The 41,862-nt window shown below is 63.3% G+C and carries 45 protein-coding genes; 24 read left to right on the top strand and 21 right to left on the bottom strand.

What is annotated here, in order from left to right; genetic code table 11:
• Window positions 1-141 precede the first annotated feature (141 nt).
• Window positions 142-1,347, bottom strand: coding sequence for a chromate efflux transporter (chrA, locus tag NCS02_RS13410; RefSeq protein WP_250523174.1), 1,206 nt, complete (start codon window positions 1,345-1,347; stop codon window positions 142-144).
• 280 nt (window positions 1,348-1,627) lie between these two features.
• Window positions 1,628-2,329, bottom strand: a complete 702-nt coding sequence (locus NCS02_RS13405) for a FadR/GntR family transcriptional regulator (protein WP_250440268.1) — start codon at window positions 2,327-2,329, stop codon at window positions 1,628-1,630.
• Between the two features lie 381 nt (window positions 2,330-2,710).
• On the opposite strand from NCS02_RS13405, the gene garL reads away from it, so the two are divergent.
• The 4 genes from garL (at window position 2,711) to gudD (ending at window position 7,408) form a co-directional block, all read left to right on the top strand.
• A complete protein-coding gene (gene garL / locus NCS02_RS13400) occupies window positions 2,711-3,496 on the top strand; it encodes a 2-dehydro-3-deoxyglucarate aldolase (protein WP_175979608.1) in 786 nt (261 codons plus the stop codon).
• Window positions 3,430-4,440 (top strand): 2-hydroxy-3-oxopropionate reductase, encoded by a 1,011-nt coding sequence (locus NCS02_RS13395; RefSeq protein WP_268811673.1) that lies wholly within the window; start codon window positions 3,430-3,432, stop codon window positions 4,438-4,440. Before garL ends, NCS02_RS13395 begins: the two co-directional genes overlap by 67 nt.
• A gap of 266 nt (window positions 4,441-4,706) precedes the next feature.
• Window positions 4,707-6,041 carry an MFS transporter gene (locus tag NCS02_RS13390; protein ID WP_008352655.1) on the top strand — a complete coding sequence of 445 codons (1,335 nt, stop codon included), beginning with the start codon at window positions 4,707-4,709 and terminating at the stop codon, window positions 6,039-6,041.
• A gap of 35 nt (window positions 6,042-6,076) precedes the next feature.
• Entirely contained in the window at window positions 6,077-7,408 is a 1,332-nt protein-coding gene (gudD, locus tag NCS02_RS13385) for a glucarate dehydratase (RefSeq protein ID WP_175979607.1), read from the top strand.
• A gap of 7 nt (window positions 7,409-7,415) precedes the next feature.
• Here gudD and NCS02_RS13380 read toward each other — a convergent pair whose 3' ends face one another.
• Both NCS02_RS13380 and NCS02_RS13375 read right to left on the bottom strand, forming a co-directional pair.
• Window positions 7,416-8,231 (bottom strand): DUF72 domain-containing protein, encoded by an 816-nt coding sequence (locus tag NCS02_RS13380; RefSeq protein ID WP_250460283.1) that lies wholly within the window; start codon window positions 8,229-8,231, stop codon window positions 7,416-7,418.
• A gap of 202 nt (window positions 8,232-8,433) precedes the next feature.
• On the bottom strand, window positions 8,434-8,736 hold the full coding sequence (locus NCS02_RS13375; RefSeq protein ID WP_239295478.1) for a hypothetical protein: 303 nt from the start codon (window positions 8,734-8,736) through the stop codon (window positions 8,434-8,436).
• 408 nt (window positions 8,737-9,144) lie between these two features.
• On the opposite strand from NCS02_RS13375, the gene arsC reads away from it, so the two are divergent.
• From arsC to NCS02_RS13360, 3 genes are all read left to right on the top strand, one after another.
• A complete protein-coding gene (gene arsC, locus NCS02_RS13370; RefSeq protein ID WP_250523173.1) occupies window positions 9,145-9,567 on the top strand; it encodes an arsenate reductase (glutaredoxin) in 423 nt (140 codons plus the stop codon).
• 125 nt (window positions 9,568-9,692) lie between these two features.
• Window positions 9,693-9,983, top strand: a complete 291-nt coding sequence (locus NCS02_RS13365; RefSeq protein WP_008352663.1) for a hypothetical protein — start codon at window positions 9,693-9,695, stop codon at window positions 9,981-9,983.
• Between the two features lie 247 nt (window positions 9,984-10,230).
• Entirely contained in the window at window positions 10,231-11,403 is a 1,173-nt protein-coding gene (locus tag NCS02_RS13360; protein ID WP_250519807.1) for a GGDEF domain-containing protein, read from the top strand.
• Here the strand turns inward: NCS02_RS13360 and NCS02_RS13355 are convergent.
• On the bottom strand, window positions 11,400-11,894 hold the full coding sequence (locus NCS02_RS13355) for an MgtC/SapB family protein (protein WP_051996639.1): 495 nt from the start codon (window positions 11,892-11,894) through the stop codon (window positions 11,400-11,402). The two genes, NCS02_RS13360 and NCS02_RS13355, sit on opposite strands and share 4 nt — an antisense overlap.
• Before the next feature lie 129 nt (window positions 11,895-12,023).
• Between NCS02_RS13355 and NCS02_RS13350 the strand changes: the two genes are divergently transcribed.
• A complete protein-coding gene (locus tag NCS02_RS13350; protein ID WP_284504313.1) occupies window positions 12,024-12,413 on the top strand; it encodes a RidA family protein in 390 nt (129 codons plus the stop codon).
• 6 nt (window positions 12,414-12,419) lie between these two features.
• Here NCS02_RS13350 and NCS02_RS13345 read toward each other — a convergent pair whose 3' ends face one another.
• The 3 genes from NCS02_RS13345 to NCS02_RS13335 all read right to left on the bottom strand — a co-directional run bounded on the left by NCS02_RS13345 (window position 12,420) and on the right by NCS02_RS13335 (window position 13,889).
• Window positions 12,420-13,016, bottom strand: coding sequence for an alpha-ketoglutarate-dependent dioxygenase AlkB family protein (locus NCS02_RS13345; RefSeq protein WP_175979604.1), 597 nt, complete (start codon window positions 13,014-13,016; stop codon window positions 12,420-12,422).
• A gap of 104 nt (window positions 13,017-13,120) precedes the next feature.
• Window positions 13,121-13,354 (bottom strand): hypothetical protein, encoded by a 234-nt coding sequence (locus NCS02_RS13340; protein WP_175979603.1) that lies wholly within the window; start codon window positions 13,352-13,354, stop codon window positions 13,121-13,123.
• A gap of 13 nt (window positions 13,355-13,367) precedes the next feature.
• A complete protein-coding gene (locus NCS02_RS13335) occupies window positions 13,368-13,889 on the bottom strand; it encodes a DUF2778 domain-containing protein (RefSeq protein ID WP_250523171.1) in 522 nt (173 codons plus the stop codon).
• Window positions 13,890-14,118: 229 nt separating this feature from the next.
• Here NCS02_RS13335 and NCS02_RS13330 point away from each other — a divergent pair, with 229 nt between their 5' ends.
• Complete coding sequence (locus NCS02_RS13330; RefSeq protein WP_008352671.1) at window positions 14,119-14,514, top strand: response regulator; 396 nt, start codon at window positions 14,119-14,121, stop codon at window positions 14,512-14,514.
• Between the two features lie 6 nt (window positions 14,515-14,520).
• Here the strand turns inward: NCS02_RS13330 and NCS02_RS13325 are convergent, their stop codons facing one another.
• Both NCS02_RS13325 and NCS02_RS13320 read right to left on the bottom strand, forming a co-directional pair.
• On the bottom strand, window positions 14,521-15,327 hold the full coding sequence (locus NCS02_RS13325; RefSeq protein ID WP_008352672.1) for an endonuclease/exonuclease/phosphatase family protein: 807 nt from the start codon (window positions 15,325-15,327) through the stop codon (window positions 14,521-14,523).
• A gap of 50 nt (window positions 15,328-15,377) precedes the next feature.
• Window positions 15,378-15,899 (bottom strand): hypothetical protein, encoded by a 522-nt coding sequence (locus NCS02_RS13320; RefSeq protein ID WP_008352673.1) that lies wholly within the window; start codon window positions 15,897-15,899, stop codon window positions 15,378-15,380.
• Window positions 15,900-16,229: 330 nt separating this feature from the next.
• Here NCS02_RS13320 and NCS02_RS13315 point away from each other — a divergent pair, with 330 nt between their 5' ends.
• From NCS02_RS13315 to NCS02_RS13290, 6 genes are all read left to right on the top strand, one after another.
• Window positions 16,230-17,207 carry an AAA family ATPase gene (locus NCS02_RS13315; RefSeq protein ID WP_008352674.1) on the top strand — a complete coding sequence of 326 codons (978 nt, stop codon included), beginning with the start codon at window positions 16,230-16,232 and terminating at the stop codon, window positions 17,205-17,207.
• A 185-nt stretch (window positions 17,208-17,392) separates the two neighbouring features.
• Window positions 17,393-18,493, top strand: coding sequence for an NAD(P)/FAD-dependent oxidoreductase (locus NCS02_RS13310; protein ID WP_175979601.1), 1,101 nt, complete (start codon window positions 17,393-17,395; stop codon window positions 18,491-18,493).
• Window positions 18,494-18,625: 132 nt separating this feature from the next.
• Window positions 18,626-18,943: a high-potential iron-sulfur protein gene (locus tag NCS02_RS13305; protein WP_008352676.1), complete on the top strand. Its 318-nt coding sequence runs from the start codon at window positions 18,626-18,628 to the stop codon at window positions 18,941-18,943.
• A gap of 170 nt (window positions 18,944-19,113) precedes the next feature.
• Window positions 19,114-20,403 (top strand): MFS transporter, encoded by a 1,290-nt coding sequence (locus NCS02_RS13300; RefSeq protein WP_250435291.1) that lies wholly within the window; start codon window positions 19,114-19,116, stop codon window positions 20,401-20,403.
• A gap of 124 nt (window positions 20,404-20,527) precedes the next feature.
• Complete coding sequence (locus tag NCS02_RS13295; protein WP_250523170.1) at window positions 20,528-20,908, top strand: hypothetical protein; 381 nt, start codon at window positions 20,528-20,530, stop codon at window positions 20,906-20,908.
• 23 nt (window positions 20,909-20,931) lie between these two features.
• Complete coding sequence (locus tag NCS02_RS13290; protein ID WP_250523169.1) at window positions 20,932-21,075, top strand: type II toxin-antitoxin system YoeB family toxin; 144 nt, start codon at window positions 20,932-20,934, stop codon at window positions 21,073-21,075.
• A 48-nt stretch (window positions 21,076-21,123) separates the two neighbouring features.
• Here the strand turns inward: NCS02_RS13290 and NCS02_RS13285 are convergent, their stop codons facing one another.
• Together NCS02_RS13285 and NCS02_RS13280 are read right to left on the bottom strand one after the other, a co-directional pair.
• Complete coding sequence (locus tag NCS02_RS13285) at window positions 21,124-21,432, bottom strand: hypothetical protein (RefSeq protein WP_250523168.1); 309 nt, start codon at window positions 21,430-21,432, stop codon at window positions 21,124-21,126.
• Between the two features lie 9 nt (window positions 21,433-21,441).
• A complete protein-coding gene (locus tag NCS02_RS13280; RefSeq protein ID WP_250460321.1) occupies window positions 21,442-22,197 on the bottom strand; it encodes a Mut7-C RNAse domain-containing protein in 756 nt (251 codons plus the stop codon).
• Between NCS02_RS13280 and NCS02_RS13275 the strand changes: the two genes are divergently transcribed.
• From NCS02_RS13275 to NCS02_RS13260, 4 genes are all read left to right on the top strand, one after another.
• Window positions 22,190-23,191, top strand: coding sequence for an NAD(P)-dependent oxidoreductase (locus NCS02_RS13275; protein ID WP_284504312.1), 1,002 nt, complete (start codon window positions 22,190-22,192; stop codon window positions 23,189-23,191). The genes NCS02_RS13280 and NCS02_RS13275 overlap by 8 nt on opposite strands.
• A gap of 68 nt (window positions 23,192-23,259) precedes the next feature.
• Window positions 23,260-23,889, top strand: coding sequence for a LysE family translocator (locus NCS02_RS13270; RefSeq protein WP_250519800.1), 630 nt, complete (start codon window positions 23,260-23,262; stop codon window positions 23,887-23,889).
• Window positions 23,890-24,041: 152 nt separating this feature from the next.
• On the top strand, window positions 24,042-24,482 hold the full coding sequence (locus tag NCS02_RS13265; protein ID WP_175979596.1) for a hypothetical protein: 441 nt from the start codon (window positions 24,042-24,044) through the stop codon (window positions 24,480-24,482).
• A gap of 7 nt (window positions 24,483-24,489) precedes the next feature.
• A complete protein-coding gene (locus NCS02_RS13260) occupies window positions 24,490-24,855 on the top strand; it encodes a response regulator (protein ID WP_008352689.1) in 366 nt (121 codons plus the stop codon).
• Window positions 24,856-25,084: 229 nt separating this feature from the next.
• Here NCS02_RS13260 and argC read toward each other — a convergent pair whose 3' ends face one another.
• The 3 genes from argC to NCS02_RS13245 form a co-directional block, all read right to left on the bottom strand.
• On the bottom strand, window positions 25,085-26,038 hold the full coding sequence (argC, locus tag NCS02_RS13255) for an N-acetyl-gamma-glutamyl-phosphate reductase (protein WP_008352692.1): 954 nt from the start codon (window positions 26,036-26,038) through the stop codon (window positions 25,085-25,087).
• 46 nt (window positions 26,039-26,084) lie between these two features.
• Complete coding sequence (locus NCS02_RS13250; RefSeq protein WP_008352694.1) at window positions 26,085-26,699, bottom strand: flavodoxin family protein; 615 nt, start codon at window positions 26,697-26,699, stop codon at window positions 26,085-26,087.
• A gap of 126 nt (window positions 26,700-26,825) precedes the next feature.
• Complete coding sequence (locus NCS02_RS13245; RefSeq protein WP_008352697.1) at window positions 26,826-27,416, bottom strand: YbhB/YbcL family Raf kinase inhibitor-like protein; 591 nt, start codon at window positions 27,414-27,416, stop codon at window positions 26,826-26,828.
• Between the two features lie 292 nt (window positions 27,417-27,708).
• Here NCS02_RS13245 and NCS02_RS13240 point away from each other — a divergent pair, with 292 nt between their 5' ends.
• Window positions 27,709-28,422 (top strand): response regulator, encoded by a 714-nt coding sequence (locus NCS02_RS13240; protein ID WP_250523167.1) that lies wholly within the window; start codon window positions 27,709-27,711, stop codon window positions 28,420-28,422.
• An 82-nt stretch (window positions 28,423-28,504) separates the two neighbouring features.
• Here NCS02_RS13240 and NCS02_RS13235 read toward each other — a convergent pair whose 3' ends face one another.
• Window positions 28,505-29,191 (bottom strand): orotate phosphoribosyltransferase, encoded by a 687-nt coding sequence (locus tag NCS02_RS13235; RefSeq protein WP_008352701.1) that lies wholly within the window; start codon window positions 29,189-29,191, stop codon window positions 28,505-28,507.
• 308 nt (window positions 29,192-29,499) lie between these two features.
• Between NCS02_RS13235 and NCS02_RS13230 the strand changes: the two genes are divergently transcribed.
• Window positions 29,500-30,741 (top strand): MFS transporter, encoded by a 1,242-nt coding sequence (locus tag NCS02_RS13230; RefSeq protein ID WP_250435327.1) that lies wholly within the window; start codon window positions 29,500-29,502, stop codon window positions 30,739-30,741.
• 251 nt (window positions 30,742-30,992) lie between these two features.
• The gene (locus NCS02_RS13225) at window positions 30,993-33,266 is read left to right on the top strand and encodes an NADP-dependent malic enzyme (RefSeq protein WP_034473239.1); all 2,274 of its coding nucleotides are present in this window, start codon (window positions 30,993-30,995) and stop codon (window positions 33,264-33,266) included.
• Between the two features lie 69 nt (window positions 33,267-33,335).
• On the opposite strand, the gene NCS02_RS13220 is transcribed toward NCS02_RS13225, so the two are convergent.
• Window positions 33,336-36,911, bottom strand: a complete 3,576-nt coding sequence (locus NCS02_RS13220) for an indolepyruvate ferredoxin oxidoreductase family protein (RefSeq protein ID WP_175979592.1) — start codon at window positions 36,909-36,911, stop codon at window positions 33,336-33,338.
• 345 nt (window positions 36,912-37,256) lie between these two features.
• On the opposite strand from NCS02_RS13220, the gene NCS02_RS13215 reads away from it, so the two are divergent.
• Window positions 37,257-37,466 (top strand): hypothetical protein, encoded by a 210-nt coding sequence (locus NCS02_RS13215; RefSeq protein WP_250519799.1) that lies wholly within the window; start codon window positions 37,257-37,259, stop codon window positions 37,464-37,466.
• A 94-nt stretch (window positions 37,467-37,560) separates the two neighbouring features.
• Here NCS02_RS13215 and hppD read toward each other — a convergent pair whose 3' ends face one another.
• On the bottom strand, window positions 37,561-38,664 hold the full coding sequence (gene hppD / locus NCS02_RS13210; RefSeq protein WP_008352709.1) for a 4-hydroxyphenylpyruvate dioxygenase: 1,104 nt from the start codon (window positions 38,662-38,664) through the stop codon (window positions 37,561-37,563).
• A 145-nt stretch (window positions 38,665-38,809) separates the two neighbouring features.
• Between hppD and NCS02_RS13205 the strand changes: the two genes are divergently transcribed.
• Entirely contained in the window at window positions 38,810-39,313 is a 504-nt protein-coding gene (locus NCS02_RS13205) for an Lrp/AsnC family transcriptional regulator (RefSeq protein WP_250502765.1), read from the top strand.
• Window positions 39,314-39,388: 75 nt separating this feature from the next.
• On the opposite strand, the gene NCS02_RS13200 is transcribed toward NCS02_RS13205, so the two are convergent.
• The 3 genes from NCS02_RS13200 to NCS02_RS13190 all read right to left on the bottom strand — a co-directional run bounded on the left by NCS02_RS13200 (window position 39,389) and on the right by NCS02_RS13190 (window position 41,713).
• A complete protein-coding gene (locus NCS02_RS13200; protein ID WP_235366314.1) occupies window positions 39,389-39,985 on the bottom strand; it encodes a GNAT family N-acetyltransferase in 597 nt (198 codons plus the stop codon).
• 288 nt (window positions 39,986-40,273) lie between these two features.
• On the bottom strand, window positions 40,274-40,879 hold the full coding sequence (locus NCS02_RS13195; RefSeq protein ID WP_008352714.1) for a TetR/AcrR family transcriptional regulator: 606 nt from the start codon (window positions 40,877-40,879) through the stop codon (window positions 40,274-40,276).
• 33 nt (window positions 40,880-40,912) lie between these two features.
• Window positions 40,913-41,713: a DUF1835 domain-containing protein gene (locus tag NCS02_RS13190; RefSeq protein WP_034473234.1), complete on the bottom strand. Its 801-nt coding sequence runs from the start codon at window positions 41,711-41,713 to the stop codon at window positions 40,913-40,915.
• Window positions 41,714-41,862 lie beyond the last annotated feature (149 nt).

Raw genomic sequence — 41,862 nt, 5'->3', positions numbered from 1 at the left:
CGCGTATCACACGGCGTGTGCGCGCGGGACGGATGTCGACAAGCCGCGCAATCTGGCTAAGTCGGTGACGGTGGAATAAGGTCGGTTGATCGGCTGAAAAAGAATAAAGAGGTCCGCGCATGTCGCGGACCTTTTTCATTTTCACGCGCCGATCACCCATCCGCCGATCGCGGTCAGCGCCACGACGATCACCGGAGACACGCGCCCCACGACGAGCAAACCGAACGCGGCCAACGCCAGCGCGACATCCGCACGCGAATGCACGGCGCTCGTCCAGACCGGGTCGTACAGCGCCGCGCCGAGAATGCCGACGACCGCCGCGTTCACGCCGCCCATCGCGCGCTGTATCGCGTCCCGCTGACGCAACGTCTCCCAGAACGGCAGTGCGCCGAGCACGAGCAGAAACGCGGGCAGGAACATGGCGACGACCATCGCGAAACCGCCGATCCATCCGCCGAGCGGCGCGGGCATCACCGCGCCCAGAAACGCGGCGAAGGTAAAGAGCGGCCCCGGCACGGCTTGGGCCGCGCCATATCCGGCGAGAAAAACATCGTTGGGCACCCATCCGTTCGGCACGACGCTCGCCTGAAGCAGCGGCAACACGACGTGCCCGCCGCCGAAAACGAGCGAGCCCGACCGGTAAAACACCGACGCCATCGCGAGCCAGTTCGCGCCGGTCCAACCGGCGACGCCCGGCAGCAAAGCGAGCAGCACGAAAAAAACCGCGAGCAGCATCGCGCCCTGCGTTCTGCCGATGCCATATCGCCGATGCTTCGCCGACGCCAGATGCGTCAGCGTCAACATCCGCCAGCCGATGATTCCGCCGAACGCGATGGCGCCCAATTGCCCGGCGGCCGACGGCACGGTCAGCGCGATCAACGCGGCGGCCACGGCGATGCCGGCCCGCAACCGGTCCGGACACAGCGACGTCTTCATGCCCCACACCGCTTGCGCGACGATGGCGACCGCCGCGAGCTTGAGACCGTGCACGATCCCGGAGTGAATCAGCTGCGCCGAGTGCGCCAGGCCGAGGGCGAAGAGAATCAGCGCAATCGCGGACGGCAACGTGAAGCCGGTCCATGCCGCCAGCGCGCCGATCCATCCCGCGCGCGCGAAGCCGATCGCGATTCCGACCTGGCTGCTCGCCGGCCCCGGAAGGAACTGACATAGCGCGACGAGATCGGTGAAGCTCGTGTCGTCGAGCCATTTCCGGCGTTCGACGAATTCAGCGCGAAAGTAGCCGATGTGCGCGACCGGTCCGCCGAACGATGTCAGGCCGAGTTTGAGAAACGTCGCGAACACTTCGAACGGCGTTCCGCGCGCGGACTTCGGTTCATGCAAAGCCATCGTCCTGTGGACAACCTTGTTGGCACATCGTCGCGTTAACTGTTGGCGCTTTCTGAACAACTCGACGTCCGTCGAAACGACGCGAAAGTTGTCCCGAGTTCAGGCCGAAACCACGCCCGCCATACCGGAGTTGTCGGCGCGGTAAACCTCTGACGTAAAAAGCGCATTGCCAGTTATCCACCGATTTGCGGCGAGCTTGTTAACTACTACCACGTATACATACGAACTCTTTTGTTTACTCAGACAACGTGGCGGCACTGCCCAAAACATCGGCGCTCATTCAGGCGGCAGCGCCATGCGCGTGTCTCAACCGTTCGCGGCTGTTGCTCAGATGCATGCGCATCGCGGCGCGGGCATCGTCCGGGTCCTGACGCACGATCGCCTGATAGATCGCCTTGTGCTCGCTCAGCACACAGCGCAGACGTTCGATCTGATCCAGCTCCGCGATTTCGGCCTTGCCCAGCCGCGTGCGCGGACTGACGCCGCGTCCCATCTGACTAAGCACGTCGTGGAAATAGCGATTCCCGCTCGCCCGCGCGATCTGCAAGTGAAACTCGACGTCGTGTTGCAGCACGTCTGTACTTCCGTTCGAGAGTTGCTCCTCGAAGCGCTTGAGCGCGGCGGCGATCTGCTTCAGATGCGCGTCCGTGCGCCTGCCGGCGGCGAGCGCGGCGGCGGCGCCTTCGAGATCGATGCGAAATTCGATGATCGCCATGATGTCCAGCAGGTTCGACAGGTCGGCATCCGCGAGACGCACGGATTCGCGTTCCTCGGGCGAGCGGATGAACGTGCCGACGCCGTGCCGCGTTTCCACGACGTTCGCCGCCTGCAAGCGCGACACCGCCTCGCGCACCACGGACCGGCTCACCGACAGTTGCTTCATCAGCGCGGCTTCGGTCGGGATCTTGTCGCCGGGACGGAGAACGCCGCGTTCGATATCCTCGATCAGGGTTGCGACGACTTTATCGGTGAGACTGGCCATGGTGATTCGCTGCTGATGGATATTGTTCTGGGAAGCGCGGCGTTTACGCCCGTTGTCGGACGTCTTGGCTTCGCTTAGGATCGGTCGACGCGCATGGCGCGATAAGCCTCGCGCGTGGGGATGTCCGACGACGCATCTTCCTGCGTGGGGAACGCTTCGTCAATTCGACGCGGCCCGCATGTCCTGCAAATTGATATAAGACATCGTATAAGTAGAAGTAGACGATTCTTAGCAGAAATCTCTTAAACTAAAGGAATGCAGGGTTTACGCCGCTGTCGTTTTCCCGCGTTTCCACAGTACCCTGTGTTAAGACGTCCGATAACTACATGAGTTCGGACTTGCCGCTTTCCAATCAGATCGCCGTCGTCACAGGGAGGCATCATGCCGTCTTCGTCACCATATCAACCGCTGCCCAATACATTCCGAACGTCGCTGCGCGAGCGCAAGCGGCTGATCGGATGCTGGATGTCGCTGGCGAGTCCGATCGTCACCGAACTCGTCGGCGTGGTCGGATTCGACTGGATGCTGCTCGACGCCGAGCACGCGCCGAACGACGCGCTCACGCTCATCCCGCAATTGATGGCGCTGAAAGACAGCCCGAGCGCGCCTGTCGTGCGCCCGCAGGCCAACGATCCCGTCGCGATCAAGAAGCTGCTCGACGGCGGTGTCGTCAATTTCCTGATTCCGTTCGTCGACAGCGCCGCCGATGCCGAGCGCGCCGTCGCCGCGACGCGTTATCCTCCTCAGGGCATCCGCGGCGTGTCGGTCGGGCATCGCGGCAATCGCTACGGCACGGTTCCGAACTACTTCCAGGTCGCGAACGACAATATCAGCGTCGCGGTGCAGATCGAGAGCCGCGCGGCGGTCGAAGCGATCGACGAGATCATCGCGGTCGAAGGCGTCGACGCGCTGTTCGTCGGACCGTCGGATCTCGCGGCATCGTACGGTCACATCGGCCAAGCGAACCATCCGGACGTGCAGGCGGTCATCGCACATGTGTTCGAGCGCGCGCACGCGGCCGGCAAGCCGAGCGGCATTCTCGCGCCCGTGCAGGAAGACGCCGAGCGCTATCTGGCAATGGGCAGCACATTCGTCGCCGTGTGCGCGGATCTGGGGATGCTCAGAAACGCGGCGCAGGGCGTGCGCAAACATTTCATCCCGGACTGAGCGTCGCGCTCGACAAACCGGCATCGAAAATCGACATCAAGGAGCGATACATGCAAAAGGCAGGCTTCATCGGACTGGGCATCATGGGCAATCCCATGGCGGCCAATCTTCTCAAGGGCGGCGTCCAGCTCGCGGCATTCACGCGCAGCGGCGTGCCCGCCGATCTGACCGGCGCGGGCGCCACGGCCTGTGATTCGCCCGCGGCCGTCGCGGAGCAGGCCGACGTCATCTTCATCATGGTGCCGGACACGCCGGACGTCGAACGCGTGCTGTTCGGCGAGAACGGCGTCGCGAGCAAGCTGAAGAGCGGTCAGATCGTCGTCGACATGAGCTCGATTTCGCCGATCGCCACGCGCGAATTCGCGGCGAAAGTGCGCGAGAAGGGCGCGGATTATCTCGACGCGCCCGTGTCCGGCGGCGAAGTCGGCGCGAAGGCCGCGTCGCTGACGATCATGGTCGGCGGCGCGCAAGCCACGTTCGACAAGGTCAAGCCGCTTTTCGACCTGATGGGCAAGAACATCTCGCTGATCGGCGAAGTCGGCGCGGGACAGGTCTGCAAAGTCGCGAATCAGGTGATCGTCGCGGCGACCATCGAGGCGGTCGGCGAAGCGCTCTTGCTCGCATCGAAGGCCGGCGTCGATGCCGAAAAGGTTCGCACCGCGCTGATGGGCGGCTTCGCGTCGTCGCGCATTCTCGAAGTGCACGGCGAGCGCATGACGAAGCGCACGTTCAATCCGGGCTTCCGTATCGAGCTGCATCAGAAGGATTTGAATCTGGCGCTCGCGACGGCGCAATCGCTCGGCGTCGCGCTGCCGAACACGTCGACGTGCATGCAGTTGTTCAATGCGTGCGCCGCGCACGGCGGCAAGGCGTGGGATCACTCGGGCATGGTCCGCGCGCTCGAGATCATGGCGAATCACGAGATCGGGCAGGACAAGAAGTAAGCGTCAGCCTTTCCCGTCTTCGTTGAACACTGCCGGCCTCGCGCCGGCAGTGTCGCTTTTTGCAACCGGTTTTGTGCTTCTGCAGTTGTCAGACGTCCTAGTTTAAAAGGCCAGCGTCCGCACATGCGCTCCGTGTCCGCAGGCGCGTAAGCCATACACGACAAGCCTAGAGCCGAGAAAGGGTAAACACGCGATTGGCCCCGAAAGCATCTCGCCATACAATGTCATCAGACAACGTACCACGAGACGCGATCCGGAGGCATCCCTTGAACACGATTCCCGCCACGCCAGCCGCCGATCTGCTCGAATCGGCCAGCGCCAAGGTCAAGCGCCATGTCCTGCCCTTGTTCCTCATCATGTTCATCGCGAACTACATCGATCGCGTGAACGTCGGTTTCGTGAGCTCGCATTTGCAGACCGATCTCGGCATCGGCGCGGCGGCGTACGGTCTCGGCAGCGGTCTGTTTTTCATCGGCTATGCGCTGTTCGAAGTGCCGTCCAACGTGCTGATGCAGAAGTACGGCGCGCGCGCGTGGCTCACGCGCATCATGGGTACGTGGGGCGTCGTCGCGGCGATGATGGCCTTCGTGCAGAACGAAACGTCGTTCTACGTGCTGCGCTTTCTCCTGGGCGTCGCGGAAGCGGGATTCTTCCCGGGCGTCATCTATTACTTCACGCAATGGCTGCCGCAGAAGGAACGCGGCAAGGCGATCGCGATTTTCCTCGGCGGCTCGGCGTTCGCATCGATTCTGTCCGGCCCGATCACGGGCGGTCTGCTGTCGATTCGCGGTCTCGGCCTGCACGGCTGGCAGTGGATGTTTCTGATCGAAGGCGGGTTCTCCGTCATCCTTTGCGGCGTGAGCTGGATGCTGCTGAAATCGCGCATCAGCGATGCTCACTGGCTCTCCGTCGACGAGCAACGCGCGCTGCAAAACGCGATCGCATCCGAACAGGCGGAACGCGAAGCGGCCACCGGCGGCCACATTCCCGCGATCAAGCTGCTGAAAGATCCGCAGATCGTGCTGTTCTGCTTCATGTATTTCGCGATTCAGCTCACGATTTACGCCGCAACCTTCTGGCTGCCGACGATCATCCGCAAGATGGGCGGCCTCACCGATTTCCAGGTCGGCCTCTACAACACGATTCCGTGGATGATCGCGATCGTCGCGATGTACTGCTTCGCGCTGCTCTCCGCGCGCTGGCGCTTCCAGCAGGCGTGGGTCGCCGTGGCGCTCGTGATCGCGGCATGTGGCCTGTTCGCATCGACGACCGGCAACGCGGTGCTCTCGTTCGTCGCGATCTGTTTCTCCGCGATCGGCTTCAAGGCGGCGTCGTCGCTGTTCTGGCCGATTCCGCAAGGCTATCTCGATGCGCGCGTCGCGGCTGGCGTGCTCGCGCTCATCAACTCGGTCGGCAATCTCGGCGGTTTCTTCGCGCCTGCGACCTTCGGCTATCTTCAACAACATACGGGCTCGGTGTCGGGCGGCTTGTACGGCCTCGGCGTCGCATCGCTGATCGCGGCGGTCGCGGTCTTCTTCACGCGCAACCGCCGCTCGGATCGCACGCCGGACGGCCACGTCGCGCATCAAGGCGCGCACTGAAACCCGCTTCAACCTCTCTGGGAAGGATCACGCTCATGTCCACGAACACTCCGAAAGTCACCGAATTGCGCGTCGTGCCGGTCGCGGGCCGCGACAGCATGCTCATGAACCTGTCCGGCGCGCACGGTCCGTTCTTCACGCGCAATCTCGTGATCCTGACGGACAGCGCGGGCAACACGGGCGTCGGCGAAGTGCCGGGCGGCGAGAACATCCGCCAGACGATCGACGATGCGCGCTCGCTCGTCGTCGGGCAATCGGTCGGCAATCTGCATGCGGTGCTGAATCAGGTCCGCACGAAGTTCGCCGATCGCGACGCGGGCGGCCGCGGCCTGCAAACCTTTGATCTGCGCACGACGATCCACGCCGTCACCGCGCTCGAAGCCGCGCTGCTCGACCTGCTCGGCAAGCATCTCGGCGTGCCCGTCGCGGCCTTGCTCGGCGAAGGCCAGCAGCGCGATGAAGTGGAAATGCTCGGCTATCTGTTCTACATCGGCGATCGCCACAAGACGGATCTGCCGTATGCGTCCGGCGCGGACGGCAAGGACGATTGGGACCGCGTGCGTACCGAAGTCGCGCTGACGCCTGAGGCGGTCGTGCGTCTGGCCGAAGCGGCACAAGCGCGCTATGGCTTCAACGATTTCAAGCTGAAGGGCGGCGTGCTCGCGGGCGATGCGGAAATCGAAGCCGTCACGGCGCTCGCCGAGCGTTTTCCGGATGCGCGCGTGACGCTCGATCCGAACGGCGCGTGGTCCTTGGCCGAAGCGATCCGCCTGTGCCGCGACAAGCACGACGTGCTCGCCTACGCGGAAGATCCGTGCGGCGCGGAAAACGGCTACTCCGGCCGCGAAGTGATGGCGGAATTCCGCCGCGCGACCGGCCTGCCGACGGCGACGAACATGATCGCGACGGACTGGCGTCAGATGGGTCATGCGATCCAGTTGCAATCGGTCGACATTCCGCTCGCCGATCCGCATTTCTGGACGATGCAAGGCTCGGTGCGCGTCGCGCAGATGTGCAACGACTGGGGCCTGACGTGGGGCTCGCATTCGAACAATCACTTCGACGTGTCGCTCGCGATGTTCACGCACGTCGCCGCTGCCGCGCCGGGCAAGATTACCGCTATCGACACGCACTGGATCTGGCAGGACGGCCAGCGTTTGACGCGCGATCCGCTCCAGATCGTCGGCGGGAAAGTGAAGGTGCCGGAAGCGCCGGGCCTGGGCGTCGAACTGGATATGGACGAAGTCGAGAAGGCGCACGAACTGTACAAGCAGCATGGACTCGGCGCGCGCGACGACGGCGTCGCGATGCAATATCTGATTCCGAACTGGAAGTTCGACAACAAGAAGCCGTGTCTCGTCCGCTAGAGGTTCTTTAGCCTTTCAGACGTTCGATGAGCGCGATCGCCGCCGCGGGATTGCGCTCCTTGAATCCGCTGATGACGTAGAGAAACACATCGCGCGATGCGGCTTTCGGCGCAGCCTTGCCGAAGGTCTGCAAGTCGTCCGGCGGGCCGCCCGACGACCACGTCTTCGCGCGCTCGGCCCAGCGATCGAGCGCCGCTTTCGCATAGCCCTTCGCCTGCTTGTCGGTCGTGCCCATGATGCGCGCATAGACGAACGGCGCGGTGATATCCGCGATTTGCGGATACTTCGAATCCCCCGCGATGACCACCGCGACGCGATACTTCCGCGCGAGCGCAACGAAGGCCGCATCGCAAAAGCTCTCGTGCCGAACTTCGACCGCGTGACGAATCGCGCGGCCTTCCACTTTCGCGGGCAGCAGTTCGAGAAAGCGTTCGAAGTCCTCCGGATCGAACTTCTTGGTCGGCGCGAATTGCCAGTTGATCGGGCCGAGCTTGTCCTTCAGTTCGAGCACGCCGCTGCCGAAGAATCGCTCGATGGTATCGCCCGCTTCGGCGAGCACCCGGCGATTCGTCGCGTAGCGCGGCGCCTTCAGCGAGAACACGAAGTCGTCGGGCGTTTCGTCGCGCCACTTGATGAACGTCGCGGGCTTTTGCGCGCCGTAGAACGTGCCGTTCACTTCGATGGACGTCAGCGCGCGGCTCGCGTATTCGAGTTCGCGCTTTTGCGGCAGATCGTCCGGATAGAACGTGCCGCGCCACGGCTCGAACGTCCATCCGCCGACGCCGACGCGAATGCGCGCGGTCTTGCTTTTCGAGGTGGCCATCGCGCGCTTACTTCCGGCCGGCATCGAGCGAACCGTCCGGCTCGCGCGTCTCGGTCACGACTTGGTTGAAGCCTTCGTCGAAGAGAGGTGCGGGAGATTCGTCGCAGTGCATGCTGGCCATTCCGTGGATAAGGGAAGCGCGTCCGTTCTCACCGAACGGACGCGCCGGGTCATGCACCTATGCTGGCGCAGTCTAAAAAATTCACTGGCCGAAGAAGATATTGCATTGCGGCCCGCGCGTGCAGGGCTTGGAGGCCGGACTGTCCATCGTGCCCATCGTGGTTGCGCCGGCCGCGCCGCGTGTCATCGGCGAGCCGCCGTAGGACGTGTCGGTCGACTGGCCCTGCATGGCGCTTTGCGCGGGCGCGGCGGGATCGGTCCAGGTGTCGGCGGTGGCCTGTCCCGGAACCTGCGCGGTGCGGTAGTAGGACTGCTGAGCCGATGCGAGACCGGCAGTGGCGAGTAACGAGGCGGCGAGCGCCGCCATGGCGATACGTGATTTCATGTCGACTCCTTGATCGAAAGGCGCGTTCGCGTGTACGCCGCGCAACGCTGTTCGCTGATTCGAATCTTTGATCCGCACGGAACGTGCCACGAGTGCTGCATGTGCCATGCATGGCGCTGGCGAGCGGATATTGGCGCCGGTTCCCGGCGAGGCTGCCGCGGCGGGTTTCCCGGACTTGTTCGAATGTGATGCAGACGGAGCGCCGGTGCGCTTGCCGGCGAATGGGACCCGCGGGTCCGCAGAAGACGCATGCCGCGCTGCACTCTTCGTTATAGGCCGTCGCTCCGCGATTGAACAGGACAATTGAACGCGCATGGCGCTCGCGGTCGCGTGCGTGACGCGAAGCTGTCGATCGCGCCATCGCCTAGAATGCGATGGCTAATCCACGAACGCAGGGACATCGCCGCCATGACCGTCACCATCTATCACAACCCGAAGTGCGGGACTTCGCGCAACACGCTCGCACTGATCCGCAACGCGGGCATCGAGCCGGCGGTGATCGAGTATCTGACGCATCCTCCGAGCCGCGAGACGCTCGTTGCGCTGATCGCGCGCGCGGGACTGTCGGTGCGCGAAGCGTTGCGCGAGAAGGGCACGCCATATGCCGAACTCGGCCTCGACGATCCGAGCCTCAGCGACGAACAACTCATCGACGCGATGCTCGCGCATCCGATTCTCATCAACCGTCCGTTCGTCGATACGCCGAAGGGCGCGCGGCTGTGCCGGCCATCGGAGCTCGTGCTCGATATCCTGCCCCAAGCGCAGAAGGGGCCGTTCACGAAGGAAGACGGCGAAGTCGTCATCGACGGTTCCGGCAAGCGTGTGCGCTAGGACACCTTCGTTTTCGCTGACCGTTACCTGACGTTACCTTTCTGGCAAACCCGTTGCACCTGTATCCGTCATCGCTTTCTAGACTGCACTGACTCACACGGCACTCGGTGCAAGGAGAAAGCGGCATGAAGAAGAAACTTCTTGGTACGGCGATCGGGCTGGCGGGGCTCGCGGCACTTGCGATATCGGCATCGGCGAACGCGCACGTCGATGTGGCGGTGGGCGTGGGCGTGCCGGTCTACACGCAGCCCGTGTACGCGCAGCCCGCGGTGCCGGTCGGCTATTACGGATATGGATACGGCGATCGCGACGAACGCTGGCGCGAGCGCGAATGGCGTCGTCACGAATGGCGCGAGCGCCGCTGGCATCACGAGATGCGCCGCGAGCAACGCTGGCGCGAGCGTCATGAATGGTAAAAGCGCGCGGGAATCCGCGTTCGAACGCGGCGCGCCGAAAGGCTGCGCCGCGTTTTTACATGCGTCATGCGACGCCATGACGCAAGTCGACCTGTTCAAGGCACGCCGATTCGAGCCGTAAACACGTCGGTGTTGTCGGATACTCGTGCTCTTTCGCCGCGAATCCCTTTTAGCGAATCTTTTCGTCGCACCGCGCGTGCGGCGTCGTTTGCTCAAAGCACGAGCGATAACCCGTCCACTTTCAGCGATGTTCAGTCCCGTCAGCATTCTCGTCGTCACCGCGCTGTCGAGCATCCTCTCGATACTGGTGCTGATCTCGCTGCTCTCGCACGCGATTGCGGGCGTGCCGCGCTGGCTTGGGGCGAACGTCATCGCAATCGTTTCGCTCTTGCTTTTCGCCGTGCAGAACGTGGCGCCGGCGTGGCTCGGCATCGTCGTCGCGAATCAGTTGCTCGCCGCGACGGTCCTGCTCATCTACGAAGGCTGCAACGATTTCTTCGACGTTCGCATGCGTCCCGCGCAGCGCTGGGCCGGCTGGATCATGTGGCTCGGCGTGATGGCGGGCATCGTCTACTTCACGTATTTGACGCCGGATGTGAATGCGCGCGTGGTGATTGTGTCGGCGTTTCATGCCGCGTGCGATTTCGCGATCGCCGGACGCGTGCTGATCGAGCGTCCGAGGGAACGGCCGCGCTATAACTACTTGTTCGTCGCCGGCGCGGCGGCGCTCGGTGCGCTCGGCCATACGGTGCGCGGCGCGATCTACGTCGTGGAGCCGCCCGCGCAGACATCGCTGCTGCAGCCCGGCGTGATGCAGATCACGTTTCTCGCGCTCGGCATTCTCGTGCTGCCGTCGCTGTGCATCGGCCTCGTGATGATGGCGCACGACCGTCTCGCGCAGCGGCTCGAACGGCTTGCGCGCTTCGACGATCTCACCGGCGCGCTTTCGCGCAAGGCATTGCTGGCCGGCGCGGGCGAGCGTCTCGCGCGGGCGCGGCAGGAAGGCGAGCGCGAGTTCGTCGCGGTCATCGACATCGATCACTTCAAGAGCGTGAACGACCGCTACGGTCACGCGGCGGGCGACGAAGTGTTGCGCCATTTCGCGTCGATCGTGCGCGCGCGCATTCGCGAAGACGATGCGTTCGGGCGTATCGGCGGCGAGGAGTTTTGTCTTTTCTGCACGGCGGCGCGCATCGACGATGTCACCGCGCTCGTCGAGCGGCTGCGCAAGACCGTCGAGGCGACGCCGTGCGCCGCGCCCGGCGGCCTGCTGCATTACACATTCAGCGCGGGCATTGCGATGTGGGACGGGCGCGAGCCGCTCGCATCGCTGATGGCGCGCGCCGACGGCCTGCTCTATGCCGCGAAGGTCGCGGGCCGCAATCGCGTGAAAGCGCCCGCCGCCGACGCGTTCGCCTAAGCCTCTTCGACGTCCGCGTATTTCTGGCGTTCGTCTTCCGGCTTGCTCATCCAGCGACGCAACAGACGCTTCTCGACGACGCGCCCGATCGTGAGCAGCGCGATCATCAGGATCATCGCGATGAACGCGAGGCTCCAGACGCCCAGTCCGCAGACGATGCCCACCGCCGCCGTCACCCAGATCGACGCCGCCGTCGTGAGCCCGCGCACGCGATTCTCGCGCGGATTCTGCAGGATCACGCCCGCGCCGAGAAAGCCGACGCCCGTCACGATGCCCTGCACGGCGCGCGACACGTCGGCGTCGTTGGAGAGCGTCATCGAGAAACCTTGCGCGCACATCGTCGCGATGCACGCGCCGAGCGACACGAGCCCGAGCGTCTTCATGCCGGTCGGCTTGCCGTGCAGATCGCGATCGATGCCGATGATGCAGCCGATCAGCATCGCGGCCAGCATGCGCAACACGGCGTCGGCGAGAATGGGATAGGGAAGCATCGCGTGTGAAAAGGGAATCGTAAGCCGGGCCATCTTCGCATGCGGCGCCGGCGCGCGCGCAATTTTGGCGCGCTAACGTGCCGGTTCTGCTTTATATCGAACGCAAAACGGGGAGACGAAGTGACTCAGATGCCGAAATTCACGATGGTCGATGCCGCGCCGACGCCCGTCGGCCCTTTCTCGCACGCAGCCGAAGCCGACGGCTGGGTGTTCCTCACCGGTCAGATGCCGACCGATCCGAACGACGACGGCGCGCCGTTGCCCGAAGGCGTCGCCGCGCAGACGCGCCGCGTGATGGACAACCTGATTCTCGTGCTGAACGGCGTCGGGCTGACGCTCGACAATGTGGTCAGCGTGCGTATCTTTCTGACCGAGTTCAAGCGCGACTACGACGCGATGAACGCGGTGTATCGCTCGTACTTTCTGCGGAAGCCGCTGCCGGCGCGAACGTGCATCGGCGTGACGGGGCTTGCGCGCGATGCGCTCGTGGAGATCGATTTCGTCGCGAAACGTCCTTGAGCGCGATTACTTCCGTTTCGACGCATCGACCCAGCGGAAAGTGAGATTGATGCGCTCGCCGCGCGCCCCCGGCTCTTTCGGCACGCGATGCACCCATTCGCGCTGCGTGCGCCCGCGCATCACGAGCAGGCTGCCGTGTGTGAGCGCGAGCGTGTGCGTCGCGTGCGTGCGCGCGTGACGAAACTCGAACGTGCGCGTCGCGCCGAGACTCACCGATGCGATCACCGGCTCGGGCCCGAGTTCGCGTTCCTTGTCGGCATGCCATCCCATGCTGTCGAGGCCGCTGCGATAGCGGTTGAGCAGCACGCTGTTGAAGCGCGCATCGCAGGCGGCCTCGGCGCGCTCGCGAAGTTGCGCGACGGCGGGCGTCCACGGCTGCGGCACATTGCGGATGCCGGAATAGACATAGACCGCGTCCGGTTCGCCTTGCCACGCGGTCAGGCGCGGCAGCGGCACGCGGCCGCCCGGCGTGGTCATCGTGTCCTGCTGCCAGGCGACTTCCGCGATCAGGGCGCCCATCAGATCGGAAGCCGCGTCGGCGTCGATCCAGTCCGGATGCCACGCGATGTCGGGCTTGGGAATGTCGTCGAAGAGATCGAACATGACTGTGGTGCGAGACGGCGGCGGAAGGAACGTTCACGATAGCAGAGCCGCCGGGCGGCGTGATTGCGGAGTCGTTTTCAGCCTGGAAGGGTCAGTTCGGCCTCTTATCTGCCCGCAGCCGTACATCGCCGCCATAACCGGACCACCCCCCAAGAGACCAGTCCGGCCACGATCGCATCGATGGCGAGCATCGACGCGATGTAGAGAAACTCGTAGTCCTGCACCTTCAGCATCCTGGCAACGCCGATCAGGATTTGCTGCTGATCTGCGGGTATTGGCAGCGGATAGGTGTGGACGTACCGCACCGCAAGCCGAAACAGACCGAGGAACAGAAGCATTACGAGCACTACGCTAAGGACACGTTTTCCCAATTGTCGTTACCTCGATCCAACCGTAAGCCTCGATGCGGCCCGCTCTGACGGAGATCTTCGGCGTGTGCAGCAGCGCATGCCGCAGCCTCTGAAAGTCCGCCCAACTCTCGAGTGTGATGCAGCCAAGTGAAATACCTGCGCCGCCGCGAGGGTGCAACCGGAAGTTGCCGCGGCGAACGCCATTGATCCACGTCCAGTCATCGACGGAGCCGTCATCCCGGTACAGCGCGAACCACTCATCGTGATTGCTTGGACTGTTTCGCACCCAATCATTCCATAGGTCTTTCATCCAGGCCTGCGCTTGCGAGGCCACGCCTCCGGTAGGCCGTGCGACGATCCAATACTTTCCTTCGGGTATCGGCCCTGCATCGGGCACCGCCGTGCAGCCGCCCCGGTTCTTGTATATGCCGTCCCCCGAGAATGCCTGGAAAACGCCGACTCCGAGCACCGTTAACGTCGCCCGCAACGTATTGTCGACGACGAATTTGCCTTGGAGTGGCATGGCAGCACGCTTGTCATTTTGTGGAACCCACACAATGGAGTAAGACGGGCCGACCGGGAAATACGGTTTTTCTGAACTCAGAGTGCTTTCTTGCAGGGGTATCCGACGGATGCGCCGGCATGTTGGGCAACCCGCTGTGCTACATTGCCCCAATCATCTCAATAACGTCGTGCGAGGGTCGGAACATCCGCTTTGGCCTTTTCGCGCGACGACGGCAACGGGGAACTGCATGAACACCACCGCCCAAGCAAGCGGCGGCACGGTGCCGGGCCGCCGCATCCTGCTCGTCGACGACAGCGTCGATGCGGCGCTTGCCATGTCGATGCTGCTCGAAGCGCTCGGCCATGAAGTCCGCACCGAGCATGACGGCCCGCGCGCGCTCGCATCGCTCGACGATTTCAAACCGGACGTTGTCGTGCTCGATATCGGATTGCCGGGCATGAGCGGCTTCGACGTCGCGCGCGAAATGAGAAAGCGCGACGCGACCCGAAGCGCGCTGCTGCTTGCATTGACCGGCTGGGGCAGCGATGCCGATCGTCGCAGCGCGCTCGACGCGGGCTTCGATCATCATCTGACGAAGCCCGTCACCATCGCCGATCTGGAAGCGCTGCTCACGAAGCCCTGAGCGCGCTCACTCCACGCGCAGCCGCGCCATGTACGGAAGGTGATCGGACAGCCACGCGGTGTCCTGCGTCGGCACGAGCCATTCGACCGGCTTCAGGCCGCGCACGAACATCTTGTCGAGCGCGAGCGCCGGTGAGAAAGCCGGAAACGTGCGGCCCGATTCGCCGAGCATCGTCGCGACTTCGCTCATGCCGAGTTCGCCGAAAAGCGGCACGGAGTCGTTGCGCCAGTCGTTGAAATCGCCCGCCAGCATGAGCGGACCTTCCGGCGCTTCCTTCGCGATCCAGTGCGCGATCCAGTTCATCTGACGCAGCCGCGCCTGCCGCGTCAACGCGAGATGCGCGCACAGCAATGTGATGGCCTGACCGGCGAAGGTCGCGCGCGCGACCAGCAAGCCGCGCTTTTCGAAACGATGCGCGGAGATGTCCCAGCGCCCGGAAAGATCGAGCGGATGCGGCGAGAGAATGGCATTGCCATGCCGCCACGACGGCTTGAACACGTTCGGTCCGAGCGCGATCTGCAATTCGAGCGCGGTGGCGATCTCGGTCGCCTGGCAATGCCAGACATCGTCGAGCGGCGCGTCGAACGGCTTGCCGAAGCCGCTTGCGAGCACGGGCTGCGGCATGCGCCGCGCCATCGCTTCCTGAAGAAAATAGACGTCGGCGTTGGTGGTCTGAACCCACCGTTGCATCGCGGTCCACGCGCGCAGGCCGAGGGGCGAGCGGCCCTTGTGCAGATTCCAGCTGACCGCCGTGAAATCCGGCGTGGCCGAATGAGCGGACGGGCCTGGCGGAAGATGTTCTGGGTTTCGCATGCGTTCTTTGTCTCGAGCGGCGGCCTCTTGAGTCTATGTCACCGCGGTTGTCATTGCGCCGCCGCCGGCGACCCCAGGCTCGCGCGTACCCGGTAGGCGAGCGACGGATTGCTGTCGATGAGCTGCCACTGCGCCCATTCGCCTGGCTTGAGCGCCAAGCCCGGATGCGATCCGCTCACCTGACGCGGCACCGGCGGCAGCTTGCAGCCCGAGGGCGATGCGCGCGAGCTGTCGTCCTGCAAGGTTTCCTGCGCGTCGATGGCGAGCGTGATGTCGTCGGCGTTCGCGCGCGTCGGCGAAATGGTGATGGTGCGTTGCAGATCGATGTCGCCGGCAGGCTGATCCGCGCAGCCGACGCGATTCTGCACCTTGTTGTGATGCGTGTCGGTGCGCGCCTGTCCGACGTTCGTCGTGCCGGAAAACGAGTCGATCTGTTGTCCGTCGCGCACGACCTGCAACTCCCAGGTCACCGGTTGCGATGGCGCGGTCTGCGCCTGCGCGTTAAGCGCGGCAAGACCGGCGCCCGTCATGAGCGCGGCATTCAGAAAGACGGTGCGTATCGTTTTATGCATTGAAAGCGACTCCTGCGCGCGGACTGTTCGGATGGCGGCGCGGCTGGCGCGTCGCTGGATCGGCGTTCTCCGGCGAATTCGTTGTGACACGGCGGCGCAGGTACGGTTCAGCCAGACCGCGCAACACACAATTGTGGACGAACGAAACGAATCTCAACCTGGCCTGACGCGAAGCAGATTTCGAACCCGCTCGCCGCGTCGTCCGACGATGATACTCGCACGCTTTGCGCGCATCGCGATTAGCAGCACACGCGTTCGACTGCTCGCTTGCGTGCGGTTTTGGCGTCGATACACTGGACTCGTCGACCATAAAAATTGACGGGGTGTGACATGACGACGGCCGTGGTCAAACAGGAACTCGCAGTGGCATCGTTCAGCAAGGTCTACAGTCTCGACGATGTGGAGTCCGCGCTCAACGATCTCTCCGAAGGCGCGAACGACGCCTTGCGCGCCACTTACGAAAAAATGCTCAAAGTGGGTAATCTGCGTTTCTGCGTGAAGCCGAACCGCATGCCGTCGGTGGACGATCTCGCCGCGGATCTGCCGAATTTCGAGGAGCCGCTCGCCGATATCCGCAAGCAGATCGCGCTGTGCCTCGAAACCGACGATCGCCTCGAACTCATGCCGATGCTGCTGCTCGGCGAGCCGGGCATCGGCAAGACGCACTTCGCGAAGCAGCTCGCGCGGCTGCTCGGCACGTCGAATCACTATGTCGCGATGAGCTCGCTGACGGCGGGCTGGATCCTGTCGGGGGCGTCGTCGCAATGGCGCAATGCGAAGCCCGGCAAGGTGTTCGATGCGCTCGTGAACGGCAGCTACGCGAATCCCGTCATGACCGTCGACGAAATCGACAAGGCCACCGGCGACGCGCAATACGATCCGCTCGGCGCGCTCTATGCGCTGCTGGAGCATGACACGGCGCAGACTTTCGTCGACGAATTCGCCGAAGTGCCGATCAACGCGGGCAACGTCGTGTGGATCGCGACGGCCAACGACGCGCGCGCGATTCCCGAGCCCCTGATGAATCGCATGAACGTCTACGAAATTCCGCCGCCCGATCGCGACGGCGCGCGGCGCATCGCGCAGTCGATTTACGCCGAAATCCGCAATGCTCATTCGTGGGGCGCGCGTTTTCCGGAAACACTCGGCGACGCGCCGCTCGACGCGCTCACGCAGGCGTCGCCGCGCGGCATGCGGCGCGCGATGCTGAACGCGTTCGGCAACGCGCGTATCGACGGACGGCATCACGTCGAAGCGCGCGACATTCAGATCGACCGCAACCTGCGCAAAAAAGCGATCGGCTTCTGAAAGCGCGCCGTTCGCGAAATTGCCGGAAAGGCCGCCAAAACCTGTCGTTTTTGACATCTGGCGGCCAGATTCTTGCCTTTTTCTGAATTGCACCGGAAAACGATCTAATCGGCGTGCATTTGTTGTGTAACGCGCAATAGTCCCGAACGTAAAATAGTTGGGACAAATCTGCCGCGGAAGAAGACATGGATCGGATCGAGTGCGTAGTAATCGGGGCGGGCGTCGTCGGACTGGCGATCGCCCGCGCGCTGGCCAAGCGCGGCCGCGAAGTCATCGTGCTGGAGGCGGGCGAGGGCATCGGCATCGGCACGAGCTCGCGCAACAGCGAAGTCGTTCACGCAGGCATCTACTATCCGCGCGGATCGCTGAAGGCCGAACTGTGCGTGCGCGGGCGCGACATGCTCTACGCGTTCTGTCAGGAGCACGGCGTGCCGCACCGGCAATGCGGCAAGCTGCTCGTCGCGACGGCGCGCAATCAGGTGCCGCAACTCGCGGCGCTGGAACAGAAGGGCATCGAGAATCGCGTGAAGGGACTCGTGCGCATCAGCGGCGCGCAGGCGGCCGAGATGGAGCCGCAACTTCAATGCGTCGAGGCGGTGTGGTCGCCGCTGACGGGCATCGTCGACAGTCATCAGTACATGCTCGCGCTGCAGGGCGAGGCGGAGAATCACGGCGCGAATATCGTGTTCCATACGCCGGTCACGTCGATCGATGCGCGCGAAGGCTGCTTCATCGTCGAGACGGGTGGCGAGTCGCCGGCGCGCTTTCGGGCGTCGTTTCTCATCAACAGTGCGGGCTTGCATGCGAACGAGATCGCGCGGCGCATTCGCGGACTCGACGATCGTCACGTGCCGCCGCTCTACTTCGCGAAGGGCAACTACTTCAGCGTGAGCGGACGCGCGCCGTTCGAGCGGCTCATTTATCCGATGCCGAACGAAGCCGGCCTCGGCGTGCATCTGACGATCGATCTCGGCGGGCAGGCGAAGTTCGGTCCGGACGTCGAATGGGTGCAGGCGCTCAATTACGACGTCGATCCGCGTCGCGCCGATTCCTTCTACGCCGCGATCCGCGCGTATTGGCCGGGTCTACCCGACGACGCGCTTCAACCCGCGTACGCGGGCATCCGTCCGAAGCTGTCCGGTCCGGGCCAGGCGGCGGCGGATTTCGTGATCCAGGGCAAATCGGCGCACGGCGTGCCGGGACTCGTGAACCTCTTCGGCATCGAATCGCCGGGATTGACGGCATCGCTCGCGATCGCCGAACGCGTCGCCGACATGGCGCGCTGACTGTCATGCGACTTTCCGCCGTGCCTTATCTCTAACATTTGGCGTCGTCGACTCGCTTTCAGGTTGCTATGCTCGGGTATCGCCGTCGCCAAGAACGGCGCTATCCCCCAATACAACATGGAGTGAGTCACCATGAAGACATCACGTCGCACGTTTCTCATTACCAGCGTGGGCGTCGCATCGACGTTCGCGCTCGGCTCGAAAGCGGCCTTCGCCGCCGACGCCCCGAAAGTCGCTGAAAGCGATCCCACCGCGCAGGCACTCGGCTACAAGGAAGACGCGAGCAAGGTCGACAAGGCCAAGTTCGCGAAGTACGCCGCCGGGCAGGACTGCGGCAACTGTCAGTTCTATCAGGGCAAGCCGACGGACGCCTACGCGCCGTGCCCGATGTTCAGCAACAAGCAGGTCGCGGCGAAGGGCTGGTGCAGCGCCTATGTGAAAAAGGCATAAGCGCGGCTCGCTCCCGAGCCGAAGCGCGCCCGGCCGAAAGGCACGGCGCGCTTTTCTTCGTTCGCAATTAGCTTGATCGGGAGAAAAACCGTCTTTACACTCGCCAAGGAAAAAAGAGCCGCGCGTTCGCATCTTTAAAGCGCGGACACCCACTGACCTTGGGGGATCGCATGCCAGGAAGAGCATTGAACGCGCGCGCCGTGATGGCGGCGGTCATCGGCAACGCGCTGGAGTGGTACGACTTCACCGTGTTCGGCTTCATGACGGTCGTCATCGCCCGCTTGTTCTTTCCGAGCAGCAGCGATTATTCGTCGATTCTTCTGACCACCGCGACCTTCGGCGTCGCGTTCGTGATGCGTCCCGTGGGCGGCATCGTTCTCGGCCTGTATGCGGATCGCGCGGGGCGCAAGGCGGCGCTGACGCTCGTCATCGGACTGATGACGCTCGGCATTCTCCTGCTCGCGATAGCGCCGCCGTATTCGGCGATCGGCATCGGCGCGCCGCTCGTCATCGTGTTCGCGCGGCTGCTGCAGGGATTTTCCGCTGGCGGCGAGTTCGGCAGTTCGACCGCGCTGCTGATCGAAGCGGCGCCGTTTTCGAAGCGCGGCTTCTACGGCAGTTTCCAGATGGCGAGCCAGGCGGCGTCGCTCCTGCTCGGCGCGATCGTCGGCTCGGCGATTTCGCGCGGACTGTCGCCCGAAGCGCTCGATTCATGGGGATGGCGCGTGCCGTTCATCTTCGGTCTCGTGATCGGGCCGGTCGGGCTGTACATTCGCCGCAACATGGCCGACACCGAAGCGTTCCTGCACGCGAAGAAAACCGCGCGCCGCGCGACGCTCGGCGAAGTGTTCAGCACGCATGGCCGCGAGGTGCTGTGCGGGCTCGGCTCGGTGATCGCGTTGACGGTGAGCGTGTACGTGCTGATCGCCTATCTGCCGACGTTCGCCGTCAAGCAATTGAAGCTGCCGTTCGGTCAGTCGTTCACGGCGTTGATCGTCGGCAATCTTCTGCTGACGGTGCTGTCGCCGGTCACGGGCGCGTGGTCGGATCGCATCGGGCGCAAAGGGCTGTCGCTGTGGTCGCTCGCGATCACGCTCGTCATCATCTATCCGCTTTTCGCGTGGCTCGCGGCGGAACCGAGCGTGATGCGGCTCGTTGTCGTGCAGGCGCTGCTGTCGATCGCGCTGTCGGGATACTACGGGCCGTTCGGCGCGCTGATCGCGGAGCTATTTCCGGCGCACGTGCGCTCGACAGGGCTTTCCCTCGCGTACAACATCGCGGTGATGATCTTCGGCGGCTTCGGACAGTTCATCGTGACGTGGCTCATCCGCGTGACCGAATCGCAACTCGCACCCACGTTCTATGTGATGGGCGGGCTCGTGCTCTCGCTGATCGCGGTGGCGTGCATCCCGGCGACGCGCCATGCGGATGTCGACGAAGCGCGCGACCTCACGCGTTAGGCGCAAGCCGACTACACGGCCGGGCGCGGGCAGGCGATTCTTCCTAACCCGTTCGGACAGGTGGCATGGGGCGAACGTTGGCGGTCATAATCGGCCCATCGTCGTGCAAATGGGAGGGTGGAAAATGGTTAGGACCGTTGAATTAATCGAGCGTAAGTATGAAGCGGCGCGGGCAGCGGGGCGGTTGTCGAGCGAATGGGGCGAGATGCCGTTGCTGGATTCGGAGAAGCTCGTCGTGGTTCCGAAGGACAGGCTGGCACTGTACATTGCGCGGCTTCAAGAGGTCGAAAACGAGCTTTGCCGACGGACAGTCGACGAGACGTTCGAGTTGATGGAGGCGCAGGGCGTCAGGTTTCTTACGCCGGCAGATCTCGAGGAGGAGGAAGCGTCGCAAGGTGGGAAGCCTCGGCGAGCGCGGCGCATACGTAGGACGCGGGCGCCGAAATCGTCGTTTCTCAATATGTTTCGCAACATGTTCGCGAAACGAACGAAGCAGGCCGGATGATGGGGCGCGGCGTGAAGTTCTTGATGCCGAGCTGGTGTGATTATCACCAGTGGCGCAGCTCGGATGCGAAGATCTTCGAGAAGCTGAAGAGCCTGATCGATGAGTGCTGCCGCAGCCCGTTCAAGGGAACGGGCAAGCCGGAACCGCTCAGGCACGACAAAGCGTAGTCGCCGCGCATCGTTCGCTGCCGCGGCCACCACGGCGACAACCAGCGCTTACCGCTCCAGCCCCGCCTTCACCAGCAACTCGGCCAGCACTTCCGTCATCCCGCCTTCATGCCCTTCGGCGCGTTCCTTCAACTGCTTGACGAGCTTTTCATCGAGCTTGCACGCGAACGGCACGAGCCCCTTCGCCTGATCGAGCTTGCGCTGTTCACGCCGATCTACCTTCTGCGCATCCGCTGCGCCCACGCGTGCCCGGCCGCCCTGCTTGAGGTCGTTGGCGAGTTTGAATGCCTTGTTCTGTTCCAGTTCGAATTTGTTCACGCGATGCTCCGATGCGACGATTGATTGCAAGTCCGACATTGTACGGAACTAGCGGCCCGCCTCCGCCAGCGCATCGATGCGCGCCCGCATGCGCCGCCAGTGCGAGCCTTCCCAGAACACGCGATGGCACACATCGCAGGTCACGAAGCGCGCATGCCGCTCACGTACGCCCTCGGGCACGCGGCCGTCGATCTCGCCGGGCGCGGCCGGACGCAATGGCGCGTTGCACATCAGGCAGAGACGGAACGCGCGGACGTGCGGCGCGAGATCGAAGCGCTCCGAGACTTCGCGGAACTGTTCGTCGGCTTGCAGGGTCCGCACGTAGCATCCGCGCAAGACGGTGCGGCGCTTGAGCAATTCGCGATCGCGCGTGAGCACGATGCGCGCTTCGTCCTGCGCGAGCTGCTCGATTTCATCGTCGGGGAAGTTGTTGTCGTAGCGCGTGTCGAAGCCCGCCAGTCGCAGCAATTGCGCGAGTCCGCCGAGATGCGCATCGGCGATGAAACGCAGGTCCGCGGCGTCGAGCGGCGGGCGCAGCAGCAGCGCGCCGTTCTCCATTCCGGCGGGCGCGTGACGCGCGGGATAAACCTCGATGAGATCGTCCGGCTCGATCGGGGCGTCGAATCCAACCGCGCGGCCGGCCTTCACGATCAGATCGACTTCGGTATGCGGCACGCCGAGCGCCTCGATCATGTGCTTGATCGACGAAGACTTCGCGCACGCGCACGCGAACGTGTGCCCGCGCAGGGATCGAGCGAGGAAATCGTTCAGTTCGCGATGGAAGTGAAAGCGCGCCTTGACCATGCAGCAGTATGGCATTGCGCGCTTCTGCACGCTTTCCGGCGATGTGCTTTACTGGCGCTCGGTCCGCGCGGCATTGCGCGCGCGGCAAGCGGACAAGGCAAAGGAGCACACGAGCATGGATATCGGGTTCATCGGATTGGGGGAAATGGGCGGCGCGATGGCGGAGCGCGCGCTCAAGGCGGGGCACAGCGTGCGCGTCTGGAATCGCTCGCGCGACAAAACGCGCGCGCTCGCGGATCAGGGCGCGTCGGTCGTCGATACGCCCGAGCAGGCTTTCGCCGGCCACGCCGCGTTCTCCATGCTCGCCGACGATACCGCGCTGCGCTCCGTGCTCGTCGATGGCGGCCTGCTCAAGCACGCGCCGAAAGGCCTGGTGCACGTCAACATGGCGACGATCTCGGCGGCGCTCGCCACCGAGCTCGCCGAATTGCACGCGCAGCACGGCGTCGCGTATGTCGCCGCGCCGGTGCTCGGCCGGCCGGACGTCGCGGCGGCGGGCAAGCTCAACATTCTCGCGGCGGGCGCGAGCGAAGCGATCGACCGTGTGCAGCCCGTCCTCGATGCGCTCGGCCAGAAAACGTGGCGCGTCGGCAGCGAGCCGCAGCACGCGAACGTGCTCAAGCTCGCCGCGAATTTCATGCTGGCGTCGGCGATCGAGAGCTTCGGCGAGGCGGCGGCGCTCGTGAGCGGCCACGGCATCGAATCGCAGACGCTGCTCGACGTCATCACGAATTCGCTGTTTCCGGGTCCGGTGTACCAGGGCTACGGGAAGATGATCGCCGAGCGGCGCTACGAGCCCGCGCTCTTCAAGGCGCGTCTCGGACTAAAGGACGTGCGTCTCGCGATCGCCGCGGGCGATGCCGTCAACGTGCCGCTGCCGGTGGCGAGCGTCGTGCGCGACAACCTCGTCGATGCGCTCGCCCACGGCGACGGCGAGAAGGATTTCGCCGTGCTCGGTCAGGTGGCCGCGCGCCGCGCGGGGCGCGAGTCGTAAATCGATGTCGTGGCGAAGGCGGTCAAACGGCATAATTCGAATCCCGTTTCCGTCCTTGCCACGCCGCAATGAGCCTGCATCTCTGGTGGCTGTTCGTCGCCACCGTCTTCGTCGTATCCGCGATTCCCGGCCCCAACATGCTGCTCGTCATGACGCACGGCGCACGGCATGGTCTCGAGCGCTCGACCGCCACCATGGCCGGCTGTCTGACGGCGCTCGTCATCATGTTGTCGGTGTCGGCGGCGGGGTTGGGCGTGTTTCTCGAAGCGTGGCCGCGCCTCTTCGACACGCTGCGTCTGATCGGCGCGGCGTATCTCGTCTGGCTCGGCGTGAAAAGCTGGCGCGCCAAGGCGGGCGCGATCGACGTGCGCGACGAAACCGGCGGCGCGCATGCTTTCAGACCCTTCACGCTTTTTCGCAACGGCTTTCTCGTCGCGAGCAGCAATCCGAAGGCGATTCTCTTTGCGGCGGCGCTGCTGCCGCAGTTCATCGATGCAAGCCGGCCGGTCTTGCCGCAATTCGCGGTGCTCGTGTCGACGTTCGCCGTCATCGAGGTGAGCTGGTACGCCGTGTACGCGGGGCTCGGCGCGCGCATCGGCGACAAACTGAAAAGCGCGAGCGTCGCGCAGGCGTTCAACCGGCTGACGGGCGGCATGTTCGTCGGCTTCGGCGCGATGATGGCGCTCGTGCGTCACTAACGCGCTTCCAAACGTCTGCAAAAACGGGTGCGTGACTTGCTGCCGTTTTCAGTGCTTCATTCGCTTTCGAACAGACATACGCGAATCGGCAGCGCATAGTCGCGCTCGCCGGTTCGCGGCGAAACGAAAAGAACAGCTAAAAGGAGGCGCTCATGGATGAGACAGGCCGACGCGCCGTTTTCGCCGCGCTCTTGCCGCTCTGCTTCGGCATGCTTTCGACGACGTGCGCGCGCGCCGACGACACGCCGAATCCGTGCGATGCGCTCAAACGCGTGCTGTCCGCCGCGCCGAATTTCTCGTCGCTTTCCGCTTTCGACGGCCGCGCGATCGCGCTTCCCTACGGCGACGACGCGAAGTGCGCCGCTTCGCAAACCAACTATCGATGCACATGGACGCCGCGCGGCGGATCGAGCGCGGATGCACTGCAGGGCGTCGCGGCGGACATCGCCTCGTGCGTGCCCGACGCGACGCACGATCAGAATTCGCCCGCGCGCCAGCACTTCTATCTGGGCGCACGCGGTGCGCGCACCGAGATTACGGCGGCGCAGGCCGGGTCGAACAAGCTGACACTCGAAATTTACGGTTCCCGCTGAGGCCATCATGAGCAAGCGCATCCTGATAGCCGACGACGACGACGATGCGCTCGCCGGTCTCGCGAACTTGCTGACCGGCATGGGCCACGAGGTCGCGCTCGCGGCGAACGGCGCGCAGGCTGTGGAAGTCGCCGCGCAGTTCGACCCCGAAGTCGTGATCCTCGATCTCGGCATGCCGCTCGTCGACGGACTTGCGGCGGCGCGCCAGTTGCGCAAGCTGCCGAACGGCCACGCGTTGATGCTCGTCGCGCTCACCGGCTGGGGGCAGCCCCAGCATCGAGAAATGACGCTCGACGCCGGTTTCGACATGCATCTCGTCAAGCCGATTTCCGCGGATCAGCTCCAGTTCATCCTTTCGATGATGCAGCCCTGAGTTTCGTCGGCGTGTCGGGCGTCAGCGCGGCCATGTTGCGATGCACCAATATTCTTGGTATATTTACTCCTGTCTCCTCCATGTCTCCACTGATATGGATTCAGCCCGTCAACCTTGGCGGGCTTTTTTTTCGTCGGTACCTTCCGATGCTGCGCCGCACCGACTGATACGAAAAAGGCCGATTCGCCCCCTAGGCGAGTCGGCCTTTTTTGATTCGGCTGAAGCTCGATCAGCGGGCGAGCCCCGTCTCTTCGTCGGCGCCGATCGCGAGATTCATACACTGGATCGCCGCGCCCGACGCGCCCTTGCCCAGATTGTCAAGGCGCGCCACGGTCACGAAGCGCTCGTCGTTGCCGAACACGAAAATATCGACGCGGTTCGTTTCGTTGCACGCCTGAACGTCGAAGAAGCCGGCGTCGAGGTTACTCTCAGCGTCGAACGGCATGACGCGCACGAAGGGCTCGTTGTTGTAATACTCGGCGAGCATGTCGCGCACGTCCTGCGGCTTCGCCGGGCGCGCGAGCTGGTCCGGCGAGAAATACGTCGTCACGGCGAGACCTTTCAGGAACGGTCCGACGATCGGCGTGAAGACCGGCGCGCGTTTCAGACCCGTGCGCACCGACATTTCCGGCAGATGCTTGTGCGTCAGGCCGAGCGCATACGGGCGCGGGCTCATCAGCTTGTCGTCGCCGCCTGCTTCGTACTCCGCGATCATCTTCTTGCCGCCGCCGCTGTAGCCGGTGATCGAATAGGCGTGAGCGTGGAAATCGGCGGGCACGAGGCCGCCCGCGACGAGCGGCTGCACCGACAGCACGAACGCCGACGCGTGGCAACCCGGCACCGCGATGCGCTTCGCCGTGCGCAGGCGCTCACGCTGCGCGCGCGACAACTCCGGCAGACCGTACGCCCAGTCGTCCTGCGTGCGGAACGCCGTGCTGGCGTCGATCATCACGGTGCGCGTGTTGTCCGGCGCGACGAGCGAAACCGACTCGCGCGACGCGACATCCGGCAGGCACAGGAACGTCACGTCCGATGCGTTGATGAGGCGGCGGCGCTCCTCCACGTCCTTGCGCTTCGCATCCTCGATGCGCAACACTTCGATGTCACGGCGCTGCGACAGATATTCGAAAATCTTCAGGCCGGTGGTGCCTTCCTGTCCGTCGACAAATACTTTCGTGGTCATCTCGATCTCGCTGGTTCGTGCGGGCGCTCGCCGCAAAACGGACATTTTAGTGCGAATTCGAGGCGGGTTGATGTCCGTCGTTGTCGACGGCGGCGCGATCGCCGATCCAGCGCGCCGTCACAGCCGCGACGCGCGCGCCGAAAACCTTCGCCGTCTCCAGATCGCCGATTGGCGGCGCTTCCTCCGGCGAGGCATCCGCGGGCGATTGCGTGAGCAGCCCGGTGAATCCGCCGACGAAGTTCAGGTCGTTGCGCGTGGCCGCCTTCGTGTTCGACGGCATCATGCCCGTGCCGACCCAGACCATGCCGTGCTGCATGGCGAGCGTCACGAAATACGAGATCGTCAGGAATTTATCGCCGTTCATGTGCGCCGAATTCGTGAAGCCGGCCGCGATCTTGTCCTTCCATTTCTGCGCGAACCACGGTTTCGAGCTTGCATCGGCGAATTTCTTGAAATCGGCGGACGGCCCGCCCATGTAGGTCGGCGCGCCGAAAACGATGGCGTCGGCGGCGTCGAGTTCGGCCCAGCCGGCGTCGTCGAGCTCGCCGACGGCGATCAGCTTCACGTTCGCGCCGGCGTCCGTTGCGCCGCCGAGCACGGCGTCCGCGACCTTCTTCGTGTGGCCGTAGCCGCTGTGATAAACGATGACGATGTTCGGCATGGTGTCCCCGAGGTCGGTCCGTGCGCGGCGGCACACGCCGAAGGCGCGCCGTGCGGACGGTTCGGGCCAGTCTAGCAAAGACAATTTTTGACCGACCGGCGCGACCGCACGGTTTTCGACGTCCGACTATCGCCCGTATGTGAAGGTGAGTCGCGCGCTGGCGATGGCCATTGTGCGGATTTCGTGTTCGAACATGAGTGCGGGCGTGCCCTGGCGCAAGCGTAGATCGGCGCTGTTGAGCGCGTACACGGTCACGATGTAGCGATGCGGCTTGCCGGGCGGCGGGCAGGGGCCGCCGTAGCCGTCCGTGTCCCAGTCGTTGCGCGCTTCGATGGCGCCCAGCTTGCGCAGCGCGCCCGAAGCGCTCGCGTTGTTCGGCAGCCGATCCGTGCCGGCGGGAATGCCGGCGACGGCCCAGTGCCACCATCCGCGCCCCGGCGCGTCGGGGTCGAAGATGGTCACGGCGAAGCTGCGCGCGTTCGAAGGCGCGCCATGCCAGGAAATTTGCGGCGAGCGGTTGCCGCCCTTGCACTCGGATTGATCGAAAAGCAGATCGCGCCCGATAGTCTTGCCCGGCGCGAGATCCGTACTGGTCACGGTGAAGACGGGATCGGCCGCAGCGTCGCGCGAAATGGGAAAAACCGCCGCCGCCAAGGCGATGAACAGTACTGATACGACATGGCCACTCGAACTCACGCGTCGGCCGGTGAGGCGCATGGGCTGAACTCCTGTCAGTATCGCCGCGCGTTATAGCAGCGTTTCGCTGGCCGCAACGATGTTTTTTGTCTCAGTGATGCGCTTCGAACCAGCTTGCAGTTTAACATTGCAACAAAGCATTAAAGCTTGGATTCCTTGGGACTTAACCGATGGCGCATTGTGCGCTCGCAGGTTTGGACGTAGTGAAAGCAGCGCCTTGACGGCGACGACTTCCGACTCTATTGAATGTAGAAATGAGTAATTCGATGCAGATTCGCGCGGCAACAAATCGACTGAAATACAGGAGAGTTAAATGAGCCAGCGAATAAAAGTCATTATCGCAGACGACCATCCGGTGATCCTTTTCGGCGCGACGCAGGCGCTCAACAAGTTTCCGGAGGTTGACGTCGTCGGGCAGGCGCGTCAGTCGACCGAACTCATCCAGTTGCTTCAGAAGTCTCCCTGCGACGTTCTTGTCACCGATCTCGCCATGCCCGGCGGTTCGTACGGCGACGGCATGCCCTTGCTCGGCTACATCGGACGGCAGTTCGCGCGGGTCAAACTCGTCGTGCTGACGATGCTCGAGAATCCGGCGTTGCTCAAACGTTTGCGCGAGGTCGGCGTGATGTCGATCATCAATAAGGCCGACGACATGAATCACATCGGCTGGGCGATCCAGCACGTGATGCGCGGCCAGGAATACCTCGGGCCGTCGGTGAAGGTCGCGCTCGACAGCATGGGCCTCGGCGCGAGCGGGCAGCAGCGCAGCGTCATCCTGTCAAAGCGCGAGCTCGAAGTGGTGCGCCTGTTCGTCTCGGGCATGACGATCACCGAAATTGCGGCTCAATTGCGGCGCAGTATCAAGACGATCAGCACGCAAAAGAATACGGCGATGCGCAAACTCGGCATCGAGCGCGATTCGGAATTGTTTCAGTACGCGCAAAGCAACGGATTAATGAACCTGTCGGCGTATTCCGGCGACGGCTCGCTCGACGATTCCTCGCTTTCCAATCCGAACTCGCTTTAGTTCGTCCGCTTGCAGAATTAAAAAAACCGCTGAGTTTAATCAGCGGTTTTTTGCATTTTCATTGCCTTGCGACTGTCAATATTTATTGCGGAGCCGCAGTTGCGCCGCCGTGCGCGGCCGACCATTCCGCCGGCGCATGCAGGAATTTCTCGACTTCATCGAGCGTCTTCGTCTCGAAATAGCCCTGTTCCTTCGCGACGCGCAGCACGTCCCACCATGTGGCGAGCGCGTGCAGATCGACGTCGATGTCCTTCAGCACGGACACGCTTTCCTTGAAGATGTTGTAGTGGAAGAGCACGAAGCAGTGATTCACCGTCGCGCCCGCGGTGCGCAGCGCGTTGATGAAGTTGATCTTGCTGCGGCTGTCGGTGGTCAGGTCCTCGACCAGCAGCACGCGCTGGCCTTCGGTCAGCAAACCTTCGATCTGCGCGTTGCGGCCGAAGCCCTTCGGCTTCTTGCGCACATATTGCATCGGCACCATCAGGCGATCGGCGATCCACGCCGCGAACGGGATGCCAGCGGTCTCGCCGCCGGCGACCGCGTCGATCTGCTCGTAGCCGACGTCGCGCAGAATGGTCGCTTCGGCCATCTCCATCAGGCCGCGGCGCACGCGCGGGTAGGAGATCAGCTTGCGGCAATCGATATACACGGGGCTCGCCCAACCGGACGTGAAGATGTACGGTTTTTCCGCGTTGAAGTGCACCGCCTGCACTTCGAGCAACATCTTGGCGGTGGTGTCGGAGATCGTCTGGCGATCGAAGCCTGTCATGGGCGAATCCTTGGACTTGTGTGGCGCTTGGAAAGCGGGAGGCGGCCGCGCGGGCCCTGGCGCATGGATCGACGCGGAAAGAGCATTCCTTTCGGATGGCTTTTGGCGTTTCCTGCGCGCGTGTCGACGGGACTTGGCGCTTCGGCGCCTTAGTTCGGCGCCTCAGTTCGGCGCCTTAAGGCCGTCCCATGCACAGCTAGCCCGCCATTTTACCCGAGGCGGCGAGGCGGGGCGAATTGTTTGCAGGTTGTGAAGCCGCGCCGCTCGCGCGTAAACTCGCGGCGCTGTTGCGCAACTTCACATCGCCGATGACATCCGTTCCCTCTACACAAGATTCCAGCGTCGCGCCCACGCGCCACGCGCTGCAGGCGCTCATCGCGTCCGTTCTCGGCTACGCGATGGACGGCTTCGATCTGCTGATTCTCGGCTTCATGCTGCCCGCGATCGCCGCCGACCTGCATCTCACGCCCGCGCAATCTGGCGCGCTCGTCACGTGGACGCTCGCCGGCGCGGTCGCGGGCGGCATCGTGTTCGGCATGCTGTCCGACTATTTCGGCCGCGTCCGCATGCTGACCTGGACGATTCTCGTGTTCGCCGTCTTCACCGGTTTATGCGCGCTCGCGCAGGGCTATGGCGATCTGCTGATTTACCGCACCATCGCCGGGATCGGGCTGGGCGGGGAATTCGGCATCGGCATGGCGCTCGTCGCCGAGGCGTGGCCCGCGCGTTTGCGGGCGCGCGTGTCGTCGTATGTCGGAATCGGCTGGCAACTGGGCGTGCTCGCCGCCGCGCTCGTCACGCCGTTGCTCCTTCCCCTGATCGGCTGGCGCGGCATGTTCGCGGTGGGGCTGCTGCCGGCGGTGGCGTCGTTTTTCGTGCGGCGGCATGTGGAGGAACCCGCGCTCTTCACCGAACGCCGCGCGGCCGCGAAAGCGAACCGCGCCCGCAAGCTGCCGCTCAAACGTCTCTTCGACGACGCCCGCACCGCGCGCGCGAGCATCGGCGTCATCATTCTGTGCTCGGTGCAGAACTTCGGCTATTACGGGCTGATGATCTGGCTGCCGAGCTATCTGTCGAAGACGTTCGGCTACTCGCTCACGAAATCCGGTCTCTGGACCGCGGCCACCGTGCTCGGCATGGCGCTCGGCATTTGGCTGTTCGGTCTCGCGGCGGATCGCTTCGGGCGCAAGCCGGCGTTTCTCGTCTATCAGATCGGCGCGGTCGCGATGGTCTTCGTCTACTCCAATCTGACGAGCCCGTCCGCGTTGCTGATCGGCGGCGCGGTGATGGGCGTGTTCGTGAACGGCATGCTCGGCGGCTACGGCGCGCTGATCTCCGAAATCTATCCGACCGAAGCGCGCGCGACAGCGCAGAACGTGCTGTTCAACATCGGGCGCGCGGTGGGCGGTCTGGGACCGGTCGCGGTCGGCGCGCTGGCGGCGCGCTATTCGTTCGCGGTCGCGCTCGCGTTCCTCGCGTCGATCTATCTGCTCGATGTCATCGCGACGCTCTTTCTGATCCCCGAAAAGCGCGGCGCCGAGCTCGTCTGAGCGTGCTTCATCGGACGAAATTGCGCTGAAACGTTGCATCGCGTCATTTCAAGTGCGCGGTGTACACTGGACGTCCCAAAAAAACCAAGGCTCCGTCCGCTCGTCACATCCTTCCGAGCGGCACGTTGCGTCTATCCGACGTGCCGAGCCGTGATACTTGGTCCATCGATTCACATTTCCGCATTCATTGCAGCACGGTCGACGGCAGTGTGAACCCTGTTCAAATAATTCCCAAACGTCTCAGGTCAATCATGGACGAACAACTCAAGCAAAGCGCCCTCGCGTATCACCAGAATCCCCGCCCCGGCAAGATTTCGGTTACTCCGACCAAGCCGCTATCCAACCAGCTCGATCTCTCGCTCGCGTATTCGCCGGGCGTCGCGGCCGCTTGCATGGCGATCTACGACGAACCGCTCGACGCGCAGAAGTACACGTCGCGCGCGAATCTCGTCGGCGTCGTGACGAACGGCACGGCCGTGCTGGGACTCGGCAACATCGGCCCGCTCGCGGCCAAGCCGGTGATGGAAGGCAAAGGGTGCCTGTTCAAGAAGTTCGCGGGCATCGACGTGTTCGACATCGAGTTGGCTGAAACCGATCCGGACAAACTCGTCGATGCGATCGCGATGCTCGAACCGACGCTCGGCGGCATCAATCTCGAAGACATCAAGGCGCCGGAATGCTTCTATATCGAGAAGAAGCTGCGCGAGCGCATGAAGATTCCCGTTTTCCATGACGATCAGCACGGCACGGCGATCATCGCTTCGGCGGCGATTCTCAATGGCCTGAAAGTCGTCGGCAAGAAGCTCGAGGAAGTGAAGCTCGTCTGCTCGGGCGCGGGCGCGGCGGCGATCGCGTGTCTGGATCTGCTCGTGCATCTGGGTTTGAAGAAGTCGAACACGCTCGTGATCGATTCGAAGGGCGTGATCTACGAAGGCCGCGGCAATCTGGATGCGTCGAAGGAGCGCTATCAGGCGTCGACCGACGCGCGCACCCTCGCCGATGCGATGCACGGCTGCGACGTGTTCCTCGGCTGTTCCAGCGCGGGCGTGCTGAAGGCCGAGATGGTCCAGACGATGGCCGACAAGCCGCTGATTCTCGCGCTCGCGAATCCCGAGCCGGAAATCCGCCCGGAAGAAGCGAAGCGCGTGCGTCCGGACTGTATCGTCGCGACGGGCCGTTCGGACTATCCGAACCAGGTCAACAACGTGCTGTGCTTTCCGTTTATCTTCCGCGGCGCGCTGGATGTCGGCGCGACGACGATCACCGAAGAGATGAAGCTCGCGTGCGTGCGCGCGATCGCGGAACTCGCCGAAGAGACCGATCAGGGCGATGAAGTCGCGAAGGCATACGAAGGTCATTCGCTGGAATTCGGTCCGGAATATCTGATTCCGAAGCCGTTCGATCCGCGCCTCATCATCAAGATCGCGCCGGCTGTCGCGCAAGCCGCGATGGATTCGGGCGTGGCGACGCGTCCGATCAAGGACATGGACGCGTATCGCGAGACGCTCGGCGCGACGGTGTATCGCACGGGCATGGTGATGCGCCCGGTGTTCGCGGCGGCGAAGGCGGCGCCGGCGCGCATCGCGTTCGCGGAAGGCGAGGACGAGCGCGTGCTGCGCGCCGCGCAGTTCGTGCTGCTGGAGAAGATCGCGAAGCCGATCATCATCGGGCGTCCGGCGGTCGTCGAGATGCGTCTGCAGAAGATGGGCTCGAAGCTGAAGCCAGGCGTCGATTTCGAGATCGTGAATCCGGAAGACGATCCGCGTTATCAGAAGAGCTGGCAGGCGTATCACGAGATCGCCGCGCGTCAGGGCGTGACGCCCGAAAGCGCGAAGGCCGCGCTGCGCAAGTTCAACACGCTGATCGGCGCGATTCTGGTTCATACCGGCGACGCGGACGGGATGATCTGCGGTCTCATCGACACGTATCAGGATCATCTGAAGTTCATCGATCAGGTGCTCGGCAAGGCCGAAGGCGCCAACAACTTCGCGGCGATGAACTTGCTGATGCTGCAAGGGCGCAATCTGTTCATCAGCGACACGTACGTCAATGAGACGCCGACGGCCGAACAGCTCGCCGACATGACGATTCTCGCCGCGCGCGAGATCGAGCGTTTCGGCGTGCAGCCGAAGGTCGCGCTGCTGTCGAATTCGAACTTCGGCAGCGTGCCGAGCGCATCGGCGAGCCGGATGGCCGAAGCGCGCAAGCTGATCGCCGAGCGCGCGCCGGATCTCGAAATCGACGGTGAAATGCACGGCGACGCGGCGCTCTCGGAAGCCGTGCGCAAGGCTTCGTTCCCCGGCACGACGCTGCATGGCGAGGCGAATCTGCTCATCATGCCGAACGTCGAGGCGGCGAACATCACGTATAACCTGCTCAAGATGGTGAGCGGCGAAGGCGTGACGGTCGGGCCGTTCTTGTTGGGTGCCGCGAAGCCGGTTCATATCCTCACGCCGGCGGCGACCGTGCGTCGGATCATCAATATGACGGCGGTGGCGAGCGCGAATGCGCGCGTGGCGAAGTAAGGTTTATTTGCTGCGCTGAAAGAAAAACGGCGATCCGGAAAGGATCGCCGTTTTTTTTGAGCCAGCGCGTCAGGCTACTTGTCGCTTTTCGTCACCCTGCGGATCGCGCCACCGTCCCAGCAACTTCTCCCACTTCAGCTTCGCGGCCTTCACGTTGTTTTCCTTGATGTGCCCATACCCGCGCATCGAATCCGGCAGATTCGCCAGTTCGATCGCGAGCGGCAGCTTCTCTGCCGTCAATCCGCCGATCAGCTCCTTCACCAGCGCTTCGTATTCGCCGATCAACGCGCGCTCCATCTTCCGCTCCTCCGTGCGTCCGAACGGGTCGAGCGCCGTCCCGCGCAGGAACTTGAAACGAGCGAGAACACGCATCGCGGACATCATCCACGGGCCGTACTGCTTCTTCACCAGATGCCCATGCGAATCCTTCTTCGACAAGGAAGGCGGCGCGAGATGCACCTTGATCTTCCAGTCGCCTTCGAAGCTCCCGCGAATCTTGTCGAGGAAAACCGGATCGGCATACAGGCGCGCGACTTCGTACTCGTCCTTATAAGCCATGAGCTTGTGAAGATTCTTCGCGACAGCTTCCGTCAACGAATAATCACCGGTTCCAAGTTCCGCTTCCTTCGCGCGCACCGACGCGACCAGCCGCCCATACCGCGCCGCATAAGCCGTGTTCTGATACTTCGCGAGATAGTCGAGCCGCTTGTCGATGAGCGTATCGAGCGCCTTCGGCGTATGCAGCGCAATGATCTTGCCCGGCGCGTCTTGCGTTTGCGTCCCGTGAGCGAGCCGCGTAACCGACGAAAGATCGTGCGCCGCGCGTCGTCCCCATTCGAACGCCGCGAGATTCTTCTCGACCTGCACCGCGTTCAATTCGATCGCGCGCACCAGCGATTCATGCCGCAGCGGCACCCAGCCCTTCTGCCACGCAAACCCGAGCACGAACGGATTCGTATAAATCGCGTCGCCCATCAGCGCGACGGCGAAGCGGTTGGCATCGACGAGCGCGACGTGCTCGCCCGCCGCCGCGCGGATATCCGCCTCGGCGCTCGCGCCCGGAAAGCTCCAGTTCGGATTCTTGATGAACTCGGCGGTCGGCGTTTGCGCGCTGTTCACGACGACACGCGTGTGGTCCGGCTGCATCCGCGAGCCGCATTCGTTGCTCGCGGTCACGATCGCGTCGCAGCCGATGACGAGATCCGCCTCGCCCATCGCGATGCGCGTCGCGTGGATATCGGCAGGACGATTCGCGATCTGCACGTGGCTCATCACGGCGCCGCCTTTCTGCGCGAGACCGGTGACGTCGAGCACGGTGACGCCTTTCTGCTCCAGATGCGCCGCCATGCCGAGCAGCGCGCCGATCGTCACGACGCCCGTTCCGCCGACGCCCGTCACCAGCACGCCATACGGCCGCCCGATTTCCGGCAGCTCGGGCGTGGGCACGGCGGGCATCGCATCGCTCGCGACGCTCGTCGCCTTGGGTTTCTTCAACTGCCCGCCTTCCACCGTGACGAAGCTCGGGCAGAAGCCGTTCAGACACGAATAGTCCTTGTTGCACGTCGACTGGTTGATCTGCCGCTTCGTGCCGTACTCGGTTTCGAGCGGTTCCACCGACAGGCAATTCGACTTCACCGAGCAATCGCCGCAACCTTCGCACACGGCCTCGTTGATGACGACGCGCTTCGCCGGATCGGGAAACGCGCCGCGTTTGCGGCGACGCCGTTTCTCGGTGGCGCAGGTCTGGTCGTAGATCAGGATCGACGTGCCCGGAATGTCGCGCAACTGGCGCTGGATATCGTCGAGTTCATCGCGATGATGCACGTCGATGCCCGGCGCGAGTCCGACGTTCGCCGTGTACTTCTCCGGCTCATCCGTGACGATGACGATCTTCGCCGCGCCTTCCGCCGCGAGCTGATGCGTGATCTGCGGCACGGTCAGCACGCCGTCGACGGGCTGGCCGCCCGTCATCGCGACGGCATCGTTGTAAAGAATCTTGTAGGTGATGTTCACCTTCGCCGCGATCGCCGCGCGGATCGCGAGCAGGCCCGAATGGAAGTACGTGCCGTCGCCGAGATTCGCGAAGACGTGCTTGTCGTTCGAGAACGGCGCCTGGCCGACCCACGCGACGCCTTCGCCGCCCATCTGGCTGAACGTGCTCGTGTTGCGGTCCATCCAGACCGTCATGTAGTGACAGCCGATTCCGGCCATCGCGCGCGATCCTTCCGGCACGTTCGTCGACGTATTGTGCGGACAGCCCGAGCAGAACCACGGCTTGCGCTCCGCCTCGACGCGCGGCCGCGCGAGCGATTTCTCCTTCGCGTCGATCACGGCGAGGCGCGTCGCGATGCGCGCACGCACGTCGGCGGGGAGATCGAACTTTTCGAGGCGCGTGGCGATCGCCTTCGCGATGATCGCGGGCGACAGCTCGTAGTGCGCGGGCAGAAGCCAGTTGCCCATCGGCACGGACCATTCGCCGCCGGCGCCGTCTTTCTCGTCGAACTTGCCGTAGACGCGCGGACGTTGCGCATCCGGCCAGTTGTACAGCTCTTCCTTGATCGCGTATTCGAGAATCTGGCGCTTTTCTTCGACGACGAGAATCTCTTCCAGCCCGCGCGCGAATTCCTGCGCGCCTTGCGCTTCCAGCGGCCACACGCAGCCGACCTTGTAGAGACGAATGCCGATTTGCGAACACGTCGCGTCATCGAGGCCGAGATCGGTCAGTGCCTGACGCACGTCGAGATACGCCTTGCCGCCGGTCATGATGCCGAAGCGCGCGTGCGGCGAATCGATCTCCACGCGGTCGAGCTTGTTCGCACGCACATAGGCCAGCGCCGCGTACCACTTGTAGTCGAGCAGACGCGCTTCCTGCACGAGCGGCGGATCGGGCCAGCGGATGTTCAGGCCGCCGTCGGGCATCGCGAAATCGGTGGGCAGCACGATTTGCGTGCGATGCGGATCGATATCGACCGAAGCCGACGACTCGACGACATCTGTCACGCATTTCATCGCGACCCACAGGCCGGAGTAGCGCGACATCGCCCAGCCGTGCAGGCCGAAATCGAGATATTCCTGCACGTTCGACGGAAACAGCACCGGCAGTCCGCACGCCTTGAAAATGTGCTCCGACTGATGCGCGAGCGTCGACGATTTCGCGGCATGGTCGTCGCCGGCGAGCACGAGAACGCCGCCGTGCTTCGCGGAGCCAGCGGAGTTGCCGTGCTTGAAGACATCGCCCGAGCGATCGACGCCCGGACCTTTGCCGTACCACATCGAGAAAACGCCGTCGTATTTGGCGCTCGGGTACAGGTTGACTTGCTGCGAGCCCCACACGGCGGTGGCGGCCAGATCTTCGTTCACGCCCGGCTGAAACACGATCTGATGCCCGGCGAGATGCTTCTTCGCCTTCCAGAGGGACTGATCGAGACCACCGAGGGGAGAACCGCGATAACCGGAGATGAATCCGGCCGTATTGAGACCAGCGGCTTTGTCGCGCTCTTGCTGGAGCATCGGCAGACGCACCAGCGCCTGGATGCCGCTCATGTAGGCGCGGCCGCGTTCGAGCGTGTATTTGTCGTCAAGCGTGACGGACTTCAGCGCGGCTTCTAGCGAAGCTCTCTGTTCTGCGTCTAGCGGGGCGTTCATTATGTGTCTTCCTCCACCCGAGGTTTGGGATCACCAAAGCATGTTTCGGGCCGTCGCGTCTTATGAACGGTCGGGCCGGGATTCCAGTTTGCCGGTCTAAGGGTTTTCGAGACAGTGGGACAAACCCGTTAAAAATTCCTCGCTTGGTTGCGCTTTGCGTCAATTCCTTGACGATTTGACCGTGATCGGGAAGGTTTTGTTACATCGTGTAAAACCGACCGATCTGCGGAACCCTGCCGCTCATCCCTGTCTAAAATGGCGCTTCCGGAAATCCCGTGCCATCTTTTTAAGCACGTTTTGGCTTCCGAAAGCGAGTTGTACGCAAGCAGTTAGAAGGAGATAACGATGAAACAACGCCACATCCAGAATTTCTTGATGGTTTCGGCAGCCTTTTTCGCCATCAGCGCGCCCGTTGGTGGCGCACGGGCGAATAATGCCTCGCCGCTCGGGGCGTCGTCGGTTGCACAGGTCGCGCAAGTGCGCGTTCAGTCGGTTCAGGCTGGCGCCCAACAGCGCCGCGAATCCGAAAGCAGCGACGACGAGACGGCGGGCTGACCCGATCGTCGCGGTCCGCGCCGACAAAGCGGGTCGCCGGAATGGAAAAAGGGACATGAAATTCATGTCCCTTTTTTTGTGCCCCTCGTATTTCTTAGCTCGCGGTGGTGTCCTTCAGCACGCCACGGCGCATTTGATCCAGTTCGATCGATTCGAACAGCGCCTTGAAGTTGCCTTCGCCGAAGCCCTGATTGCCCTTGCGCTGAATGATCTCGAAGAAGATCGGCCCAATCTGGTTCTCCGTGAAGATCTGCAGCAGGATTTCGTCCTTGGTGCCGTCGATCAGAATCTTGCGCTTTTTCAGTTCCGCGACGGATTCGCAATGCCCCGGCACGCGACGATCGACGAGTTCGTAATACGTGTCGATGGTATCGAGCAGCGCGATCTTCGCGCCGCGCAGTCCGTCGACGGTGCCGTAAATGTCGCCCGTGCCGAGCGCGATGTGCTGAATGCCTTCGCCGTGGTACGCGTCGAGATATTCCTGAATCTGGCCGGCGTTCTCCGAGCCTTCCTCGTTGATTGGAATGCGGATCTTGCCGCACGGCGAGGTCATCGCTTTCGACTTCACTGCCGTCACCTTGCCTTCGATATCGAAGTAACGCACTTCGCGGAAGTTGAAGAGCCGCTCATAGAACTCCGCCCATTCGACCATGCGGCCGCGATGCACGTTGTGCGTCAGGTGATCGATATACGTGAGGCCGTGGCCGACCGGATTCTGCTCCGCGCCCGGGATCGGCTCGAAATCGACGTCGTAAATGCTGATATCGCCGATGCTGCCCGGCTGCGCGCCGTTCTTGCCGCGCCAGCGATCCACGAAATAGATCAGCGAATCGCCGATGCCCTTGATCGCCGGGATATTCAGCTCCATCGGACCGGTCTTGTTGTCGAAACCCCAGGCGCCGAGTTCGAGCGCGCGCTGATACGCCTTGGCGGCATCGGCGACGCGGAACGCGATCGCGCAGATCGACGGCCCGTGCAGACGCGCAAAGCGCTGCGCGAAGGAATCCGGCTCCGCGTTCACGATGAAGTTGATTTCCCCTTGCCGATACAGCGTCACATCCTTGTGACGATGCTTCGCGATCGCCGTGAAGCCCATCTGCTCGAACAGTTTCCCGAGCGCGACGGGATCCGGCGCGGTGTATTCGATGAACTCGAAGCCGTCGGTGCCGACGGGATTGTCCCAAGTCGTTGCGGTCATGCATGTCTCCTGATTGGCGTGCGGCGCGTGTGCGCGACGTGAAGACAGTTTAGTCAGATGGCGATGGCAAAAACTTGCGAAACAAATCGCGCATTCATAAGATTGCGCACGATACTGCTAATCGAGTGCATTCCGGAGCTATGAAATGGCCGAACCCGAATTGGACACGATAGACCGCCGCATTCTTGCGATCCTTCAGGAAAATGGCCGGCTGTCGAATCAGGAGATCGCCGAGCGCGTGAATCTGTCGCCGAGTCCGTGCTTGCGGCGCATCCGTCGGCTGGAGGAGATCGGCGTCATTCGCGGGTACGTCGCGTTGCTCGACGCAAAAAAACTCGGGCTCGGCTTGCTTGCCTATATCAACGTGCGTCTGGAAAAGCGCGGCGGCACGCAGGCCGCGGCGGGCACGCCGAAGGCGCCGACGCACGGCGATCTCTTTCGCGAAGCCGTGCGTTCATGGCCGGAAGTCGTCGCGTGCGACGCGATGACCGGCGAGATGGACTTTCTGCTGCGCGTGCAAGTGCGCGACATGGATGACTTTTCGCGCTTCGTGCAGGACGAGCTGCTGCATCATCCATCGGTGATCGACGTACGCTCGAGCTTCTCGCTGGAGCGCATCAAGGAGACGACGGTTCTGCCGTTGCGCTGAAACGAAAAAGGGCGGTCGATGCCGCCCTTGCTGGTCCCGCTCGCAGCGCAAACCCCGCGCTGTTCTCGATGATGGTTAAGCTGCGTCCGCCGTCGGAACGAACGCCTGAAAAACCTGCGACGCACGATGCGCCTGGCGCTTGATCGCGTAGTCGAACACGGCCGCTTGTTCCTGGAGCATTTCGGCCATGATGCTGGTCTGATCGGCCGGCGCGAGCGACAGATAGGCGTCCGCTTCGCCGTACGCGTACTCGATCTTCATGCCCGACTTCTTCGCGATGTGCATCATGGTCGAGTTGCGCGACAGGCAGTGCATGTAGAGCACCGACACGTGCGTGTTGCGGCTGCGCATGGCGGCGCGCTCGAAGAGCTTCGAGCCGACGCCGCGGCCGCGGGCGCTTTCGAGCACCGACACGCCGAACTCGGCGGTGCGCTTGTCGCCTTCGGCGGGCAGATAGGCCAGATGGCCGACGCCGATCAATTCCAGCGCGCTGCCGAAGACACCGAACACCTTGTCGTCCGCGAAATTGATGTTGCGCACGTAGTTCTCGATGACGTGGTCCGGCACGATCTGGCCGAACCGCAGAAGACGGTCGTCTTCATCGAGCGCGAGGAAGTGCGTGAGGAGACGCTCGCGATCCGCCGAAGACAACTCGCGGACGAGAACCGGCATACGCGCGTCTTTGAGCGGCTGATCGTGCGCGACGATCTGCTCGGCAGTGCGGTTGATAGTCAGTTCCACGGTCGTTTCTCCTTCGATTCGTCATGCAGCGTGCTGCAAAGCAAAACGAATTCTAGCCGATCTAGGAGAAGCGAGTACGGGAAAACCCTTAAAACCGATTAGGCGTGGCGTTCTAAACGTGCGCTGAAATCAATTTGGGTCAATGAAATCAGTCGCTTAACAGATTGGCGTGAACGCAACGGTTCACCGACCGGTGAGTCTGTTGTGCCGCAGCATTTTCTAACGGTCGACGTTTAACCCATTTTCGATCATGTCGACGACCTGCTCGGCGAATTCGCTGTAGCCGAGCTTTCCGCCCGGCTTGAGCCAGGTGAACGTCCAGTTGATCATGCCGAACACCATCATCGTGAGGGCGGTCTGATTGTCCTTGGTCGCGCGTTTCGGATACGCGCGCGCCAGTTGTCGCGCGAACGCCGCTACGATGTCGCGCTGACGATCGAGGACGATTTCGCGCTGCGCCTCTTCGAGATACTTCACGTCGTTCAGCAGCGCAACGTGCCGGCTGTGCGACGTCTCATATTCGGCGAGGAACGCGCGCACGAGCTCGGCGAACGCCTCGCGCTCGCCCAGTCCGCGCCGCTGGCTCGCGCCTTCGACCTCCGCGATGATCAGCATCAGCCGCTTCGTGTAGCGATCGAGCAGATCGAAGAGGATTGCTTCCTTGCTCTCGTAATAGTGATAGAGGCGGGCTTTCGACGTGCCGCTCGCCGCGGCGAGATCGGCCATCGAGGTACTGGGATAGCTCGTCTGCGCGAATTTCGCGGCGGCGAGTTCGAGGATCTGTTCGCGTTGCGTCTCGTGATCGGGCGCTTTGGTACGGGCCATGTGTTCGAAGAATGCGTTCTTATAAATATGGATTCAGCGGCGCAGTTCGGCCTGACTGATTTCGGACGGCGTGCCGCGGATTTTAAGCCGTCCCGCCATCACGAGTTCGCGGCAACGCCAGAACGCGACGGCATCGGAGAGCAGGAAATCGAAGCGCTGTGCCATCGCCGCGCCGGCGATGCGGGCGGCCGGCTTCCATTCTGGACTGGCGAGATCGAGCAGCGCTTCGTCGACGTCGGTCCACGTTCCCGATACGAGCATGTTGTCGCGCAGCCGGCGCGTTTCCGCGTTGGCGTACTTCGCTTCCTGCCATTCGAGCGCGAGCCGGCTGATGCGCAGCACGGAAATGGGCGCGGCGGTCGGCAGCTTCGCGACCAGTTGCTTCGGCGAGAACATGCCGACGGCCGTCGCGCGGTCTTCGCGGCTGACGCGTTGCGGCTCGCTGTCGTCGGTTCCGATCGACAGATCGTCGTACGTGAGTTTTGCTTCGTTCAGGCGCTGCGGCGCATTGCGCAGATGATAGGCGACGCGTCGCAACGTGAGCTGATCCGCCGCGCTCTGACCGTGCCACACGACGATCTGTCCGTCGCCGCGCGCGAGGCGGGTGAAGAGCGCCTGTTGCTGTTCGAGTTCGTCTTCGAAGTCGATGCCGCTCGTTATGATCTGACGCCAGAACGTGGCGCGCGCGAGCACCGATTCGTCGATGTCCCTGAGCGGACCGACAGCGAGATCGTCGCGCAGCGCAATGACGCGCTCATCGCGTTCCGCGCGCAGCAGGGCTTCGGTGAGCGATTGGGCCGCGCTATCGCCATTCGTGACATGAATCGTGTTCATCGGTGTCGGCTGCCGGAAAGACGAAAGGACCGCTCGGGTGAGCGATCCTAGTTTACGCGAATCGAATGCCGGCGGGACGTCGCTTACCGCTCGTCGAAGCTCACAACCACGCGCTCGCTCACCGGATGGCACTGGCAGGTCAGCACGAA

Origin of the sequence: Caballeronia sp. NCF2, from assembly GCF_023631205.1 — a bacterium.
GTDB classification, from domain to species: domain Bacteria; phylum Pseudomonadota; class Gammaproteobacteria; order Burkholderiales; family Burkholderiaceae; genus Caballeronia; species Caballeronia zhejiangensis.
This window is presented reverse-complemented; position numbering and strand designations above follow the sequence as displayed.

Coding starts and splice junctions, on each gene's coding strand:
- NCS02_RS13245 (WP_008352697.1), bottom strand. CDS start 27,416: ATGCGCCTCACCGGCCGACGCGTGAGTTCGAGTGGCCATGTCGTATCA.
- NCS02_RS13345 (WP_175979604.1), bottom strand. CDS start 13,016: ATGTTCGATCTCTTCGACGACATTCCCAAGCCCGACATCGCGTGGCAT.
- NCS02_RS13215 (WP_250519799.1), top strand. CDS start 37,257: ATGAAACAACGCCACATCCAGAATTTCTTGATGGTTTCGGCAGCCTTT.
- argC (WP_008352692.1), bottom strand. CDS start 26,038: ATGACCACGAAAGTATTTGTCGACGGACAGGAAGGCACCACCGGCCTG.
- NCS02_RS13205 (WP_250502765.1), top strand. CDS start 38,810: ATGGCCGAACCCGAATTGGACACGATAGACCGCCGCATTCTTGCGATC.
- NCS02_RS13280 (WP_250460321.1), bottom strand. CDS start 22,197: ATGGTCAAGGCGCGCTTTCACTTCCATCGCGAACTGAACGATTTCCTC.
- chrA (WP_250523174.1), bottom strand. CDS start 1,347: ATGGCTTTGCATGAACCGAAGTCCGCGCGCGGAACGCCGTTCGAAGTG.
- NCS02_RS13360 (WP_250519807.1), top strand. CDS start 10,231: ATGTTCAGTCCCGTCAGCATTCTCGTCGTCACCGCGCTGTCGAGCATC.
- NCS02_RS13250 (WP_008352694.1), bottom strand. CDS start 26,699: ATGCCGAACATCGTCATCGTTTATCACAGCGGCTACGGCCACACGAAG.
- NCS02_RS13300 (WP_250435291.1), top strand. CDS start 19,114: ATGCCAGGAAGAGCATTGAACGCGCGCGCCGTGATGGCGGCGGTCATC.
- NCS02_RS13235 (WP_008352701.1), bottom strand. CDS start 29,191: ATGACAGGCTTCGATCGCCAGACGATCTCCGACACCACCGCCAAGATG.
- NCS02_RS13195 (WP_008352714.1), bottom strand. CDS start 40,879: ATGGCCCGTACCAAAGCGCCCGATCACGAGACGCAACGCGAACAGATC.
- hppD (WP_008352709.1), bottom strand. CDS start 38,664: ATGACCGCAACGACTTGGGACAATCCCGTCGGCACCGACGGCTTCGAG.
- NCS02_RS13325 (WP_008352672.1), bottom strand. CDS start 15,327: ATGCGAAACCCAGAACATCTTCCGCCAGGCCCGTCCGCTCATTCGGCC.
- NCS02_RS13270 (WP_250519800.1), top strand. CDS start 23,260: ATGAGCCTGCATCTCTGGTGGCTGTTCGTCGCCACCGTCTTCGTCGTA.
- NCS02_RS13305 (WP_008352676.1), top strand. CDS start 18,626: ATGAAGACATCACGTCGCACGTTTCTCATTACCAGCGTGGGCGTCGCA.
- NCS02_RS13200 (WP_235366314.1), bottom strand. CDS start 39,985: ATGCCGGTTCTCGTCCGCGAGTTGTCTTCGGCGGATCGCGAGCGTCTC.
- NCS02_RS13335 (WP_250523171.1), bottom strand. CDS start 13,889: ATGCCACTCCAAGGCAAATTCGTCGTCGACAATACGTTGCGGGCGACG.
- NCS02_RS13310 (WP_175979601.1), top strand. CDS start 17,393: ATGGATCGGATCGAGTGCGTAGTAATCGGGGCGGGCGTCGTCGGACTG.
- NCS02_RS13265 (WP_175979596.1), top strand. CDS start 24,042: ATGGATGAGACAGGCCGACGCGCCGTTTTCGCCGCGCTCTTGCCGCTC.
- NCS02_RS13350 (WP_284504313.1), top strand. CDS start 12,024: ATGCCGAAATTCACGATGGTCGATGCCGCGCCGACGCCCGTCGGCCCT.
- NCS02_RS13355 (WP_051996639.1), bottom strand. CDS start 11,894: ATGCTTCCCTATCCCATTCTCGCCGACGCCGTGTTGCGCATGCTGGCC.
- NCS02_RS13330 (WP_008352671.1), top strand. CDS start 14,119: ATGAACACCACCGCCCAAGCAAGCGGCGGCACGGTGCCGGGCCGCCGC.
- NCS02_RS13260 (WP_008352689.1), top strand. CDS start 24,490: ATGAGCAAGCGCATCCTGATAGCCGACGACGACGACGATGCGCTCGCC.
- NCS02_RS13405 (WP_250440268.1), bottom strand. CDS start 2,329: ATGGCCAGTCTCACCGATAAAGTCGTCGCAACCCTGATCGAGGATATC.
- NCS02_RS13365 (WP_008352663.1), top strand. CDS start 9,693: ATGAAGAAGAAACTTCTTGGTACGGCGATCGGGCTGGCGGGGCTCGCG.
- NCS02_RS13320 (WP_008352673.1), bottom strand. CDS start 15,899: ATGCATAAAACGATACGCACCGTCTTTCTGAATGCCGCGCTCATGACG.
- NCS02_RS13240 (WP_250523167.1), top strand. CDS start 27,709: ATGAGCCAGCGAATAAAAGTCATTATCGCAGACGACCATCCGGTGATC.
- NCS02_RS13190 (WP_034473234.1), bottom strand. CDS start 41,713: ATGAACACGATTCATGTCACGAATGGCGATAGCGCGGCCCAATCGCTC.
- NCS02_RS13375 (WP_239295478.1), bottom strand. CDS start 8,736: ATGAAATCACGTATCGCCATGGCGGCGCTCGCCGCCTCGTTACTCGCC.
- NCS02_RS13295 (WP_250523170.1), top strand. CDS start 20,528: ATGGTTAGGACCGTTGAATTAATCGAGCGTAAGTATGAAGCGGCGCGG.
- garL (WP_175979608.1), top strand. CDS start 2,711: ATGCCGTCTTCGTCACCATATCAACCGCTGCCCAATACATTCCGAACG.
- NCS02_RS13340 (WP_175979603.1), bottom strand. CDS start 13,354: ATGCTTCTGTTCCTCGGTCTGTTTCGGCTTGCGGTGCGGTACGTCCAC.
- arsC (WP_250523173.1), top strand. CDS start 9,145: ATGACCGTCACCATCTATCACAACCCGAAGTGCGGGACTTCGCGCAAC.
- NCS02_RS13220 (WP_175979592.1), bottom strand. CDS start 36,911: ATGAACGCCCCGCTAGACGCAGAACAGAGAGCTTCGCTAGAAGCCGCG.
- NCS02_RS13290 (WP_250523169.1), top strand. CDS start 20,932: ATGCCGAGCTGGTGTGATTATCACCAGTGGCGCAGCTCGGATGCGAAG.
- NCS02_RS13285 (WP_250523168.1), bottom strand. CDS start 21,432: ATGTCGGACTTGCAATCAATCGTCGCATCGGAGCATCGCGTGAACAAA.
- NCS02_RS13315 (WP_008352674.1), top strand. CDS start 16,230: ATGACGACGGCCGTGGTCAAACAGGAACTCGCAGTGGCATCGTTCAGC.
- gudD (WP_175979607.1), top strand. CDS start 6,077: ATGTCCACGAACACTCCGAAAGTCACCGAATTGCGCGTCGTGCCGGTC.
- NCS02_RS13225 (WP_034473239.1), top strand. CDS start 30,993: ATGGACGAACAACTCAAGCAAAGCGCCCTCGCGTATCACCAGAATCCC.
- NCS02_RS13230 (WP_250435327.1), top strand. CDS start 29,500: ATGACATCCGTTCCCTCTACACAAGATTCCAGCGTCGCGCCCACGCGC.
- NCS02_RS13380 (WP_250460283.1), bottom strand. CDS start 8,231: ATGGCCACCTCGAAAAGCAAGACCGCGCGCATTCGCGTCGGCGTCGGC.